This is a genomic window from Halogranum amylolyticum, assembly GCF_900110465.1.
In the GTDB taxonomy this organism is placed as follows: domain Archaea; phylum Halobacteriota; class Halobacteria; order Halobacteriales; family Haloferacaceae; genus Halogranum; species Halogranum amylolyticum.
The window spans coordinates 552,693-607,993 of the sequence record NZ_FODV01000001.1 but is presented as its reverse complement, the minus strand read 5'-3'; the positions used below and the strand labels follow the sequence as shown (position 1 = coordinate 607,993).

Genomic DNA, 55,301 nt, shown 5'->3' with positions numbered 1-55,301 from the left:
CGGCGGACGGTAGAACGGAACTTTAATGCAGGATTCGCGGTGAGTTACGAGCAAGAATGCTGCCGCTACAGCTCATCGACAGTTTCCTGCTCAACTACAACGTCGGGCAGGCACTGCTGCTGGGATTCATCCTAACGACCCTCGCGGCGCTGCCTCTGAAATCACAGAAGATCCTCGGCATCAACACGGTCCTGTTCGGTGTCATCTTCATGCTCACGCCGCAGTCCCTCGCGAAGCCGCACTACCTGTTCTTGGGGCTGGCGCTCCTCGTCGTCGGGCCGCTGGTCTACGTGACCGCACGCGACTGATCGGCAGCGTCTCCCCCGAAACGGGGTCGTCGACTCGGTCCCGTTCTCGCGGCTCTCAGCTCCGTCTCGAACGGCGTCTCCGCTACCTTTTTCTTCCGACCTCAGAAATCGAGAGGCATGATTACGGTGAGGGCCCCAGCGACGAGTGCGAACTTGGGCAGCGGTTTCGACGTCTTCGGGGTGGCCCTCGACCGTCCGGCGGACGTCGTCAGCGTCGAGAAAGCCTCGCGGACGACTATCGAGGTGACGGGTGCGGGCAGTCAGTTCATCCCGGAAGACCCGAAGAAGAACACGGTCGGTGCCGTCGTCGAAGCGCTCGACGCCCCGGCGCACATCAAGATCGACAAGGGGATCCGTCCCGCCTCGGGGCTGGGGTCGTCGGCGGCGAGCGCCGCCGCCGTCGCCGTCGGCCTCAACCAGCTGTACGACCGCGGACTCACTCGGAAGGAGCTCGTCCCCATCGCAGGCGAGGGCGAAGCCGTCGTCTCGGGTGAACCCCACGTCGACAACGTCGCTCCCTCTATCCTCGGCGGGTTCACCATCGCCGCCGGCGACGACGTGACGACGGTCCGGGCGTCGATCCCGCTGGTCGCTTGCCTCCCCGAGATCGCGGTGTCGACGCGCGACGCCCGCCGCGTGATCCCCTCGGAGGCGTCACTGGACGACGTGGTTCATACGGTCGGACAGGCGGCCACGCTCGCCACCGGGATGTGTCGTAACAGTCCCGACCTCGTCGGCCAGGGGATGTACGACAGAGTCGTCACACCCGCCCGGGCCGAACTGATCACCGGCTACGAGGAGGTCCGCCAGGCGGCGTTCGACGCCGGCGCTACCGGCGTCACAGTCAGCGGGGCCGGACCGGGCGTGCTCGCCGCCTGCCACTCTCGGAACCGCCGGGAGATCGCCAGTGCGATGGTCGACGCGTTCGCCGACGCCGGCGTCGACTCGCGGGCGTACCAGACCCGAATCGGCAAGGGCGCGGAAGTTCTCGACTACTGAGACGCCGACGACGCGTCGACGGCAGCCTGACACTGGCTCGCGTGCGCCGAGATGACAGTTATCCGAGAATCTTCATCACCCCACGTGTCGAATCGAAAGTATGAACCGCGCACTCGTCGTCGTCACCGACTCCGCCCACAACGACCGCATCCTCCGCGAGGCCGGCGAACTCGCCGCCGGCAGCGGTGCCGAACTGGTGTTGCTCTCGGTGACGCCGACCGAGGAGTACGAAGACACCCACGACGCCGTCGCGAGCATCGGGTCCTCGGATCTCGTCTACACCATCGAACAGGCCGAGGAGTCGGTCACCCGCAAACTGGAGCGGACGGCCTCGGAGACGTTCGACGGGCTCGACGTCGACTACCACACGGAGGCCGTGTTCGGTCGCGAGGTCGACAGTATCCTCGACGTCGCCGACGCACACGGCTGTGATCACCTGTTCATCGCCGGCCGTCGCCGCTCACCGACCGGGAAGGCGCTGTTCGGCGATCTGACTCAACAGGTGCTCCTCACCTTCGACGGCCCGGTGACGGTGTTGCTCGGCGACGAGGAGTAGGTTTTCTGTTGTTGCTGTCGCGGGAACGGTGCTGTCGTGATCGCGGTAACGGAAAGCGTACGAGAGCGTTGTACCGCGAGTGAGGGCCGAAGGCCCGAATCTCGCGGCTTTTTCATCGAGGTTTTTTTGGCGGGGTTCGAGGCCACCGAAGGTGGCCGGGGACCCGTGAAAAAAAGGTCGGTTTTAGACCCCGCGGCCCTGCAGTTTCTCGTCGTCGGTCATCTCGCTGTTCGACTGCCCCTTCATCCCCTTGCCGATGTTGGCGGCGATCTCCGCGAGCGTCTCGGGGTCGTCCCAGTTGTTGACCGCCTCGACGATGGCGTTGCCCATCGAGACAGGGTCCTCGGCACCGAAGATGCCCGAACCGACGAAGATGCCGTCACAGCCGTGATGCATCATCAGCGCCGCGTCCGCGGGCGTGGCGATGCCGCCGGCCGCGAAGTTGACGACCGGGAGTCGGCCCATCTCGGCCGTCTCGTGGACGAGGTCGGCGGGGGCCTCGTGCTCGCGGGCCCACTTCTTCCGTTCCTCGTAGCTCATCCCCTCCAGTTGGCGGATCGCGCCCTTGATGGCGCGCTGGTGGGTGACCGCCTGGTTGACGTCGCCCGTCCCTGCTTCGCCCTTGGTCCGAATCATCGCCGCGCCCTCGTCGATGCGGCGGAGCGCCTCCTGCAGGTTGCGTGCACCGCAGACGAACGGCGAGGTGAACTCGCGTTTGTCGATGTGGTACTCGTCGTCGGCGGGCGTGAGCACCTCTGACTCGTCGATCATGTCGACGCCGACTGATTCGAGGATCTGCGCCTCGGTGTGGTGGCCGATGCGGGCCTTCCCCATCACTGGGATGGAGACTTCGTCGATAATCTCCTCGACGGACGCGGGGTCGGCCATCCGGGCGACCCCGCCGCGCTTGCGGATGTCGGCCGGGACTGCCTCCAGCGACATGACGGCGACCGCGCCGGCGTCCTCGGCGATTCGAGCCTGTTCGCGCGTGACGACGTCCATGATGACGCCGCCCTTCTGCATCTGTGCGAACCCACGCTTCACGAGGTCCGTTCCGCGCTTGAGTTCTTCGAGGTCGGTTTCTTCGGGCATACTTGTGCGTTTGACCGGACCCACTTAACGGGTATCTTTCCCGTGTTGTCACGAGCCACGCACGGTCGTCTCACGGTGGTAGTTATCTCCTCAGAACGCGAGGTACTGTCGAGTGATTCTCGTGTCCACAGTTACACAGTCCAGCCCACGCGCCGGTAAGACGTTCACCAACGCGCTGCTCGGCGCAGTCGCCACCGTCGTCCTCGCGTTCGTCCCGTTCTCGCCCATTCTCGGCGGCAGTGTCGCCGGCTATCTCCAGCGCGGCACCCGCGAACAGGGCGTGAAGGTCGGTGCCCTCTCGGGTGTCCTCGCGGCGGTTCCCGTCGTGGTAGTCGTGTTCCTCGGCGTCGCGCTGTTCACGATCGTTCCGCCGGGAGTCGACCCCCTCGGCGTCGCGTTCGGCGGGCTCGTCCTCGGGCTTGTGGTCTTCCTCGTCGCCAGCGTCTACACCGTCGCGCTCGGCGCACTCGGGGGCTATCTCGGGGCGTACCTCGCCGAAGACCGCGTCCGTTGATCGCCGCTGCTATCGTTATCACTTTGTAAACACCTGCCTTCGAGTCCGTCATGTCTGTGACTGACGGGCGTGGGGGGCTTCCCGACCCCGCCGACCTGCCGCGGTGGCTCGCCCCGCTGCCGCGCTGGTTGGAGGACGTCGGATTGAACCTCGCGTGGCTGGTCGTCGCCATCAACGTCGTCGGCACCGCCTTCGGGTTCTGGTACTACGGCCTCCAGCCGATCCCGCTGTCGACGCCGCTCGTCAATCTCCAGTTCGCGAACGAACCGCTCGTCATGTGGCCGTTCGTCCCCGATAGCCCCGTCGCGACGTTCTTCATCGCCCTCTCGCTGGCTCTCTGGAAGCTCGGTCGGTCCAACGAGTACGTCAACGCGCTGGCGTTCTTCGGCTGCTGGAAGCTCGGCTTCTGGACGCCGTACGTGCTCGCGCTGTTCTTCGACGGCTTCATCGGCGTCGGCTGGCCGATGTACGCCTTCCTGTTCGGGAGTCACCTCGCGATGGTCGTCGAGGCGTTTCTCATTCACCGCTACTCCGACTTCCCGGTGAAGGCCGTCGCGGTGGCCATCCTGTGGTACGGGCTGAACGACGTCGTCGACTACTTCGTCCCCCTCGTCGGGACGCCGCACCACACCTTGCTACCGCCACAGCTGCTCGACGCGACGACGGGGTTCTACACGCACCCCTCGCCCGCCCACGAGTACGCCGCCGCCGGCGCGGTCGTGCTGACGCTCACGGCGACGTTCTGGACGCTGTCGACGCGCGTGAAGAAGCTCGAATCCCGGATGGGCGAGTAGTCGCTGCGCGCTTGACGCGCTCGGTCGCACCTCAGGCTTAATCCGCCCCCCGCCGAACCTCCTGGCGTGACTCTCTTCGAGACAGTCTCCGACCTCACGCTCGCCGTCGAGTCGAGCGACCGCACCCGCACCGAGCGCGACACCTCGAGCGGGTTCACCCGCGCGACGACCGTCTACGCGCTCTCCGGCGGTGACGAGACCGGCCGTGGCGAGGACGTCACCTACGACACGGAGGACCACGACGCCCTCGCCGATGCGCCGGCGCTCGTCGGCAACGACGACGGGCAGGTAGCCCCCGGCGAGTACACGTTCGCCGAGTTCTCGGCCGCGCTGGACGACGTCGACCTCTTTCCGGCGAGAGAGCCGGAACGCGACACCGCTCGCCACTACCGGCGCTGGGCCGTCGAGTCCGCGGGGCTGGACCTCGCACTCCGACAGGCGGGGACGAACCTCGGCGACGTCGTCGACCGCAACTACGACCCGGTGCGGTTCGTCGTCAGCACCCGCCTCGGCGACCCGCCGACCACAGAGCGCGTCGACGCACTGCTCGGGCGGTATCCGGAGACGGAGCTGAAACTCGACCCGACCGCCGAGTGGACCGAGGACGTCGTCGCCGACTTAGCGGAGACGAGCGCGGTCCGCATCCTCGATCTGAAGGGCCGGTACGAGGGAACCGAGGTCGATCAGGCGCCGGACCCGGCGCTGTACGAACTGGTGTTCGAGAACTTCCCGGACGCCGTCGTCGAGGACCCCGGCCAGTCAGCGGCGACGGACCCGCTGGTCGAAGACAACGCCGACCGCATCTCGTGGGACTACCCCATCACGGGCGTCGAGAGCGTCGAGTCGCTCCCGTTCGAACCGGAGTGGCTCAACGTCAAACCCTCTCGATTCGGCACGGTCGAGTCCCTGTTCGACACGCTCGACTACGCCGCCGAGAACGGCATCTCGCTGTACGGCGGCGGCCAGTTCGAACTCGGCGTCGGTCGCGACCAGATCCAGGCGCTCGCCTCGCTGTTCTACGCCGACGGGCCGAACGACGTCGCCCCCGGCGTCTACAACGACCCCGAGGTCCCCGACGACGCGCCCACGAGTCCGCTGTCGCCGTCGCGGAGTCCGGACGGACTCGGGTTCTGAGCTCTCCCCGCTTCACCGCCCAGTTACCCCTCCCGCTCGCTCAGTCGTCGGCGTGCGCTCGAACCCACAGTTCGCCGATACGCGAGAGTCGCGTCCGGTAGGACTTGCCGTGTTCCTCCTGTTCGATGTACCCCTTGCCACCGGGGCCGAGTCGGTCGACGTTGTAGATGACCTTCGAGCGGAAACTGTCGGTGTACTCCTCGTTGAGTTCGCGGGCGAGCGCCTCGGCCAACTCGGAGACCGAGGCGAACTCGCCGTGGTCGCCGAGCTGGAAGAGGATGACCTCCTCGAACGGTTTGACGTTCGCGAAGGAGGCGACCGGCAGTTCGACGATGTGGTTGTCGCCGATCTGTTTCGCGCCGATGGTGGTCCCGCGCTCGTCGAACTCCTCGAGCAGGTCGGAGATGCTGGCGAGTCGGTCCGTCACCCGGTCGTCCTCGACGTCGTCGTCGCGGACGGTGCGGAGGAGCTCTCTCGTCTCGCGGAGCTCCTCGGCCAACTCGGTCTCCAGATACTTCTCGGGAGCCGTGTAGTAGGTGTGGATGCGGTCGCGGTCCTCCTGTCGTTCGAGCGTGATCGAGTGGGCGGCCGTCGCGAAGGCGAAGGAGACGGGACGGGGCATCGCGCTGACGTTGACCCACACCTCGCTGCCGGCGTCGAGTTCGGCGTTGATCAGGTCGTACGCCTGCTCGAAGGCGGCGTCGTAGTCGTAGACGTCCGCGAGCACGACCCGCTCGGTCTCCGCCCCGAGGAGGTTGGCGAAGTCCTTCTCCAACTTCTTCGAGAGGTTCCGGGAGTACTCGACGTTCGCCTCGCTGCCGACCGCGCCCTCGAGGAGGATGACGCGGTCGACGTCCAACTGATCGCGGATCAGCGGCGCGATGAGCCGGTCGTAGTCGAAGCCGACCGGGACGATGTGTGTCTGCATGCGCGGCGATTCGCAAGACCCGGGCAAAAGGGTTCAGTTCGCGGGCGTCGCGACCACGAGCGAGACGCCCGGCGCGGTGAGAAACGACCGTCGGTCCTGCACCTCGAACCCGGCCTCGGCGAGCCACGTGCTCACGTCGCTCACGTCGTGCGCTCGCTGGCCGAGCGTGACGAGGTAGGTGAGTCCCACGAACCCGACGGTCGCCCGAGACAACGCCGTCCGGGCGGTGCCGTCGAACTGATCGAGCACGTACAGCCGTCCGTCGGGCGCGAGCGCCTCGCGCACGCGCTCGAACAGCGCGACGCTCTCGGGACCGTCGTGGGCGTGAACGACGTTGAACAGCAGGGCGGCGTCGTAGCCCTCGCCGAGCGAGTCGGTCGTGTAGTCGCCGGCGACGAAGGAGACGCGGGCTTCGACGCCCCGCTCGCGAGCGGTCTCCAGCGCCACCTCGCGGGCCGGTTCCGTGTCGAACACCTCGACCTGAACGGTCGGGTGGCGCTCGGCGATCGTCGCCGCGTACAGGCCGTGACCGCCGCCGACGTCGAGCACGCGAGCGTCGCCGGCGACGTCCAGTCTCTCGACGACCGTCGGCGCGAGGACGCTCGCCGCCGCACGGAACCCCTCGTGAGCGAGTCGCCAGCGGTCGGGATGGTCGTCGAGCCACTCGTACAGCGTCTGTCGCGGCGCGCCCTCCCTGACCGCCGTCACCGCCTGCGCCTCCCAGAACGGGAAGACGACGTCGTTCCAGAACGCCAGCCACGGGCCGACGCCGTCGGCGTCGAGCAACCACGCCGCCGTCATCTCGGTGTTCGCGTAGCGCCCGTCCTCTCGGACGAGATAGCCCAGCGCGACGAGGAAGTCACAGAGCGGTTCGAGTCCCTCGGGCGCGCAGTCGAGTCGCGTCGCGAGGTCGGCGAGGCTCGTCGGCCCCGACTCGAGGGCCGCGAACAGGTCGAGTTCGAGCGCGAGGCCGACGGCTCGTTCGGCCGCGCCGCCGACCAGATCGAGCACCGGACCGGGGGCTCTGTTCAGTCGAAGCAGGATCAACCGCTCGAGGGCGTTGGGTACGACGGGCACGAGACGAGTACGTCGGCCGAGCATATCAGGCTGTAGCAGCGCGGGTCGACCCGTGGACGGCGTCACTCGGCGGTCGGGAGTCGCATGTAGACGCCGCCGCGGACGTAGTCGACGCCGAAGAACGCGAGTATCGCCGCGCCGACGACGCCCGCGACGATTCCGACCGGCGAAATGGACCCCCCGATCAGGACGTCGTCGACGGTCGTGACGAACGTCGAGAGCGCCAAGAGTAGCTGACCGACGCCGACGAGGACGTTCCATCGGACGGTCGCGGAACCGACGGCGAGCGAGTCACGGAGTCCGGCGACGAACAGCAGCGTCCCGGCGAGTGTCAGCGACCCGATCCAGAGCCACGTCGTCGGATGCGACGGAACGCCGGTGACCGTCGAGAGGAGGGCGGCGAAGGCGAGCAGTCCGACGCCCAGGAGGACCAGCAGGCGGCGCATGCGTCCTCCGTCGGCGGGAACGGTGGTAGCTCTTTGGGCGCTTTGAGTGCTTTGAGCGCTTTAAGCGACTCAGAGCGCGTCGACGACGTCTCGACTCGAGACGATCTCGGCGAACTCGCCGTGGAGATGCGTCAACGCCGTCCGGTGCAGCTCCTCGGCCGTGTACCGTCTCCCGTCGGGACCCTCGCGGTCGAACGTCGCCGTCCCGTCGGCGACGAGGAGCGGTGAGAACCCCAGATTGTCGGCCATCCGCGTCGTCGTCGACACGCAGTGGTCGGTCGTGAGTCCCGCGATCACGAGCGTCTCGTTGCCGCCCTCACGGAGGGACGCTTCGAGGTCGGTCCCGACGAACGCACCGTTGACGCGCTTGACGAACTCCGCCTCGCCGTCGCGCGGTTCGAACGCCGACTTGAACGCGAACCCCTCGCTGTCACCTCGGAGCGGGGAGTCCTCCTCGGTCGAATCGTGACGGACGTGGACGACCGGGCGGTCGGCGGCGCGCCACGCGGCCAGCAGTTCTGAGAGCCGAGACTCCAGTTTCGGGTTGTTGCGCTCACCCCACGTCGGGTCGTCGAACCCGACCTGAAGGTCGACGAGGAGGAGCACCGTGTCGGCGGGGATCGAGAGAGTCACGCCCGGCCCTCTCGCCAGCGTTCGGGGACGGGAGCCTTCGGATGCTCCCGGCTGATCTCGATGGGACACTCGTCGGGCGCTTGTGACTCGTCGGCCGAGAGCATGTACTGGTGCCACTCGCGGTCACCCTCGACGCCCCAGTCGCCGATGTCGGCGTGCGGGCAGACGCCGTCGTAGTCCTCGATGCGCTGCTGGATGGTCTCGCGGGCCTGCTGGCCCGCTTCGGTGTCGGCGGTGATCCCCTCGAACAGCGTGCGAGGCTGAAAAGTTATTTCGAGGCCGAGCGGGCAGAATCGACTCATCCGTTCCTCGTAGAACGGGGCGCGACAGGTCGGGAACATCGGCTCGCCGCCGAAAGAGAACTCCCAGAACTCGGTGTCGGGGTCCGTGGGGATGTCCTCGGGCCACGGTTCGGGGTCGTGGACGTGGAGGAACTGGAGGATGTGCCAGAGCCGCTCGTGATAGCCGCGTTCGGACAACTCCTCCTCGGGCGGTTTGAAGAACGTCACGAGCGAGCAGCGGTCGCTGAACTCCTCGAAGACGTCGAGATACTCGACGAGGTTCTCGCGGAGTGCGAACAGCGCGTCGGGGTGGGTCGTCGACTCGACGAACGTGTAGAGCGCGTCGCCGTTGCGTTCGGACTCGACACCGAAGTAACAGGGGAACGGTTCGCCGCCCCGCTTTTCGACCATCGAGGCGTGGAACGCCTCGAACTGTTCGCGCGCCCAGTCGGGGAACGCGCCGGACTCGATCCGGGCCATCACGGTCTCTTGGTCGAACAGGGACTGAACCCCCGGTTCGTTCATACGCCGTCTCGGGACTGCGCGGCGATTTAGGTTTCGGTGGCTCTGCCGGGATGGTTGGAGGGTGACACGGTCGGTGTACCGAAACTAAAGGGCGTGTCCAGCACGATAGTCGGCGTTCGATACTGCCCCAGGGGAGCGGATCTACGCTTCGGTGAGCATGAGAGCATCTCGACTCGCCGGAACGGCTGACAGGGGGACGCGCAGACAGTACTACGGGAACGACTCGACGAAAAGCGTCCCGTACACCACCATCGCGAGCAGGAAGGCACCGACCACGAGGAGGACCGTCCCACCGACCCGGAACACTCCTTTCCGGTGCTCGTACGTCTCCTCGTAGTACTCGGGATTCTCCGAGGGACGGATCGAACTCAGCGCCTCTGCGTACCGCAGTTGGAACGCTATCGCGGTCTCGACGCGAAACGCGAACACGTATCCGATGCCCAGTAATATCAGCGCGAAGGCACTCAACGCGATCGAGTCAAGCGACACCACTCACTTCTCTGAGAATGATTGTCATGAAGTTTTCTATCTCCCGGTATCTTTGTGCGGGGTTGCAGAGAGAGTGGGTTTGTTTCATCCCCGAGAATTGAAGGAAAAATAGGATGAATAACGAGCACCGTTGGTCGGCCGGTCGCTGATATGCGCCGGGCAGAGTCGTGCAGACAGTTGTGCATACCCTACGTGTACGACACGCGAGATATGTCTATACTATACCAATTCTGCAAACGACCCTTTTGTCTCTCAAACCCTCATGGACAAGATTTATACGCCCATGGAATGGCAATATTCCTCAATGGAGTCCCGGAAAATTCTCACGCTTGCTTTCTTTGCTCTTGTGTTGAGCGTGGGATACTACTCGATGAATGCTGCTCCGGTACAGAGTGATCAATCGTACTCATATCATGGCGAAACCAAGTGGCAGACGAACGTGACAGCGGTACAGGAGACGGCCGCTGCAGAGGACAAGCCGGTCTTGATCTACTTCTGGACGACTTGGTGTACCTACTGTGAAGATTACAACGAGAAGGTATACTCGGATTCAACGGTACAAGACGAACTGGACGAGTTCGTCCTGCTGGCGATTAATCTCGACAGTGATCGTTCCGCTGCGACGGAACTGCGCCAGCAGTACGACGTGAGCTATCCGCCACAGCATGTCACCGTTACGGCGGACGGTGAACAGATCACCAGACTCCCGGGATACGCCCCGAAAGAAGACTTTCTAACATATCTTGAACGGTCACAACGGCAAGCAGAATCATGAACGCTGGTACAGCTCTCCTCGGTATCGCGCTGGTTAGCGGTACCGGTACGACAGTCGCGTTACTACTAGACTATCTGCGGGGAACTGATCGATACGTTCGATACGCCGAGTGGGGAATCGCGACGACGAGTCTCGCCCTCGTCGTCTCGCTCACCTACCTCACGTATCAGTTTGTCGTCACCGACTACACGAACGCGTACGTCTGGCAGAATACGGCGGACTACCTTCCGCTGCTCTACCGCGTGACTGGCGTCTATGCGGCGAATGAGGGGTCAATTCTTCTCTGGGCAGCGATTGCGAGCGTTATCTCACTGTGGGTTGCCTCGACCCGTGGCTTCGACGACCGTTCGACCAAACTCGTTCAGGCAGTTGTCGTTGGGTTCGTAACGTATCTCGCAGGGCTACTGTTCGATCAGAGTCCGTTCGCTTCAGTGTGGTCGGCTGTCGACGATATTCCAGCCGGTGTGACGCCGCAGACGGGCAGTGGGCTCAACGCGCTTCTCGTCGATCCGTTCATGGCGATCCATCCGCCGGTCATGTTCGTGAGCTACGCGTTGCTCACGATGCCGTTCGCGATCGGGGTGACACACTTCGTGTCGGCGCTACGTGGTGAAGGAGGGATCTACGACGCGTGGGAAGGGAGTATCATTCGTTGGCTCCGCGTCTCGTGGCTCTTTCTCACGACGGCGGTCGCACTCGGTGCGTTCTGGTCCTACACTGTCCTCGGCTGGGGTGGGCTCTGGGCGTGGGACCCAGTCGAGACAGCGATCCTCATCCCGTGGCTCTTTTTGACGGGAACGCTCCACGCGGTTACGAACTACCAGCCCGGGAGACGGTACACCATCCTCGCACCGGCGATGACCGCGACGACCCTCGCACAGGTCGTCTACACGACGTCGGTCGTCCGTAGTAACGTCTTCCGTAGCGTCCACTCGTTTACGTCCGGTGGTATCGGCTTCTCGCTCCTCGTTTTGATGGTGCTCACGGTGGGCTTGGCTGTCGGGCTCCCGTTTGTCTATTGGCTGCGCGTCCAAGACGACGAGAGCGATAACTCGAACATCCCTCCGTTCAGTCGGTCGACACTCCTCCACGCTGCAGTGCTCCTGTTCGGGTTGCTCACCTTTATTTCGCTCTGGGGACTTACGTTCCCGTTACTTCGAAACGCGACAACAGGTATCGAAGTGGCAGTCGAACCGCGGTACTACAACCTCTGGAGCTTTCCGGTGGTGATTGCGACGCTACTCTTGCTGGGGTTGTACATGGACTTCGACGTCGAGGGGAAACGTCGGAGTCTCGTCGCGTTCGGTATCACCGTCGTCGCGACGCTCGTGGGTGCCGCGATCGCTCCCTCGTCTGCGTGGCAGCTCGGAACGGCCCGCTCCGGTGACGCCCTCATCTACCAACTGATGACGCAGGTGAGTGCGCTCGCGATCGTGCCTCCCGTCGCGTACGTCCTCATAACGGTGACAAAACGCGGATACGCGCGGTTCACGCGAGCGACGAACAGCGACGCTCGTCGCAAGGAGGTCGGCGTCACGCTCGTTCACGTCTCCGTCGCAGTGCTTCTCTTCTCGTTGCCGTTCACCTACATGCTCGCCTCACAAGCGTCGGTCATCGCGGGTGCAGCAGGAGGTACCGCCGGGTCGACGGTGGACGTTCCCGACTCCGATTACTCCCTTCGTGTCCTCGATCAGCAGCAACGGGAACTGCCTCAGAACCCGGATCCGTCGACGTACGCCCAGTCGAGTAGCGAGGTGCTCGCCCGCGGTGAGGCGGTGAACGAGACGGTTCTCACCGTCCACGGGACGGTGACGAACGTCCGAAACGGAAACCGAGCGACGGTCGTCCAACTCGATAACTCTGGTCTCTGGCTGGGCGTCACGGGAGAGAACGTGAGTTCGTTCTCCCCGCAGGAGGGACAGACGCTCGTTGCACGCGGCGTCGTCATGCAGAACTACGTCCCGCAGACCGATGCGGTCGTGCTCACCGGTCCGACCAACGTCGGTACGCCCGCGAATCCACCTGCGAGCGTCGACCCCGCCCGTGTGCGGGTGACTACAGTCGATCTCGCAGTCTATCGTGACAGTCAGCAGGTCGTCACGGGGACTGCGGGCCAGCGTGAGTACCTAAAGCAGAGTGGCATGGAAGTCCGCGACGTCATCATCGATCGGGGTCCGATCGTCGACACGTACGTCATCGCCGGTGTCAGCGACGGTCAGGCCTCCATTACGGTCAAACGGATCCCGTTCATGACGCCCATCAGAGTAAGCGTCGTGACGCTTCTCGTCGGAATGAGCCTCATCTTGGCGTACGACCCACAGTACGGAATCGCGACCACGAGTAGACGAGACGAAACGGCAAGTCGTACAGACCTCGAACCGACCACCTCAGAGTGATACCAATGCACAAACTCAAAGCAACCACGATCGCACTGTTCTGTATCGTCGCAGTTCTGACCCTCCCAGCCCCAGTCGCCGCCGAACCCCTCTCCGGGACGGTGACAGTCGCGAACGGGACGGCGGACGGAGACCGCGTGACCATCACCCCCATCGACCAGAACTACCGGCGCACGGGCGACCCCGTCAACACGACCGTCGAAGGCACCTCCTTCTCGGTCGACGAGGTGCCGGACGCTCCGTTGTACTTCGTCCGTGTGGTCCACAACGAGAGCGCCCACTACGCGCTCGTCGACAACAGCACGGACGTCGATATTTCACTGTCGTCCAAGGTGTCCGGTCAGATCGTCGCCGAGAACGGAACGGCGATGGAGGAGACCCGCATCCAGATCGCCAGTTCCTACGGCCCCATCGTCACAGAGGATAGAACCGGCGAGAACGGGACGTTCTCCGTTGGACCGCTGAAGCCGAACTCGACGTACTACCTCCGATACGGTATCGGCGGCGTCCCGTACAACCACACGATCAAGACAGACGCCGAGGGTGACTCGTACCGCCTCGTCGCCAGCGACCCGACGAACGACACTTCGAACCTCAGCGCTTCGGGTGGGACGCCCGCCAGTCACGTCGTCCAACTCGTTGCGCCGCGAAACGGAAGTCGTCCAACTGCGGTCGAGACGCTGTCGCTCCAGAACGATGGCGATCGACCGTTCGTCGGACAGGTCGAACTGCAGCTCCCCGAGGGCGTCAACGCTAGCGGCGCCATGTATCAGGGCAAGCGAGTACCGGTCGACCAAGACGGTCGGACGGCGAAAATAAACGCGACGATTCCGCCGGGTGAGCGATCCCGCGTTGGTGTCGCGTACCCGATCGAGGACCGGACGCTCGAGCGGACTCCTCAGTACGACCCGGACGTCCTCGCGGTGAGTTTCCAGGGGTACGACTTGGCGAACGTCGAACACTCGGAGAACTTGGAACGGGGAGACTCGCCGGTCCCGATTCTGGTGATGAACAGCAGCGCCGAGAACAACGAGACGTTCACGGTCGAACTGCCGGCGAACGGAACTACACAGACCGATTCGCAGTCGGGTGAAGAGATAGAAGACGATGACGGGACCGTCCCGTTGGACGATGCGCCGGTTGTCCCGCTGCTAGTCGGTCTCGTCGGTGCAGTCGGGGGCGGCATTCTCGCCTACCGAGCGCTCTGAGCGAACCTCTCGTCGTTCGGAACCGACGCCGATCGTTTCTGTGGCAGATTCTCTGCTGCACCGACCTACCCCTCCTTCGGCCCTTGCAGCGACGGCGACGGATAGGCGGAGACGACAGCTAGCGTGGGCTCCGACGAGAGACGTCGTTTCTCAGCGTTACGACGTCGCCGTCAGCCCGATGTTGGAGACGCTTGCTTGTGCCTGCGTACCTCACTGGTACGGTAAGAGTACGGTGTCGGCCGATGTCCGCATATTATCGGTGACGTGCTGGCCGTCACCCTTCGACGATCGGCTCGAACAGGGCGATGCCAGCGAGCAAGAGAATTCCATCGTAGGCGAGGAGCAGCTTGAGCCACGACTCGGCAGGTGCTGCTCCCAAAGCAGCACGGGTCAGTTCGAGACCGCCTAGAAGAACCGGAACTACGACAGGAACGAGCAGGATGGGGAGAGTGAGCGCCGGCAAGCGCGATTGCACTGCGAGCAGTGAGAGAAGGGTGCCGACGGCGGCGAAGCCGACCGCTGTGAGGACGAACGTCACACCTACAAGTGGGAACGCTGCTGGTGGGAGTGAGAATCCGATGAACACGGAGACGAAAACGAGCGTCGCGCCCTCGATCAACAGGAGGAAGAGGGCGTTGGCGAGCGTCTTCCCAACGAAGAGGGCAGTCCGATCTGTAGGTGCTAAAAGGAGTCCTTCCAGAGCAGCGTCGGTTGTCTCGACAGTAGCGGTTCGGGTCACGAGGACGATACCAGCGAAGAGAAATGCGACCCACAATGCTGCACGTCCGACGGTACGACTCGATCCGAGATCGCGTTCGAAAGCAAAAGCGAAGACAACCGTGACAAGCATCGCGAAGACAGCCGAAAAGAAGAGACTCTGCTTGGTTCGCAACTCGAGTACCAGATCCTTCCGTACGATTTCGACGACGAGCGCTGTCCAGGCTCTCATTGGGCGTATTCGATCGCTGCCTCGTACTTCCGTTCGAGGACATTCGGGTCGTCGATCTCACGGAGGGTCACCTCTCCACAGAGTCGGCCGCGATCGAGGAAGAGTGCCCGCGTCGCATGTCGTGTCGCGACGGCGAAATCGTGGGTCGTAAGTAGTATCGTTCGATCGGTAACCGACTCGAGGATGTGTCCAAACTGCTCCGACGACCGTTTGTCCAGCCCCGAGTACGGTTCGTCGAGGAGGAGCACCTGCGGGTCGTGTAGAAGCGCCCGCGCCAGCGAGAGTCGCTTGCGGAGCCCGTGTGAGAAGTGACTCGGACGCTCGCTCGCTCGCGATCGCAGGCCAACGGCGTCGAGCAAAGACATACTCCGTTCCTCTACCGCAGCGACACGGTGAAGACGTGCGTGCAGATGAAGGTTCTCGCGAGCGGTTAGTTCGTCGTAGAGCATCGTTTCGTGCCCGCAAACACCGATCTGCTGTCGAAGAGTCGGATCACGGGTGAGGTCATGGCCGTCGAGTGAAATTTTGCCCGACGTCGGTCGTACGAGGGTCGCAATGAGTCGCAACAGAGTCGACTTCCCGGCTCCGTTAGGCCCCAACACGGCGACCACCTCTCCACGGTCGACTGCGAACTCGATGTCCTCAAGCGCGGTGAACTGTCCGAAATCCTTGTGGAGACGTCTGACCTCGAGAAAGTGGCTCTCGGCTGTCTGCTCGTCTCGGTCCATGCAATTAGTTCTCGTTCTCAGAGCCTTCGTGAGCCCGAACCGAGAGTTGGTCTGCGACGAGGTGGTCTTCTTTGACGACACCTTTCGCAACCACGATTCGACCCTCGTTCATAGCCTCCGGTATCGTTCCCTCGTAGACGACACGGACGGACGTGTTTTGATCAGTCACCTCGAATCGAAGTGTGTTCTGGTCGGTTTCGAGTTCGTCGACGACACCTTCCAATCTGACCCAATCGCCGCCAAAGTCTCCCGACTCGAGCGTCGTGGGAGAGACGAATTGGGTCGACGCGCTCATCGTCGTCGTTCCGAGGGTCGTAAGCAGAACGACGATACCGACCGCGCTTATGACGAACTTGGTCTTTCGACGCACAATTGTTGATGTAGGAGGGGCAACTTCAATATTGTTGTGTCCGGTGCATTGTCTCCACAACTAAAGCGTGGTCGTTTTTAGTTGTCCAGATCAGAGACTTTTCGTTCCAGTCTGGAGAGCCGTCGCTGTAGGCGGACGATGTAGATGAACAACGCGACGAAGATGATCGAGTACCCCGCTAGCAGAAGTGGCTCCATCGTTATCGCCTCCTTCCGCTTGCACGGTATTGTATCTTGTCTTCAATTTCGTGGATGCGGATTCGTAGTCCGAGTAAGTAGGTGTACAGGAAACTCACTGCGACCAGTGAGACGACCAGGACGAGTGGATTGATGTTTGCACTCACCTGCGGGTTCCCCAAGGTGGTCTCGTGGAACGTCGGAATCCAGAGGCGTGTCGAGACGTACGAGAGCGGCACCGTCAAGAATCCGACGACGCCGTAGACAGCAGTGTACTGTTCGTCGGCGCCTCGCTCGGTCGATGCGTAGACGACGAGATAGCCCGCGTATACGAACCACACGAGGAGAAAGGTGACGAGCCGAACGTCCGTCCACTCCCACCAGGAGTTCCAGACGACTCGCCCCCAGATACTCCCCGTAATCAAAGTAAGCGTTACGAAGAGAAAGCCGATCTCTCCAGCACTGTGGGCGATACGGTTCCAGTAGCGACCCTCGAAGCGGAGATAGAGGAGACTCCCTACAAACGTCGTCGTGAGCGCGACGGCACCCACCCACGCCATCGAAATATGCCAGTAGGCGATGAGGTTCGCCCCGTGATCGATGCCGTACATTACCTCCGACGCGACTCCGAATATAAGTCCGATGGATGTGACACCGAGCAGTAGCGTCCCCCATTTCACGGCCCTGTTCTCGGTCACGAGGCGCATGAGCCGGATTACACGTCCGAGCAGTTGTGTCGTATTCATACAGTTTTGATGGAATGATGTGGTATCGTGTGACTAAACGCCGATCGGAAGTGAGAGGTCGATTACGAACCGCATGAGTAGCTTATCGATATCGAACAGCAGCGCGACCCCTGTTACGAGCAAGACAGATCCGACGAGACGTCGTACGTTCCGTTGACTCTTCGCGAACCCAGTACGGTCGATTGCGTCCTTTCCCACGTACGCCGTCACCAGTAACGGTACTGCGAAGCCGACGCCGTAGGTGAACAGGAGGCTTCCACTCACCAACGTGTTTCCGCTGCTGCCAGCAAACGCTAATACGCCGCCGAGAATCGGCCCGACGCAGGGGAGCCAGATGACACCGAGTAACGTCCCAGTCACGAAGCCCCCCAGAAGCGAACTACCACTGTCTTCTGAGACGCTGCGGCGATCGGCTTTCGCGGCTAATCGTGACGCACGGCGTTCGTAGATTCGGTTCAGGTCATCGTCGACCAACACCGCTCCGAATACGATGAGCAGCCCAACCAACGGCAGCCGAAACGTCTCCGGCGAGATGCTCGCAATCGCTCCGACGGCGAGGCCGAGTACGGTAAACGAGAGTACACTACCGAAAACGAGGACGACGGGACGGTAGCGATGGCCCGTTCCACTCGAGACGACGGCCGGAATCAACGGGAGACAGCACGGCGATAGAATCGTCAGTACGCCCGCAGTAAAGACCGCTGCAAATCCGGGGACGCCGTTCATTCGTATCGAGGGAAAATCGAAGGTGAGATGATTCTTAACTTGCGCGCTGTGCTCGCTCGCTCTGGGTCATCGCATCGCTGATCGCACGGTGATGCTGCGGATTCTGAAGCGCCGTCGTGTTTTCGCCGGTCGAGTTTCCGGTCGAATCGTTCTCCACGGTCACGTTCCGAAGCGGCTGGTCGTACCGTTCGACGTTGTCCGGAATGTCGCCTCTCTTCAGCGGCTCTGTTCCGGTCGGAATGCCGGCGAGCACGAGCTTCTTCTTCATCGGATTCATGTCGTATCCGAGTCGCTCTTGCGTGCGGTTGTAGTACACTGCTTCCTCGGGCGGCCCCTCCGACGGCCAGTCCTGCGGTTTGCGGTCGAGGCTTGGTCGGTCGTGGCCGTTCATGTACCCGGCGATGTCCTGGACGTCGCTCCAGTCAGTCACCGTGTGTGCGTACCCGTAGGGCATCGCTTCACGGACGAACGCGGCGGAGGTGTAGATCCGGCCCATCCCGGCACCGTCGTTGAAGGACTCTGGACCCCACAACGGTGGGTATTCGCCGACCTCACCTTGACCGTCCGCACCGTGGCAGCTCGCACAGTTCTGCATGTAGAGCTCTGCTCCACGGACCGGGTTCACTTCCGGAATCGGCTTCTTGTCGTCACCTTCGGGCTTCTCGAGGCCTCTCCAGTACGGAGCACTTCCGATCGGCGTGCCCTGCCCAAGCCACTCCATGTACGCCTCCATCGCCTGCACTTCCCGGGAGTCGTACTCGGGGACACCGTCTTCCGCGTCGTCGGCGTTCATGCTCCGAAGGAAGCATCCCTGGATGCGCTGACGCATATCCCGCATCCGCTCCGTACGACCAGTCCACTCGGGATAGCCCGCAGCCGTCCCGACCAACGGAATCATGTCGATGTCCTGTCCGACCATTCCGGTGGTCGACGAGAGCGAGCCACCGCCGTGGCAGTTCGCACACGACATTCGGTCGCTGCCCGTGTTGTTGGGCATCATCGTCGAGGTGTCCGCGAACAACTGCCGCCCGTAGCGCACGAGCTCGCGCCGGTTCTCGTTCGACGGGAGCGTCGAGTTGTTCATCTGCTTCGGCTGGAACTGTACTTGATTACCAGCGTCCGGATCGCGGAACTCGAGGTCCTGACTGCGAAGATCCTCGTCGTACCACTTCGTATCGTTCCACGTCGCAGGGAGTTTTCCGGGGCCGTCTGCACCCGTCGAACCGTCACCGCTGCCCGACTGCATACTCACGGCGGGTTCGTCCCCAACTGCGGCAATGAGACCGTTCGCAGCCAAAAAGAGCACTCCGCCGATGAGGAGCGCAGAGACGACTGCGAGCGCCGGCTTCAAAACGGAACTGTCGTCACTCATACGCCAATCCCCTCCGTCGTCGTGTCGGTCGTGTTTCTTTCACACGTACTATTGTTATGCTTGTTCTCCCACCACGTGCTTAAGAGTTGCTCTTGTGCAGAGTAGTGACTACCGCCCAGTACTGCCTTCACCGGTTGATCTCCCATCATTCTCCCTCTTTCTCGCCACCGTCGGCGATCTTCGTCTGCCGTTGTTCTCGCAGCCAATGCCACTCGGCAGTCAAAAGCCCGTCTTCCTCGAGGTTCCACGGGTCGTGCGTGTCGATCTTCCGTCCCTCGAACCACGAGATGACGAAGTTGTAAACCCAGACACCGCCACCGAGAAGCAAGAACAACGAACCGACTGTCGTAATTTGGTGAAGCGTTGCGAACTGTGGCAGATAGCTCGCGAAGCGACGAGGCATGCCGCCGTAACCCAGCAGGATCATCGCGAAGAACGTGACGTTCGTCCCGATCATCCAGAGCCAGAAGTGCCACTTGCCGAGTCTGCGCTGGTACATCCGTCCCGTAACCAAGGGGAACCAGTAATACAGGCCAGCGAACGCAGCGAAACCGATGGCACCCATGACGATGTAGTGGAAGTGACCGACGACGTAGTAGGTGTCGTGGAGGATGAGGTCGATCGGGATCGACGCGAGGAAGATGCCGGTGACGCCGCCGATGATGAAGTTCGAGACGAAGCCGATACAGAACAGCATCGGTGTGGTGAGTCGGATGCGGCCGTTCCACATCGTCGTGATCCAGTTGAACGTCTTCACCGCGGAGGGAATCGCGATCGCTAGCGACACCGCCATGAACGACGCGCGGAGTCGCGGGTCGATGCCGGTCGCGAACATGTGGTGGGCCCAGACGCCGAACGAGAGCACACCGATGGCGAGCGTCGAGTAGACGACGAACTTGAACCCGAACAGCCGCCGCCCGGAGAACCGCGGCAGCACGTAGCTGACGATCCCCATCGGCGGCAGCACGAGGATGTACACCTCGGGGTGGCCGAAGAACCAGAACAGATGTTGCCAGAGGATGGCACCGCCCTCGCCCGTGTAGAACGCGGTTCCGAGGTTGCGGTCGAGCAGCAGCATGACCATCGCACTACCTAAGAAGGGGAAGGCGAAGAGGATGAGCCCCGACTGGGTGAGGATCGTCCACGAGAAGATGTCGAGGTTGGCCCAGGTGACCTCCTCGGCGCGTTCGGTGAAGATAGTCACGATGAAGTTGATCGCCCCCATCGTCGCCGAGACGCCAGTCAGGTGGAGACCAAGCAGCATCAGGTCGACACCTGCGTTCGTCTGCATGCTGCCTGACTCGATCCCTAACGATAGCGGCGTGTACATCGTCCAAGCAGTCTGCGCTGGGATGATTCCCTGAATCGGGAAGAAGCCGGCCCAAATGAGAAGTGCGCCGGGCGGGAGCAACCAGAAGGCGATAGCGTTGATGCGCGGGAACGCCATATCGTCGGCTCCGATAATGAGTGGAACGAAGTAGTTCGAGAACGCCGCGAGGATCGGCGTCCCGAAGAGGAACAACATCGTGATACCGTGGCTCGTCAGCAGCGAGTTGTAGAAGGCGGGAGAAATAAGCGACATCTCGGGGTCGAAAAGCTCCAATCGCATCACGATGACCATGAGCCCACCGACCACAAACGCCGTCGTCCCGTAGACACCGTACAGTATCCCGATATCCTTGTGATCCACTGTCGTTATCCACCTGATCCATCCTACCGGCTTCTCCCTGTGGACGGTAGGCTCGGCGTGTTCACCACCATCACTCAGGAGTTGCCGTCCGGAACTGCCCTGTTTCCGCGAGTACTGGTAGCTCACCCAGATTGTCGCCACCAGAAGCACAGTACCGAGAATTGGTATGACTTGTTCGCGTAATCCCATAACCTTGTATCCAGTGTTGGGATAAAGAAAGTTTGGGGGTATATTGTGTAGATCGTTGCAGAGCGTGGATTGATGCGAGAGGATCTGACGCGCGTATTCGTTGCGTAACTAATCGCTCGGAGCCTCGATAAGACGTCTACGAGTACGGATCGGCGTCGGAGGATCGTCACTCGAGGCTACCGAATCCGAGTTTGTACGCCCGTATGCATTTGTATTGACGTTGGCGTCCATTTGCACGCCGCAGCCGGCGGTACGATCAGTTCTACGAACAGACAGTATCGGTCATTTGCAGCTGTAGTTGTTAACAGCAATGCACAAACTGCCCAACTACATGAACACCCTTCGGAACGTCGATCGCGACGCTTCGGTTAGTCGGCCCGCAGTCCGTCGGTGAACCGGGCGGCGTTCTCGTCGGCCGTCGGCGACGTCACCGCCGAGACGCCGACCGTGAGCACGAGGCCGATGAGCATCCCGTAGAGCGCGAAGTCCCACCCGAGGTAGGTCGTCGGCAGCGGGCCGAAGACGTGTCCGAGGTAGAACGCCTGACTGCCGACGAGGCCGGCGACCATCCCGTTTCGGTTCGTCTGCGGCCAGTAGAGCGCGACGATCACGGGCAACGCGAGCTGTGCGTAGCCGCCGAACGCCGTGTCGCCCACCTCGACGAGCGTCCCCGGGCGGAAGAGGCTGGCAACGAACGCGACGACGGCGAAGCCGACGACACCGGCGCGGGCGACCCATCCCTCGCGTTGGCTGCTGGCGTCGGGAGCGACGAGCGGGCGGTAGAGGTCGCGCGTCAGGTACGACGACCCCGAGAGGAGCATCGAGTCCGAGGAGGACATCATCGCGGCCATCGCGCCGGCGACGACGAGCGCCGCGAACCAGACGGGCGTGTACTCGTTGAGGAGCGCTGGGACGACGTTTCCACCCTCGGGAACTGTCACGCCGAGCCCCTTCGCCCACGACCCGAGCATGAACGCCGGGACGAAGAGGAGGACGACGAGCACGGGCCACAGCGTGAACGACCGCTTCAGCACGCGCTCTGAGTCCGCGACGAAGAACCGCTGGTTGATCTGCGGGAACATCGCCACGCCGAAGGCGATTGTGACGGCCGTCGACAGCATCCACTTCGCCGAGTAGAGGCCGCCGCCGCCGAGCGTCAGGAGGTCGAAACTCCCTTCTCCGCCGCCGAGTGCGAGGAACTCGGGGTTCGTCTCGGCGAGGGCACTGGTCGCCGCCTCGGGACCGCCGACGGAGACGAGCACCCACGCGACGGCCGCCCACGTCACCGTGAGCATGAACAGTCCCTGAATCGTGTCGGTCCACGCGACGCCGCGGAGTCCCGCGAGCACGACGTAGACAATCATGAATACGGTGATGAGCGCCGCGCCCGCCCAGTAGGGGACGACGCCGTTCGTGAGGCCGACGAGCGCCTCGCCGGCCCCCATCTGCTGGAGCATCACGTAGGGGAACAGCCAGAACAGCGAGATGCCGGCGACGAGCGCTCTGAGTCCGGTGGACCCGAAGCGGTCGCCCAGCATCTCGCCGAGGGTGACGTACCCGTGCGTGCGGCCGACGAGCCACTGTCTGTAGCCGACGACGTACCAGAGGATGGCGAAGAGGATCCCGTCCATGAGCCCCATGACGAGGATCCACTCGGGACCGGCGGTGAACGCGAGGTCGGGGCCACCGAAGAAGGTGAACGCCGACAGCAGGGTCGCGAACGTCGTAAAGAGGAGAACGACCGTCCCCATCGACCGGCCGGCCAGATAGTAATCTTCGGCTTCACGACTCGTCACGCGGTAGGCGAGGAGGCCGACCGCGAGCGCGACGACGAGGTAGACGGCGATGACGGCCAGTTGGACGCCGAGATCGTCCGACTGCAGCGGGACGAACTCAGCCACGAGTGACCCCCGCCAGCAGCTGCCAGCCGGACCGGGTGAAGGCGTAGAACGCAACGGTCGCGGCACCCATCCAGCCGATATGCCACCACAGCCACAGCGGGAGACCGGCGACGACCCGCGAGTCCCCCCACAGGAACCACGGGATGGCCAGCGCCACCAGTACGGCGAAGACGGACGTCCAGAGGATCTTCCTCCACTTCCGGTTCATACGTGGCGCGTAACCCACACAGCTACCTAAGTATTACTCATATCTCAACCGAGTCCACCTTTGAAGAACTATTTTCTTCACAGTGACGGGGCGGAGAGGGTCGTCGTGCCACGGAAGCTATGACGACGCGCCTGTGTGTCTCCACTATGCAGACGGCGATCCAACTCTACTCGCTTCGCGCGCTCGACGAGTCTGTCACACAACTCCTCGAACACGTCGCGGAGACGCGACTCGACGGCGTCGAGTTCGCCGGAGCGGGCGGCGAACCGCCGGGGGAGATCCGCGAGACCGTCGATCAGGAGGGGCTGGGCGTCGCGGGTGCGCACGTCCCCGTCGAAGCCGTCGAATCGGATCTCCCCGCGGAGGCCAGCAACTGTCAACTGCTCGGGAGCGACAGGCTCGTGATCCCCATCCTCGACGAGTCGAAGTTCGCCGACCCCGCGGCCGTCGCCGACACGGCGGACGCGCTCTCGGAGTTCGCCGAGTCGCTCGCACCGTACGAACTCCAACTGTGTTACCACAACCACGAACTGGAGTTCGCCGAGGTCGACAACCGCTTCGCCTTCGAGCAGTTGGTCGAGACGACCGAGGGCGTGGCGTTCGAACTCGACGTCGGGTGGGCGTACGCGGCGGGTGCCGACCCCGTCGACCTGCTCGACCGCTACGCCGAGCAGATCTCGGTCGTCCACCTCAAAGACGTCGCCGTCGATCCCGAGGCCGACCGCGGCGGGCGGCCCGTCGACCTCGGGGCTGGCGACGTTCCGCTCCGAGAGTGTGCGGCCGCAGCACGCGAGGCCGGCGTCGAGTGGGCCGTCTTCGAACACGACGATCCCGACGATCCGGCGGCGTTTCTGCAACGCGCCGACGAGTGGGCTGCCGACGTCTGAAGTCGCCGACGGCGGCGGGCTCTCGTCAGTACGATAGCTATTTCCCTCGTGGAGAGCGTATATAAGACGAGTGGGCCACGCCCACGAGACTATCACCATCATCACCCCACGGAGGGGATATCATATGGACGACACAGCCAAATACCTCATCCACGCAGCCATCACGGCAGACGGCGTCGTCGAGCGGAGCGACGTCGTCGGCGCCATCTTCGGGCAGACCGAAGGGTTGCTCGGCGACGACCTGGACCTCCGCGACCTCCAACAGTCGTCGAAAGTCGGCCGCATCGACGTACAGATACAGAGCGAGAACGGGCAGTCCTACGGCGAGGTGACCATCGCCAGTAGCCTCGACAAAGTCGAGACCTCTATCCTCGCCGCCTCCCTGGAGACCATCTCCCGGGTTGGACCGTGCAAGGCCACCGTCGAGGTGACCGACATCGAGGACGTCCGCGCCGCGAAACGTCGCGACGTCGTCGAGCGGGCCAAAGAGCTTCTCGCCGGCTCCTTCGACGACAGCGTCATGACGAGTCGCGAGATCCTCGAGGAGGTCCGGGAGTCCGTCCGCGTCGAGGACATCACCGAGTACGACGGCTATCCGGCCGGGCCGAACGTCGAGACGTCCGACGCAATCATCGTCGTCGAGGGCCGTGCGGACGTGCTGACGCTGCTCCGCTACGGCATCAAGAACGCCATCGCCGTCGAGGGGACGAACGTCCCCGAGAGCGTCGCGGCGTTGACCCAGGACCGCAACGTCACCGCCTTCCTGGACGGCGACCGTGGCGGCGAACTCATCCTGCGGGAACTGGCACAGGTGGGGCACGTCGACCACGTCGCGTTCGCCCCGCGCGGCCGCTCGGTCGAGGACCTCGCCCGTCGCGAGGTGATGTCGTCACTTCGGGACAAGGTCCCCTACGAGACGTACCAGAGTGGCCCGACCAGCCAGCCGGCCGTGACGGCCACAGACGGGAGCACGACTCCCGCTCCGGAGGACCCCGCGGACCCTCGACCGGAGCCGTCGGCGACGACTGAGTCGCCGGTGGCTCCCGCTTCGGACGACGATCCCGAAGACGAGACCGAGGAGACTGCGCCAGTCGAACCGGATGTCGAACGCGAGAACAGCGAACGCGAGGGCGCCGAGTCGACGGATTCGACGGCAACCGTGACGCCGACGGCCGACGCGGCGACCGACGTCGCTCCCGAGACGAGCGACCCGAGCGGGACGGACGAGAGCGACGTCGCCCCCGACGTGACCGCGAACGGCGAGACAAGCGGGACGAAGGAGACTGCAGAGCGCGATGACGTCGACACGTCGGGCGAATCGGTCGAAACTCCCGAGTCGACTGAGTCCCCCGAGACGAGCGATTCTCCCGAAACGACCGCGACGAGCGACAGCAACGACGCGACGGAGCCGACGCCCTCGATCCACGAACACGTCCGGCAGATCATCGAGTCCGGGTCGGCGAGCGTCCGCCTCCTCGACGACTCGCTCGTGACGCTCGACGAACTGGCTGCGAACGACGCCTTCGACGCCGTCGCCGACGCGGACACCGTCCCCTACGCGCTGGTGGTGGACGACGAGGTGACGCAACGACTCGTCGACGTCTCCGCTCAGCGGGGCGTTGAACACATCGTCGGCCGCTCGGCCGGCGAGTTCGTGAAGAAGCCGGTAGACGTCCGGGTGCGGACGGGAGACCAGCTGTTGAGCAGCTGAGTCACCGGTTCGCGACCGTCTTTTGCTCGGAGAACGCCGTCAGAGAACCCGGACAGCAGCAGGTCTCGCCGGTCGGGTCGGGCACGCTTCCCGACCCGTGAGGAGCCTCAGTCGCGGCTGGCGATAAGGTATTTCCATCAGCCGACGGTAGCTAGGACCCCCTCACTCGACGACCGCCGGAGGGACTCAGTTGGAGATCTTGTCACATGTCTACCGGAGATACCCTGTCAGATGAAATCGAGACGATATCGGACGCAGAAGCCGACGGCGAGCAACTCGTCACGGTCGCGATTCCCGCCGACGAGTCGCTCGAAGCGATGCGTGGTCGCGTCGAAGAAGACCACGCCGAGGCCGAGTACCTGAACGACCGAGAGGAGGTTCGGAAGCCGCTCAAACAGGCGCTGGAGGAGACGCGACGGATCCTCCACGACTACGACGAGACCCCCGAGAACGGCCTCGTGGCGTACGTCGGTACCGTCGAAGGCGACCTCGTCACGAAGGTGTTCGACGACCTGCCGGACCCGGTCACAGAAGCCACCTACGGCTACGCCAACGAGTTCGACACCACGCCGCTCGAACCCACCACGAGCGGGACGGAGACGTACGGGTTGGTCGTCGTCGCCCGGGAGAGCGCCGTGGTCGGACGCTACGACGGAGAGACCATCGAGCAGATCGAGACCGTCGAGAGCGACGTCCCGAGCAAGCAGGCGGCCGAAGGCGGGAAGGAGGACCGATTCGAGGGTCGAAGCCAGGAGCGAAAGGCGGAGTTCTTCGAAACGGTCGGTGACGTGCTCTCACGGACGTTCCTCGAGGCGGAGCACGGCGAGAGCGAGACCGACGCACCCGCCCACGACGACGTCTCGATCGCGGGACTGGTGCTCGGTGGGAGCGAGGTCATCGTCGAGGAGTTCCGGAAGGGAGATCACCTCCCCGACCGTCTCGCCGACGTCACCGTCGGGTCGTTCTCCGTGGAGTACGGCAGCGAAGCCGGCCTCCGACGGCTCGTCGACGCCGCCGAGGAGGCGGACGCGCTCGACACCACCGACGCACGTGCGGCGCTCGATCGGTTCCTCGACGCGCTCGCCGCCGACGACGAGTCGGCCGTCGGTGGCCGTGACGACGTCGACGAGGCGTTGGAGTACGGTGCCGTCGAGACGCTGTTGCTCTCCGAGTCGCTGCCCGCCGAAGACGCACAGACGCTCCGAGCGCGGGCCGAAGAGAAGGAAGCGACGTGCGTCGTCGTCCCGGAGGCGCTCGACCGCGCCGAACGCTTACAGGCAGGCTTCGACGGCGTCGGTGCCGTTCTCCGGTTCGACGTCGAGTAGCGGAGCGAGACAGAGCAGCACCGCTCTCCGAGCGGACAGCGAGCCCCGAAAACTGAGCGCCGAGAGTGCGGCCACGACTCCTCGGTCGAGAGACCCCGGTTCCGGCGAGTCGCAGCCCTCCTTCTCGAACGTTTTCGACGCCTTATCGTCCCTATCAGAGCGGCGACGCCGACGTCACGAACCACAGCGCCGGGTCGCCCTCGAAGTAGTCCTCGCGGCGTTCGACCGCCTCGAACCCGTAGTCGCGGTAGAACGCCCGTGCGCCCTCGTTGTCGGGAGCGACGGCCAGCGTGATCTCGTCGCCGTCGCCAAGCGAGTCACACACCGCATCGAGCAACGCCGAGGCGTGTCCCTCGCGTCGGTGGTCCTCGGCGACGACGAGTTCGGCTACGTGGACGCCGTCGCCGGAGACGGGGAGGACGTAGCCGACGACCGCACCGTCGGCCGTCGAAACGAGAACGTCGCCGACGGCGAGCCCGTAGTCCAGCAGGTCGGGGCTCCGTCTCGGGAGGAGCGATTGTAGGCGACTCAGTCTGGTGCCGTCGGTCGGCCGGGCGCGGCGGACGCGTGGTCCGCGCTCGCGCGGCGTCTCGGCCGTCATAGCAACACCACCGCCAGACCGGCGCTCACGAGCGCGCCGGCGAGCGTCGCGAGGAAGTTCACGGCCTGGTTGCCGATTCGGTCGCCCTCGACGGTCGCGCCGAGGAGGCTGTCGACGGTCATCCCGCCGACGCCGCCGAGGACGATGACCGCCGCGCCGACGACGGGGTCGCCGAGGTCGAGCAACGCGACGGCGATGGCCGCGACGAGCGCCGCGCCGGCGACACCGGCGAGTTCGCCCTGCCAAGTGACGCCGCCGTCGGTCCCCGGCGGGACGCGCTCGAACGTCGTGATGAGTCGCGGCTCGTCGTAGAGACCGCCGATCTCGCTGGAGAGCGTGTCGCTCATCGCGGCGGCGAGCGACCCGGTGAACGCGAACAGGAAGAGCGACGACGGCATCGAGAGCGTCGAACTCGCGGCGAATCCGATCACCGCGAAGAGCGCGACGGCGGCGTTACCGAGGACGTTCCCGCTCCCGCGAGCGCCGTCGTTGTCTTCGGCGACGCCGCGGTCGAGTTTGTCGTCGTACTTGAACTTCGCCGAGAGGCCGCCGACGGCGAAGAAGGAGATGAGCACGGCGAACCAGCCGACGCCGCCGAGGACGATGGTGAGGAGTCCGAGAAGGACGCCGGTGACCATCCCTGTCACCGAGGCGGTCCCGAGTGCGTAGGCGACGTAGCCGAGGAGGATGGTGACGGCGAGACCGACGACGATTCCGACGGTGGCGATGTCGAGCACGAGTTGGGTGAAGAACCACAACAGGAGGCCGACGGAGAGCATCACGAGCGGGTCGTCGCGCTCGTAGAGCACCGACCGGAGGAGCGCGGCGACGAGCGCACCGGTGGCGGCGAGGAAACTCGCTGTGGGGAGGTCGACCGCCGCGCCCGTCACTGTCTGGACCGCGAACTGGCCGAGCGTCCCCGCGAGGAAGCCGACGACGGTGAACCCGGTGACGGCGGCGAACGGATCGCTCCAGCGTTGGGCGACCAGTTTCTCGCCGACGTTGCCGTAGGCGAGGATGAGCACCGCGGCGACGAAGACGCTCGTCGGCATCGCCTGCCGCGGCGGCACCGCCAACTGTGGCGCGGTCGCCAAGAGGGCGAGTCCCGTCGCCGCGAGTGTGAAGCCGGCGAGGCCGTTGAGTCTGCCGTCCTGGTGGTCGCCGGGGCGGGCGAACAGCTCGAACATCGGCCCGTCGTCGACGACGAAGGCGGCGAGGACCGCGATGACGGCGAAGGGGACGGCGGCCGCAGCACCGAGTGCAGGGGCCGCGAGCGACAGCGTCCCCACGGCAGCGAACCCCCCGGCACGCCGGAGTGTCGAAGTCACACCTCCCGGTATCTCCGACGCGCACTTAACCCTCCCGACACGGAAGGGGTTTAACGGTCCCGCCGCGTTGCCTCGCGTGTGGGACTCTACGACGCCTACCTCTCGATGCGCTACCGTCGCAGTCCGGCGGACCCGCCCGCACACGTCGCCGTCGTCATCACGGAGCGAGACCTGCTGGAGCAGGGCGCGTACGACACGCTCGAGGCGTTTCTGGGCTGGGCGTTCGAGTACGGGGCCGAGCGGGTCACGGTCTCGGTGAGCGTCCTCGACGAAGCCGTCGTGCCGACGCTCGAACGCGAACTCCGCGAGATCGAGACGCCGAAACCGGTCGCCGTCCGCGGCCCCGGCGACACCGAGCGCGCCGACGAACCCATCCAGGTGAGCATCGGCCTCGGCGGGAAACACGAGTTCGCCGAGGCGGTCCGGTCGCTGGCCGAGGAGGTCGAAGCCGGACGGCTGGAACCGGAAGACGTCGACGAGACCGACGTCGAACAACGGCTGGTCTTCCCGGACGAACCGGACCTCGTCATCAAGACCGGTGCCGAACGGCTCTCGGACTTCATGATCTGGCAGTCGGTCTACTCGGAGTTGTACTTCACCGACGTCAACTGGCGTGACTTCCGCAAGCGCGACTACCTCCGCGCCGTGTTGGACTATCAGGACCGCCAGCGGCGGTTCGGCCGGTAGGCCGACGCACGTAACTCCACGACGTAGGCGGAACGACGCTGACGAGACGCTATCCCTGCGCGGCGAGATAGACCGCAGCCAACTCCCGAAGCGCCGGATGCGGAACCGCCGCCGGTCGCGTCCGCTGGACGAGTGCGAGCGCCGTCTGGAACGTCCGACGCTCCTCGGCGGCGAGCGCCGTCGCGACGACGGTGCTGCTCCGCGAGACGCCCGCTCTGCAATGGACGAGGAGCGACCCATCTCGACCGAGCAGTTCGCGAGCGGTGTCGACGGCCGCCGCGAACGCCGACCAGTCGACGCCGGGACCGTCGACGAGCGGGCGGTGATGCGTCGTCAGCGGATGCGACTCCGAGGAGACCGAGAGGACGAACGCGAACGACCGGTCGTGCATCGTCGAGTCGGCGGCCGATGCGTTGCCGACGAACAGCTCCCGGCCGTCGACGCGCCGGACGACCGGCTCGGTCTCGACGTAGCCGAACGGTCGGAGGAAGCGTATCGAAGGCCCCTCTTCCGGTGGGTCGGTTGCAGTCACGGTTGGTCGGTCTTCTCTCCGCCGTCGACAAAGAACCGTCGGCGAAGTGTCGTCGCCGCTGGCGAACAGTCGTCGTCACTCCGGCGAAGTGCCGTCGTCACCGCCGACCCGTCGTCGATCGAAACAACGGTCTGCAACGGTCGGAACGCTCGTCGACCTTTTTGTGAGTGTGTGTCGAGTGAACACAGTACGAGGTCGGCGACTCGGCGACGAGTGCGACGCCGACCGGGAGATCGAGCCATGCAATGTCAAGAGTGCGGTCAGGTCGGCGACTGGATCGGCGAGACGAGCGAGTGGACCGCAGTCGGGGGGTCGACACGCTCGCTGTTCGAGTGTGAGAACTGCGGCAACACGCAGTACACGAACGGCTGATATCGGCCTCAGTCCGCTGACTCGGCGTTCTGCCGTTCGAGTTCCGCGGAGAGTTCCTCGGCACCCCGGTTCGACAGCTGGTCGCGGAGTCTCGTGCCGACGGCGAGCGCCTCCTCGAGTTCGACGCCAGCGACGGCGCGGACGAGGGCGACGGCGCGTTCGGTTCTCGTTCGTTGCCACGACGCCTCGCGCGACTCGTAGGTGCGGATGCCCCGCAGGAAGTCGACCTTCGAGAACTCCGGCCAGTAGGGTGCACAGAAGTAGACGGCCGCCTCGTTGCCGTTGGCGTGCCAGGGCAGGAAGTTCGACGTCCGCTCGTCGCCGCCGGTCCGGATGATGAGGTCGACGTCGCGGACGGGTTGGCGGTAGAGTCGTCGCTCGACCTCGGCGTCGTCGACGTCGTCGAGCGCGAGGTCGCCCGACTGGACCGCCGTGACGACGTCGCGAGCGGCGCGGAGCAGTTCGTTCCGGCCACCGTAGGCGAGCGCGATGTTCAGGCGGAACTGCTCGTAGTGGCCGGTCCGCTCCTCGGCGTAGTCGACGGCGTCCGTGACCCGCTCCGGGAGGCGGTCGATGTCGCCGATGGCGCGGACGCAGACGCCGTTGTCGTGGACGCGTTCGGCGTCGGCAAACTCGTAGAGCTTGTTCTCGATGAGGTCGAACAGCGGTTCGAGTTCGTGTTCCGGGCGGTTGAAGTTCTCCGTCGAGAAGGCGTAGAGCGTGAGCTCCTCGATGCCTAGCTCCTCACACCAGTCGAGCACCTGCTCCGTCGTCTGCGCACCGGCGCGGTGACCGTCGGGCGCGTCGTCGCCGCGGTCGCGCGCGTAGCGGCGGTTGCCGTCCTGAATGATCGCGACGTGCGTCGGGCCGTCGTCGACTTCGCGGCGGAGCAGTCGCTCGTAGGCACGGTCGACTCCCTCTCGGACCCTCGTACGCATGGCTTGTCTGTGGCTGTGACCGCCAGCCCCTATACGTGTTGTCATCGACCCGAGAGGGTCGGCTTCTGTCTCGCTTTCCCGTGAGACGGCAGAGCACGTTTCCGCCCTAATCCGACGCGAGGAGCGTCGAGAGACGACCGATTGGAGCTCTCGCCGCAGACGGACGCCGTCGCGTCGGCGGCGACGAACCGCCACCCGTATATCCCTGTGCCGACGACATCGGAAGCATGAGCGACGTTCTCGACGAGGACCTCTATCAGCGCACCCTCGCGCTGCTCGAACCGGGCGACATCGAACTGGTCGGAATCATCGTCCACACCGACCTCGGTGGGCAGGAAGATCTGGAGATGCACGAACTCACCGTCGAACTGAACGACGTCATCTCCGAGCACGCCGGCAAGGGCGAGACGTACATCTACGCGGGCAACGACAGCACCGACTTCGCCTCGAACCAGTTCCACGGCCTCACGCTCGAGGACGACGAGTTCGTCTGGGAGTGCCAACAGCTGCTCCGCGAGGGGACGTTCGACCTCGTGTTCTACTACGAGGCGACGGCCGACCAGGACGCCATCGTCGCGGCCGTCGAGGAGGCCGACCACGTCGATCGCGTGACGCCGGTACCGTAGGTCCGCTTCTCGACGATACTCTCCGCCGCCCCGACCGACAGCGGCGGCGCTGGGGGCGACCGTGGGTCGCCGTATCCCGCGTCGCTTATGCTTGGGCAGTCCCGAGACGAAGACATGAGACAGGTGGACGCGGACCTCTCCTCGCTCGACCGTGCCATCATCAACGCCTTCCAGGGTGGGTTCCCCGTCGTCGAACGGCCGTTCGACCCGGCCGCGGCGGCCCTCCGCGACCGCGGCGTCGACGTGAGTGAGTCGGCACTCTGCGACCGTATCCAGGAACTGGACGACGAGGGCGTGCTGACGCGGTTCGGCGCGCTCGTCAACGCCCAGGAGATCGGCGGCAACGCGACGCTCGTCGCGATGCACGCTCCGCCGGAACGATTCGACGAGATTACCGAACTGGTCAACAGTCACCTCGAGGTCGCACACAACTACGAGCGGGAGCATCCGCATCTCAACATGTGGTTCGTCGTCAGCGTCGCCGACGAGGACCGCATCGAGGAGGTGTTGGCAGAGATCGAAGCGGAGACCGGACAGGAGACGTACGACCTGCCGAAGATCCGGGAGTTCCGCGTCGAGGCGAAGTTCCTCGTCGACGGTCCCGTCCCGGAGGGCGACGTCGACCTCTCGACGCTCGGCCCCGACGTGACCCCCAGCGACCGGACGACGCTGACGCCCGCGGAGCGCGACCTGGTGCTGGAGATCCAGGGCGGTCTTCCCATCTCGGAGACTCCCTACGCCGACGTCGCCGCGGCGCTCGACGCGGAGGCCGAGTGGGTCGTCGAGACGATCAAACGGTTCGATCTGGAGGGGAAGATTCGGCGCGTCGGGGTCATCCCGAACCACTACGCGCTCGGCTACACCGAGAACGGAATGACCGTCTGGAACGTCCCCGACGATCTCGTCCCCGAGGTCGGTCCCGAGATCGCCTCGCTCGACTTCGTCACGCACTGTTATCAGCGCCCGCGCCACGAGGGGGTGTGGCCGTACAACTTCTTCGCGATGACCCACGGCCGCAGCGAGGAAGAGAGCCAGCGGCGCATTCAGGAGGTGCGCGAGAAGATGAGCGAGTTCTGGGACGTTGACGAGGTTCCCTCGTCGGCCCGCCGGACGCAGTCCGAGGACGTCGACGAGCAGGACTGGGACTCACTGTTCTCGACGCGCATCCTGAAGAAGACGGGTATCAGACTCGCGGACCGCGCGGAGGCCAACACGGAGTAGATGATCCCACTCGTTCACGACCTCTCCGGAGAGACGGTGCTCGTCTTCGGCGGCGGTCCCGTCGGTGCGCGGAAGGCCCGCCGCTTCGCCCGCGAGACGCGGACGGTCGTCGTCAGCCCCGCGTTCGTCGACCGCGAGTTCGGCGACGCGGAGTTGGTCAGGGCTGCGCCCGACCCCGTCGACGTCGGCGACTGGGTCGAGCGGTTCGAGCCGGCGGTCGTCGTCGCCGCGACGGACCGAAACGACGTCAACGAGGCGGTCGAGCGGGCGGCCCGCGACCACGGTGCGCTCGTCAACCGCGCCGACCACAGCGGCGGTCGCGACGCCGGCAGTGTCGTCGTCCCGGCGACGGTGGAGGACGACCCCGTCACTGTCGCCGTCTCGACCGGCGGCGCGAGCCCCGCCCTCTCGAAGTACCTCCGCGAGCGGATCGAGACCGAACTGGCGGGGGCGGGGGCGATGGCGGAGCTGACGGCCGGCCTCCGCGCGGAGTTGCGAACGCGGGACGTCTCCCCGACGGAGCGACGGGACGCGGTCCGCGCAGTTGTGCGGTCTTCACACGTTTGGAAGGCTTTACGTACGGGGGATGCAAATGCCCGCGAAGAGGCAGCGCGAGTGATCGGAAACGAGTTCGGAATCGAGATGGACGGCACACGAGGTGAGAGACCGTGAGGTACGGTGGCGTCATCACGGGTGTGACTGTCTCGCATTCGAACGCGACGATCGACGAGATCGAGGCCGCGTGTCGGGAGGACGAACGGACGTTCGTCGAGAGCCTCCTCGCCCGCGACGGCGTCGACGAAGCGTTCGTCGTTCAGACCTGCAACCGGGCGGAGGCCTACGTCGTGACGTCGAAAGCGGCGCGTGGGCGACAGATACTCGCTGAGTTCGCCCCCGACGTCCGCGACAGCGCGGTCGTCGAGATGGACCACGAGGAGAGCATCCGCCACCTGATGTGCGTCGCCGCGGGACTCGACTCGCTCGTCATCGGCGAAGACCAGATCATCGGGCAGCTGAAGACGGCGCTGGCGGAGGCCAGAGCGGTCGGCGGCATCGGCGAGATGCTCGACGAGACGCTCACGAAGGCGATCCACGTCGGCGAACGAGCGCGGACCGAGACCGCCATCAACGAGGGCGTCGTCTCGCTGGGGAGTGCGGCAGTCGAACTCGCCGAGCGGACGCTCGAGCTCGACGGGAAGACGGCGCTCGTCGTCGGTGCGGGCGAGATGGGGACGCTCGCCGCCCGCGCGCTCGACGGCACCGGCGTCGAGCGTGTTCTCGTCGCCAACCGGACGGTGCCACACGCCGAACACGTCGCGAGCGAGATCGAGACCGCCGCCAGCGCGGTCGCACTCGACGCGGTGCCGGCAGCCACGGCGACCGCCGACCTCGTCATCACCGCGACGGGGAGTCCGTCCTACGTGCTCGACGTCACGTCGCTGACGGAGGCGGGCGAGACGCTCGTCATCGACCTGGCGCAACCCCGCGACGTCGATCCGACAGTCCGGAAGGTCGACGACGTCACCTTCCACGACATCGACACGCTGGAGGCGGTCACCGAGTCGACCCGCGAACGCAGAGAGACCGAAGCCGAGAAAGTGTACGAGATGATAGACGAGGAGTTCGATCGCCTGCTCGACGCCTACAAGCGGAAGCGGGCCGACGACGCCATCAGCACGATGTATGAGAGCGCCGAGGCCGTCAAGAGCCGAGAGGTCGACACGGCACTGTCGAAGCTGGAGGCACAGGGAGAGCTCACCGACGAACAGCGCGAGACAGTGACAGCGATGGCGGACGCGCTCGTCGGTCAACTGCTCTCTGCACCGACGAAGAGCCTCCGAGACGCCGCCGCCGAGGACGACTGGACGACCATCCAGACGGCGATGCAGCTGTTCGACCCGGAGTTCGGCGGCGACCCCCCCGAACTCCCCGACTCGGCGATGCCGCGCGAGGGAGCGCCCGACGAGATCCCCGAGGGCGTCGACCGACCGGACCAACTGCTCGATCACCTCTCGAACGACTGACTGGGGACGGCGGCCGAGGCGACGAGCCAAAACTTATCCGCTCTCCAAAAGAATCGCCACGGTATGGCAGACCGACTAGACGACGACGAGATCGAACAGCGGCTTCCCGACGGCTGGGAGCGAGACGGCGACGAGATCACGCGGACCTACGAGTTCGACGACTATCTGAAAGGTATCTCGTTCGTGACCGACATCGGCGAGGTCGCAGAGGAGGAGTTCCACCATCCGGAGATCGTCGTCGGCTACAAGGAGGTCGAGGTCCGGCTGACGACGCACGACGCCGGCGGCATCACCGACAAGGACATGCGCCTCGCAGACCTGTTCGACGACGAGTACTGACGCCGGACCATGACCGCCGAATACGTCTTTCGCGTTCGCTTCCGACTCGACGCACCCGACGTGCGACTCGACCCTCGGGAGTTCGAGACAGTCCTCAGACTCCCAGCGGTCGACCCGGAGAGCGAGGACGACCCCGACGGCTGGCTGTTCTTCAGGGACAACCTCTGGCACGGCGAAGCCAACGACGAGCGGCATCTCCGTCAGACAGCGTCGGAGCTCCTCGGCGTCGACGTCACGAGCATCAGTTTCTCCGAACTGGCGATCGACGCGGCGGAGCTCGAGACGCTCCGTGCGGCGATCGCGGAGAACCTCGCGGAGTTCAACGCCGACGACGTCGACGAGGTGCTCCACAAGTATCTGGGGAGTTCGATCCGCGTCACCGACTGAGCGGCGACGAACGCCATGAGTGACGGGAAGCGACCCGAAGCGAAGCGGGCCGCTACCTGCGACCACTTCTCGACGGGAGACGACACCGCCCGAGAGCGAACAGTTTTAGTGACACGTTCGCTGCAACGTGGTATGCCCTCCGCGAGACCGCTCGTCGCACTCCTTTTCGTCGCCTCACTCGCTGGCTGTCTCGGCGCCGACGCCCTCCTCTCGCCCGCGCCGTCAGTCTCGGTCGAGAACCGATCGGACGTGAGCTACGCGGTGACCGCCACCGTCGTCCACACCGACGACCCGGTCGGAACGCTGCTGCTACAGTTCGACTATCGAGACGGGAGGACGTCGGCCGTCCCCTACTACGACCACGCCGTCGGCAACGACTTCGCCGTCCCGGCGAACGTCACCGGGGTGACGGTGGTCGGCGCCGAGCGGTCGTGGAAGACCGTCCTCGACCCCGGCGCGACAGCCGAGACACGCCTGACCGACTGGACCGACGGGGACGTGGTCGTGCTCACCTGGACGCGTCTCGACGACGGGACGGTCACGAAGGTGACGACGGTACCGTGTCGCTCTGCCGGGGTGGAGTACAGCGGACACGTCGACAGCGCCTCCGGTACCGGCGGAGCCAGCACCAGCTGTTGAACGGAGCGAGTGCTGTCGAACAGAGCGTACGCCGTCGGACAGAGCGTGTGCTATTGAACAGAGCGTGTGCTATTGAACAGAGCGTACGCCGTCGGACGGGACGCGTACTCGGTTCCGAGTGACTCCCGTCGACACAGCCGGAAAGCACATACCGGCCCATCGCCTAGTTCACTCTCCCTATGGTCGTCGACAGCTACGACTTCTGGCTTTTCGACCTCGACGGGACGCTCGTCGACGCCGAGTGGTCCTACACGCGCGACGTGTTCGACCGCGTCGGCGACCGACTCGACCGACCGTTCACCGACCGCGAGGCGGAGGTGCTCTGGCACGGACTCGGCGGCGCTCGCGACGACCAGCTGCGGGAGTGGGGGATCGAGCCGACGGAGTTCTGGCCCGCCTTCCACGCCGAGGAGGACCCGCAGATCCGCGCGGAGGCGACGTACCTCCACGAGGACGCCGCCGACCTCGTCCGGTCGCTCGAGACGCCCGTCGGCGTGGTGACTCACTGTCAGTCGTTCCTGACCGACCCCGTGTTACAGCATCTCGACATCCGCGACTGGTTCGACACCGTCGTCTGCTGCACCGACGAGTTGGGGTGGAAACCGGACCCGATGCCCGTCCGCCACGCCGTCGACGAACTCGGCGTCGACGCGCAGAGTACGGGCGTGCTCGCCGGAGACGGATCCAGCGACGTCGGTGCGGCCTGGAACGCGGGTCTCGACAGCATCCACGTCGAACGCCACGACCCCGCCCGCCGCGGGCAGTGTGTCCTCGGCGACTACCGGGTGCAGACGTTCAGCGATCTCGACGAGTGAGGTGCAACCTCGCTACAGCGGTCGGATCGCCACGTCGCCGTCGCTCGTGACGGCGAGTTCGTGCCCCCCGTACGGGAAGCGTACCTGGACACCGGGCCGTTCGTGACCTGACGGCGTCGGCCCGAGCAGGTCTGCGAGCGCGTCGGCGTCGATCGTCTCGAACAGCGGGACGTCGGTTCCCGTCCGTCTCCCGTCGAGCGTCTCGAGGGCTTCGAGGACGGTCGTCCCGAGCTCTTCGGCGTCCGACCAGTCGTGACGGCCGACGACCACCCACTCCTCGCCGAGTCTCGTCGCGGCGGCCTCGAACGAACTCGTCGCGGTGACGGGAGCCGTCGACGTCGGCGGGTCGCCGACGACCGTCCCGGACGCGTCGCGGCCCGCCTCTGTCACCTGTCTGGCTCGACTCTTCACGAGTTCGATCTCCTCGACGCCGGCCTTCTGAACGTAGTGGGTGACGTTGGCGGTGACGGCGTCCGCCGCGACGAGATCCCACTCCTTCCCCGTGAACAGAATGATCGGGACGTCGACGTCGACGTCGCGAGCGGCCGAGATGAACGGCGTCCCGTCGGCCGAGACCACGAAGTCGCTGACGACGCAGTCGACCTCGTGTGTCCGGAGCAGCCGGAGGCCGTCCTCGGCGGTCGGTGCGGTCAACGTGTCGAACGACGCCTCCCGGTCGAACAGCTGTTCGGAGAGTTCGAGGAACTCCGGGTCGTCGTCGACGTGTAGAACGGTGCACTGCGCGGTCATACCCTCCAGATAGGCGGGCTGTAGCTTAAATTACTCGTTTAAATGTATGGCAACGAATACATTCGTCGGAGGGAAGGAGTCGGCGGTTCGGTGCGTTCCAGCGCCTCCCAACACCGCTTCAGCGCGTCTCGTAGCCGTCGAGCGTCGCGACGATGCCGTCGACGTCGTCGAGCGCCGCCTCCAGCGCCCGGACCCCCGGTTTGTCGACGCGGGTCGGGTTCGCTCTGATCACGACGTCCTGACTGCCGAGCGAGACGAAGCCGAGTCCGAGTTCGGCCGCGGTCGCCCGCAACCCGAGTCCGACGTCGGCGCTTCCCGTCTGGACCTTCCGCGCGGGACTCTCGTGGGCCTTGACCGTGAGGTCGAAACCGTCGACGGCGTCGACCAGACTGTGCCGTTCGACGCCGCGTCGCTCGGCCAGTTCGGCCAGCGCGTTCCCGAGACTGGTCCGGAGTCCGGAGTTGGTGTCGCGGTTGACGAAGCGCAGGTCGCGGTCGACGAGGTCGGCGAGAGCGGTGACGTCCGCCGGGTTACCCGTGGGGACGACGAGTCCCCACTCGCGGGTCCACCCGCCGAGGTCGACGGCGTCGACGTCGCGGTCGACGGGGCCGGCGGCGACGGCGACGTCGGGAACTCCGTCGCGGAGGCGACGCAGCCCCTCGCGGCTTCCGACGGGGAGGTAGCGCGGACTGTCGAGTCGGTCCAGCAGGCGCGACAGCGCCGGGTCGTCCTCGCCGACGCCGAGCAGCGACGGCGGCCGGACGTCCGGCGAGAACAGGCGGACGGTCACCGTCTCGCCCTCGGCGAGATAGCTTGTGTCCGGCGGCACCTCGACGACGCCGTCGGCCTCGACCAGACTCGTCGTCGCGCCGCTCCCCTTGTCGACCGGGTAGACGAGCGTCTCGCCCGCGTCGACGGCGTCGCCGTCGGCCGTCTCCGACGGGCCGCTCTCGACGAGGCCGACGGGCATCAGTCGCATCCGGCCCTCCTCGTACCGCTCGCGGACGGCCATCCGTCCGGTGACGGTCGCCGTCCGCGGCTCGGGGAGTCCGGCCGCCCGGCGGATCGCGGGGGCGACGAACGTCCGGAAGATGGTGAGCGCCGAGACCGGATATCCGGGAAGGCCGACGTAGGCCCCGCCGCCGAGCGACCCGACGAGCATCGGCTTACCGGGTTTGACGGCGACGCCGTGCAGGAGGAGTTCGCCGCGGTCCTCGATGACACGGTAGATGACGTCGACCGCGCTGGCCGAGGTCGACCCCGAAGAGAGCACGAGGTCGCACTCGTCGGCCGCCTCCAAGAGGATGCGCTCCATCTCCTCGTAGTCGTCGCCGGCGTGGGGGTAGAGCCGGGGTTCGCCGCCCGCCTCCTCGACCCCCGCGGCGATGGTGTAGCTGTTGACGTCGTAGATCTGCCCGACCCCGCTGTCGAGGTCGCCGCCGGGGCGGACGAGCTCGTCGCCCGTCGAGACGATACCCACGGTCGGTCGCCCGCGAACGGGCACCTCGTCGACGCCGAGCGCCGACAGCAGGCCGATCTCGCGCGGCGTGATCCGCGTCCCGGGACCGAGCGCCCGCGACCCGGCGGCGATATCTGCACCGGCCAGCATCACGTGGTCACCGGGTGCGACGGCCTTCCGGATCAGGATCTCGTTCTCACCCCTTTCGTCGGTCCGCTCGACCATCACCACGGCGTCCGCGCCCGGCGGCATCACCGCGCCGGTCGAGATCTCCGCACAGCTCCCTTCGCTCACCTCGACGTCCGGTCTCGCGCCGGCGTGGACCTCGCCCGCGAGGTCGAGCGCGACGGGGTCGGCCTCGTCGGCCCCGAAGGTGTCGCTCGCGCGGACGGCGTAGCCGTCCATACTCGCCCGGTCGAAGCCGGGGACGTCGAGTTCGGCGTCGAGTCGCTCCGCGAGCACTCGCCCGCGAGCGTCGTCGAGTGGGACCGTCTCCGGCTCCGGGTCGAGGTCCAGCGAGGCGATGGCGGCGTGGGCCTCCTCGGGCGGAGCGAGGTCGCGGAACTCCTTTCGATCCGTCATTCGAGTTCACCTCGGATTACTGACGTCGAAAGTCGTAGCGCGCGCAGCGGCGATGCCGCGAGCACGACCGTCTTTCGGACGGAACTCACGCCGACCACTCCCAGTTCTCGACCGCGACGGTCTCACCTTCGGCGATCCCCTCGCGTTCCTCCGGGACGACGACCCACCCGTCTGCGAGGGCGACGCTGGAGAGGACCCCCGACCCGCTGGCGCGGGTGGGGGTCGCACGTCGTTCGGGTCCGTCGTCTCCGTCTTCGTCTTCGTCGCCGTCCGTTCGGTCGACTTTCACTCGGACGAACGTCCGCGTCCCGGGGTCGCTCGTCACCTTCCGCGTCAGCGTCGCCTCGACGGTCGGCTGGTCCTCGACGGGCAGCCGTCCCATCCGCTTGAGCACCGGCCGGAGGAACTGCACCGCGTTGACGATGCAGGCGACCGGGTAACCCGGCAGCATCAACACGGGCGTCTCTTCGACCACGCCGAGCGCGACGGGGTGTCCCGGTTTCAGCGCGACGCCGTGTACCAGCACCTCGCCGAGTTCGTCGACGACTTCGGGCGTGTAGTCGCGCGCGCCGACGGAGGAGCCGCCCGTGAGCACGACGACGTCCTTCGTCAGGTCGCGCTGGATGGCCGCCCGGAGTGCCTCGGGGTCGTCGGTGACGACGTCGCGGTACGTCGGAACGCCGCCCCACCGGGAGACGAGCTTCGAGACGGTGAGACCGTTCGTCTCGATGACTTCGCCCGGAGCGGGGTCCGACTGGACGAGTTCCTCGCCGGTCGGGACGACGCCGACGGTCGGGTAGTCGTAGACCGCCACCTCGCGGATGCCGACGGACTTCAGGAGGCCGAGATCCGACGGGCGGAGGCGGTGGCCCGGTTCGTACAGCGTCTCGCCCTCGGCGACGTCCTCGCCGACGGGGCCGACGTTCTCCCCCTCGGCGACGGCGTCGAACACCTCGAGCTCGTCGCCGACGGCGTCGGTCTGTTCGATCATCACGACCGCGTCGGCCCCGTCGGGGAGTTCGCTCCCCGTGTGGACGCGGACGGCCTCGCCGGGGACGACTTCGTCGTCACCCTCGCGCAGGACGCTCGGCGAGCGGTCGGAGGATCCGAACGTGTCCTGTGCCCGGACGGCGTAGCCGTCCATCGCCGCCCGCTCGTAGCTGGGGACCGGGTTCGGCGCGGTCAGCGGTTCGGCGACGGTTCGATCGTCCGCTCGCTCGAGCGGGACGCGGTCGGTCCGCTCGTGTGGCGTCACCGCCTCCAGCAGCGTCTCGCGGGCGGCGGCGACGCGGGTTCGGTCTTTGAACCCGGCGCGTCGCAGGTCGTCGTGGCTCATACGCGGGCGTTGCGGCCCGAAGGTGAAAGCGTCTGCCCTCGCGGAACCCGTCCGATTCGGACTCGGACGTGTCGACGCCCAGACTCGTCTGACGTGTCGCCGACCGCCGACCGATACACCGGAAATCACCTCACCTACCGCGGCCTTTTTCGACCCCCGGCCCCAAGCACCGTCCATGTCAGCACTGCGTGACGCGCTGCGCGAACTCCCGGAGGCCGTCTTCGCGGACCTGCTGGAGAGTGACGACGCGTATCTCATCGTTCTCGATCTCCCCGGTGTCTCGGGTGAGACCGCTGACATCAGCATCGAGAACAACAAACTCGTCATCGAAGCGCGTCGTGAGAAGTCGCTCCCCCCCGAGTTCCGCTACGTGCGCGAGGACCGTTCGCTGTTCCTCGACGCCGAGATCCCCCTCCCGCCGGATGCGACCGGTGCCGGTGCGGACGCCGACATGGAACGCGGCGTCCTCGAGATCAGACTCCCGAAGCGCGAGGCCGCCCCCGAGCAGACTATCCACATCGAGGACGCGTAAGTCCGGGGTGGTTAGCCTGGTCAATCTCCGTGCCTACTGGCGGTTTCTGCTCGTCTTCTACCAGTTCTTCCCGCTCATCGTCGCCTACACGCGTGACCGCAAGCGGTTCGTCCTCTTCGGCAGTTCCCGACGCGTCGACGCGGCGACACGGACCCGACGAGCGGAGGTGCTACTCGACTCGCTTCTGACGCTCGGACCGACGTTCATCAAACTCGGGCAACTGCTGTCGACGCGGCCGGACATCCTTCCGCCGGAGTACGTCGACGTGCTCTCCAGTCTCCAAGACGAGGTGCCGCCCGCCGAGTGGGACGAGGCCAAACAGGTGCTCCAGGAGGAGCTCGGTCCCGTCGACGACGTGTTCGACGACTTCGACAGAGACCCCATCAGCGGGGCCAGCCTCGGACAGGTCTACCTCGCCGAGTACGGCGGCCAGAAGGTCGCGGTCAAAGTGCGTCGACCGGGGATCGAAGATCTCGTCGAGGCCGACTTGCGCGTGATCCGGTGGTCGCTCCCACTCGTCCAGCGGTTCATCGGACAGGGACGCGCGTTCTCCTTGGAGAACCTCGCCGACGAGTTCGCCAAGACCATCCGTCAGGAGATGGACTACAGCCGCGAAGGGCGGATGCTTGAGGAGATCCAGGCAAACTTCGCGGACAACGACGACATCCGCATTCCGAGCGTCGTCGAGGGCGTCTCCGGGCCGCGAGTGCTCACGATGGAGTACCTCCCGGGCGTGAAGATCACCGACCTCGCGACGCTCGACGAGATGGGGATCGACCGCCACGAGCTCGCCGAACGGCTCCAGCGCATCTACCTGCAGATGATCATCGACGACGGCGTCTTCCACGCCGACCCCCATCCGGGGAACCTCGCCGTCGACGACGACGGCGCGGTCATCTTCTACGACTTCGGGATGAGCGGTCGCGTCGACTCGTTCATCCAGCAGAAGATCGTCGAGTTCTACATCGCCGTCGCCAACCAGAACATCGACGCCATCCTCGACACGCTCGTCGAGATGGGGACGCTCTCGCCGGAGGCCGACCGGCAGGTGATGGCCGACGTGATGGAACTGGCAATCGCCGACGCCCGCGGCGAGGACATCGAGCAGTACCGCGTCAACCAGATCATCGAGCAGGTGGAGTCGACCATCTACGAGTTCCCGCTTCGCCTCCCGCGGAATCTGGCGCTCGTCCTCCGGGTCGCCACCGTCGTCGAGGGCGTCTGCGTCACGCTCGACGAAGAGTTCGACTTCATCTCCGTGGCGACGGAGTATCTCACACAGGAGGGCTACCGCGAGGAGACGATCAAACAGATCGCCGGCGACGTCTCCGAACAGCTGCAGGCGACCTCGCAGTCGCTCGTTCGCGTCCCACCGAAACTGGAGCGCGTCCTCGACCGCGTCGAACGCGAGAACCTGACCCTCGACGTCCGCATCGAGGACAAGAACCGTGTGTTCGACAAACTCGCAAAGCGTATCGCCTTCGCCATCTTCGTCGCCGTCGGCATTCTCTCGTCGGCGATCCTCTACGCGTTCGGCGGGTCGTGGGAACCCGCGGCGGCCGTCGCCGCGCTGACGCTCCCCGTCGTGTTCCTGCTGTATCGGTCGTTCCGGGCGAAAAAGGGGCTGCGCGCCAGCCCGCAGTTCACCCGGCAGAACCTCAAACAGCGACGGGACGACTGAGGTCGAGCGGTCACGTCGGCGGTCGGGCGCTCACAGCCTCTCCTCGAGCCGTTCTCCCGCGTCGATCCCGTTCCAGAGCGCCGCAGCGACGCGGCCGTCGCCGACGACCCAGTCGCCCGCGAAAAAGAGGTTCGTGTCCTCGGCGCTCCGGACGACGTCCTCGACCGCGCCGTCCTCCGGGAGCGCGTACCGCCACCCCTGGTCGTCCACCCAGTCGGGGTCGTCGAGTCGCTCGTCGTCGAGCAGCGTCGCGACCGTCTCGGCGACGGCGGGTGCGACGTCGTCCAGCGGGTCGTCGTAGTGGTCGGTGGACCACTCGGAACTCATCTGGACGACGAGGAGACTCTCACCGTCGGGGACGTGGCCCGGTTTGCACTCCTCGCGTGCGAGCCACCCCACCTCGTGTTCCTTGTCGGTGTTGACCAGCGCGTAGTACGGCGTGTCGAGTTCGAAGGGGTAGTGGAGGACGACCGTCCTGACCGTCCGGTAGTCGACCGCGCCGACGGCCTCGATCAGCTGCGGGAGCCGGTCGTCGTTCCACTTCGCCTCCGCGAGGAGACCGGCGGTCTGGGGCGCCGGGGGCGTGAGGAGCAGTCCGTCGAACGGGCCGTAGTTCGCTCCCTCGGTGTCGGTGAGATACCAGCCGTCGCCACGTTCGAAAGAGGCGATACGGGTCGGCTGTTCGACCGTCGCGTCCGTCCGGGCGAGCAGTCGTTTGGCCAACTGGGTGATCCCCTCCGTCCACGTCCACTTGGGGCTGTCGCCGCGTTGCTCGTCGCCCTCGCGTATCCGGCCGTCGGCGTCGAACGTCCAGACGGGCGCCTCGACGTCGACGAGCCCCTCCTCGCCGAGCTCGCGCAGGAGCGCCGTCGTCCGGTCGTCGGCCCCCTTGACGTAGTTGGCGCCGTGGTCGTACCGACACCCCTGCTTGCGGCGGGTGGCGGCGCGGCCACAGACCCCGCGACTCTTCTCGAAGACGGTGACGTCGATGTCGCTGTCGCGGAGGGCGTACGCCGCCCCCGATCCGGCAGCGCCCGCGCCGACGACGGCGAGCGAACGGGTCACTGCTCGACTCCAGTGCGTGAGGGTCCGGTGATCGTGCTCATCACTCGTCACTACGGTCGGGCGACTCAAAAACGGATGCAACCCGGCACCGAGGGGAGACGACTCCCTGCCGCTCACCTGCTAGGGCGGAGGCGGACCACGACGGTGGTCCCTCCGTCGCCAGTTTCGAACGCGAGCGACCCGCCGACACCGTCGACGACCCAGTTGACGAACCAGAGTCCCAGTCCACTGCCGTGGTTGAGCTGGTCCTCCTCGCCCTGTTCGATCACCGTGACCTCCTCGACCGGGATGCCGGGACCGTTGTCCGCGATACGGACCTCGACCGGGTCGGTCGCCGTCTCCGGAGTGCGCACGGCGAGCGAGATGCGTGGTCGGTCGCCCCCGTTGTGGACCGCCGCGTTCTTCAGGAGCTGATAGAACGCCTCGGCGAGCGACGGCGTCCCCAGTGCGGTCACCGACGCCGGGACGTCGAGGTCGACCGGGACGGAGGGGTAGGTTCGCTCGAACGTCTCGAGCGCCTCTGCCAGGAGTGTGTCGAGGGCGACCGGTTCGACGCCGTCGACCTCGCCGACGATCTGCTCTATCTTCCGCGCGGTGTCGCTCAACTCCGAGAGCTCGCTCGCCGTCTCCGCGACGACGTCGGCGAACTCCCGGAGCGGGGAGTCGGCGTCGACGCGGGCGGCGATGAGGTCGGCGTACCCGCCGACGACGTTCGACCGCGTGCGGATGTCGTGGCGGAGAACGCGGTTGAGCACCGTGATCCGTTGCTTCGAGCGCTGGAGTGTCTGGTGCTGTCGTTCCTGTTCTGTGATGTCGACGCGACAGTCGACGACGTACTCGACGCCGACGGGACGCCCCGTCTCGAAGACGCGGTCGCTCACGAGACGAGGCGTTTCGAGCGGCGTCCCGTCGGCGTCGAGTAGCGTCACACGGTCGCTGTCGGTCAGTTGAGTGACCGAGTCGACGCCAATCTCGTCGAGCAGTCGCTGGAGGTGACCGTTCTGCTTGACGATCTCCCGGTCCCTGTTCATCACGAAGATCGCGACCGGGGCGGTCTCCAGGACGCGAGCGAGCAGCTCCCGTTCCTCGTCGCGCTGTCGCTTCATCCGCTGCCGCTGTTGCCGCGTCCGCCGCTCCTGCGTGACGTCGATGCCTCGCGACACGAGTGCGTCGACCGACCCGTCGTCGGCGAACGCGGGCCACAGCGAGACGTGGAGCCACCTCCCGTCGGCGAACGCCCGGTTCTGTGCCTCGAACTGGGCGAGTTCGCCGCCGGCGGCGGTGGCGAGCGCCTCGCGGACCCGTTCGCGTGCGGCGTCGGACCACCCGGGGAGTTCCGGGAGCGACTGACCGACGAGCAGCCGCTCCTCGACGCCGAGCGACTCGACCGTCGTCCGATTGACGTGGAGGATGGTTCCATCGGGAGCGAGGAGACTCACCATCCCCACCGGGTCGCGGAACAGCGCGTCGAACCAGCGACCGGTCTGAGAGAGGTCCGGTGGTTCCCCGCCGAGTCGAGTCGACTCGCTCCGACAGTCGTCGTCCACTACAGGGGAAGGGACGGTGACGTCGTGTAAGTTTATCTCTACTTCCGCTACTAATATTTAGTAGAGACCGACCGAGCGAGGCGTCGACCGTGGCGGTCCAGAGACGCAGAGACGGGTGACGGACCGAGGACCGTCGGTGGCGGGACGAACGCCGAAACGGGTTTGAGCGAGCGCGCCGTCTGTCGTCTCGTGACATACGACGCGGTCCTCTTCGACAACGACGGCGTGCTCGTGACCCTCGTCGAGCAGGAGGTGCTCCGTCGGGCCGCCGCCGAGACGTTCGCCACGCTGGACGTCGACCCACGTCCCGACCACGTCGACGAGATGACCGTCGGCGTGACGCCCGACGCACTCCAGCGGGTGTGCGAGACGTACGACCTCGACCCGACGGAGTTCTTCTCGTTGCGCGACCGCCACTCCTCGCAGCGCCAGCAGGCGGAGATCCGGGCCGGTCGCAAGACGCTCTACGACGACTTCGACGCGGTGCAGCGCCTCGAGCACCCGCTGGGTATCGTCAGTTCGAACCAACAGGAGACGGTCGACTTTCTCCTCGATCACTTCGACGTCGGTCACCTCTTCGAGACGGCGTATGGCCGGGAACCGACACCCGAGAGCCTCCACCGCAAGAAGCCGAACACGTACTATCTGGAGCAGGCGCTCGCGGATCTCGAAGCCGACACCGCCCTCTACGTCGGCGACAGCGAGACGGACCTGTTGGCCGCCCACGCCGCCGGGCTCGACTCGGCGTTCATCCGACGACCTCACCGCGCGGACGCCGACCTCGACACCGCACCGACGTACGAGATCGACAGTCTCGACGCGATACCGGAACTCGTGACCAGTCGGTGAGGACGCATCGAGTGCCCCCAACACATTACCGTCGGGGGTGAGAATCGGGGCTTATGGCTATCATTCTCGAGTTCTCCCTCCCGGCGAGTTCGTTTGCGCTCGGAGATGCACTCGAGGCCGCCTCAAACGTCGAGATCGAACTAGATCGGGTCGTTCCTACCGAACAGCGGACCCTCCCGTACCTCTGGGCCGAAGGCGAGGAGCTAGAGACGTTCGAACGGCACGCAGCGTCCGCGTCGACCGTCGAGCAGTTTCGGCTGGTCGAATCGATGCCCGAGCGACGGCTCTACGAGGTCGAGTGGACCGGCGCGGTAACGCGCATCGTCAAGGGAATCGTCGGCGCCGAGGGGACGGTCCTCGACGTCCACGCCGCCGGGAACGAGTGGGAGTTCAGACTCCGGTTCCCCGACCGAAGCTACGCAAAGGAGTTTCAGTCCCACTGCGTCGAAACCGAGACGCCGGTCGACCTCTCGAAACTGTACGACCTCTCGAAGTCCGGATTCAGACAGGAGTACAGCCTCACCGAGAAACAGTACGACGCGCTCCAGTTGGCCTACGACCGCGGCTACTTCTGTGAACCCCGCGAGGCAGACCTCGCGGATCTCGGCTCCGATCTCGACATCTCTCCGCGCGCCGTCTCCTACCGCTTGCGACGGGGTATCTCGGGGCTAGTCGAGCACACGATCACGACTCCGATGTCGTCCGACGGCAGACAGAAATAAACACCTGCACAATCGAACCAGTCGCCTGTTACGGGTAGGCGGAGAATCTCTCCGTGGAGAGCCACGGGCACGACTCTTGCCCGGAGTGGGAAGTCGGCGGTACGTGCGCTTTGCCTCTACGTGTGTTCCGTCGACGACGTCCCGACGTTCCGTGGGTTCTCCCGTTTTAGAGACGTCGATACCGACCCCGACCCGACCGTCTAAGTGTGACGGCCGTGAGACGACGGTATGGACGATCCGCTCTCTCCGATCGGTCTCGGGACGATGGGGCTGGAGTTCCCCACCGGCGCCGAGACGGTCGCGACCGCTCTCGACGTCGGCTACCGCCACCTCGATACGGCACAGATATACCACAACGAGCACGTCGTCGGGGCGGGTGTCGCCGGAAGCGACATCGACCGCGACGAGGTCTTTCTCGCCACCAAGGTCTGGGCCGACAGCCTCACGCCCGACGCCGTCCTCGCGAGCACGCAGGCGAGTCTCGCCCGTCTCGGCGTCGACGCCGTCGACCTCCTCTACGTCCACCGGCCCATCGAGAGCTACGACCCCGACGAGACGCTGCCGGCGTTCGACGCGCTCGTCGACGCCGAGAAGGTCCGCCACGTCGGCGTCAGCAACTTCACCGTCGAACAGCTCGACACGGCCCGCGAGACGCTCCAGTCGCCGCTCTTCGCCCACCAGACGGAGTACCACCCGCTGTTCCAGCGACCCGACCTGGTCGAACACGCTCGGCGACACGACTACACGCTCGTCGCCTACTCGCCGCTGGCGGGCGGGAAGGTGTTCGACGTTCCCGAACTGCAGGAGGTGGCAGCGAAACACGACACCACCGAGGCCGCCGTGAGCATCGCGTGGCTCTCGTCGATGGAGAACGTCGTCGTCGTCCCCAAGGCCTCCAGCGAGGCACACCTCCGGGCGAACTTCGAGGCACAGGAGTTGGAGCTCGACGACGAGGACGTCGCGGCCATCGAAGCCATAGACGACGAGGTCGAACTGTATCCAGAATGAGTGACCGAGACGATCGGGCAGACGGAGCCGACGGAACGGATGGAGCCGACCGAGTCGACGGGGACGACCGAGCCGGCGAGACGATCGAGTTCGACAAACTCGTCCGCGACCGGATCCCCGACCTCGTCCGCGAGAGCGGCGACCGCCCCGAGACCCACGTCGCCGACGACTCGGAGTACCGCCGACGGCTCCGCGAGAAACTGGTCGAGGAGGCAACCGAATTCCGCGAGTCGGGCGACGCCGAGGAGCTGGCGGACGTGCTCACCGTCGTCGGCACGCTCTGTCGAGTCGAGGGAATCGACCGCGAGGAGGTCGAACGCCTCGGCCGCGAGAAGACGCAGGAACGCGGCGGGTTCGAAGAACGGATCGTCCTCGAACGCGTCCGGAAGTAGGGTCACCGACGGGCAACGTCTATCCGCCTTCGGCCCCTGTTGTCACGCATGAGTGACTCCAGCGGCGAGAGCCAACGACTGCCGCAGACGGACGAAGAGTGGCGCGAGCGACTGTCCGACGAGGAGTACCGCATCCTCCGAGAGAGCGGGACCGAGGCGCGCTTCTCCGGCGAACACGTCGACCGGACGGACGAGGGCGTCTACAAGTGCAAGGGCTGTGGGACGGTGCTCTTCGAGTCGGAGACGAAGTACGACTCCTCCTGCGGCTGGCCGAGTTTCTACGCCGCCGAGGACGCGAACATCGAGACGCAGACCGACACCAGCCACGGGATGCGTCGCATCGAGGTCCGGTGTGCCACCTGCGACGGCCACCTCGGACACGTCTTCGACGACGGTCCCCAGCCGACGGGCAAGCGCTTCTGTATCAACTCCGTCGCGCTCGACTTCGAACCGGCAGACGAGTAGCGCGGGCGAGGCTATTTTTGTTCCCGCTGTGAGCGGCCGGTCATGAGCGACGGACTCCGACTCCTGATCCCGCATCACGTCTCGCCGGACCGCACCGACGACCTGCTGTCGGCCCTCGAAGGGGTCGTTCCAGCCGAGCACGTCGTCGTCGCCGACACCCCGACCGAATCGTTCGAACACGCCGAAGCGGTCGAGGGGATCGTCACCTACGACCTCGACGACGACCTGCTCGCAGCGGCGACGAACCTCCGGTGGATACAGTGTCTCAGCGCCGGCGTCGATCACTACGACCTCGAGGCGCTCCGTGAGCGGGAGATCGTCCTCACCAACTCCTCGGGTATCCACGCCGAACCGATCGCCGAGCAGACGCTCTGCTATCTACTCATGTTCGAGCGCGGGCTCGTACAGGCGACCCGCCAGCAGGGGCGCGGCGTCTGGGAGCGGTTCGAGGGCGGCGAGTTGCGCGGCAAGACGCTCGGCGTCGTCGGCGTCGGGTCCATCGGGACGCGAGTCGCCGAACTCGGCGCCGCACTCGGGATGACCGTCGTCGGGACCAAACGGGACACGAGCGAACGTCCCGCCGCCGTCGACGAACTGTTCGCGGCCGACGACTACCACGAGGTGCTGCGACGCTCGGACTACGTCGTCCTCGCCGTCCCGCTCACCGAGGAGACCCGAGGACTGCTCGGCGGCGAGGAGCTCCGTCTCATGTCGTCGGACACCGTCCTCGTCAACGTCGCCCGCGGCGACGTCGTCGACGAGGCGGCGCTCACGGCGGCGCTCCAGAACCGGTCCATCAGGGGGGCCGCGCTCGACGTGTTCGAGACCGAACCGCTGTCCGCCGACTCGCCGCTGTGGGACCTCTCGAACGTCGTCGTCACGCCCCACATGGCCGGGTCGACGCCGAAGAAACCCGAGCGGTGGCGGGAGCTCCTCCGACAGAACTACGAGGCGCTCGACGCCGGCGACCTCGAAGCGATGGTCAACCGCGTAGTATGAGCCGAGAAACGTCCGGTTTCGCCGAGAGTTCCCTGTGCGGGGGCGACCGCTCAGACGCTCCGACGACACCGGCGAAGACGCCGAAGCGATCGAGGGAGGGGAGGCGGGGACGCATCTCCGGCGGAGTGAATCCCGCGGCTAAAGAGCTGTCCGTCGGCAGCTACTTCAGCCACCAGCGCAGGTCGTTGACGCGGAGCTTCTGTCGGACCGGCAGTTGGTGGACCGACTCCCGGTCGGGGAACAGTTCGCGGTCCATCTCGTAGCGGTCGTAGACGTCGTCGCGGTCGGGCCACGCGGACTCGAACGGTTCGAGCACCGGCAGTTTCCGGCGGACGAACCGCTCGATCTGGTTGAGCCGCGTCGACGAGTAGGGTTGGCTCGGCGGTCGGTGGTGGAAGATCGACGGGTCGATCCGTTCGAGCGCCTCCCAGAACGTCCGGTCGTGGCGGTGTTCCGGCGGCGTCTTCAGATGCCACTCCAGCAGGTCGACGTCGGCGGCGATGAACGACTCGTAGTAGTTGTCGGCCAGATGCGTCCGGAACGGGAGTACAGGTTGGTTCTTGATGACGAGCAGGTCCATCGCGTTGTGGACCGAGTCGGTCCGCGACCAGCAGTGCTCCAGCTCCGTGCCGAGTCGCCGCCGGAGGAAGTCGTACGGGTCGTCGACCGTGATGTCGCCGAACAGGTCGCCGACGGCGTCGGGGATGCGCTCGCTCGCGTCGGGGAAGAACCCGAGCGTGTCGAGTAGCGAGTCCACGGGGTTGGGGTTGGGGTGGAGCCGTTTCGAGGGGAGTTTCGACCCGAACAGTTCGACGCCGTCGCGTTCGAGGAAGTACCCCTTCAGGAGCGTGTCGAACAGCGCACCGTGGTACATCGACGCGACGTCGAACTCGTCGTCGTACCCCGCGTGGTGGATGTGTAGCGACTCTTTGATTCCCTGGGCACACCGTATCTTCCCGTCGCCGCCGCGGAGATAGCGGTCGTCGGGTGCCAGGACGTCGTGTGCGGCGTCGTACTGTTCTGCGACCTTCCGGGCGGCGCGAACCTCTCGCGACCCGGGCGTGCCGACGGTGTAGCAGTGGTCGATGTCGAGTTTCGAGAGCAGGACGCGCGAGTCCTTGCCACCCGAGAGCAGCAGTCCACGCGGTCCAGGGAGCCCCGCGCGGCGCTTGATCGCCTCCTCGAGTCGCGTCGCGAGTTCGTCGACGTAGTCGAAACTCCCGGGGTCGTAGGTGAACCGCGAGAGTTCGGAGGTGTCGGTCGGGGTGAGATAGCCGTCGAACGGGACGCGGCGGATCTCCTCGAACACCGTCGACGTCCCGAGGACGGTGCCCAGGTGGAGGAACTCGAGGACGGAGTCGCGGTCGACGGCCGAGTCATCCACGAGTCCGGTCAGCGTGCTCGGATCGGTGGAGAAGACGCGGACGCCACCGACGTCGGCGTAGAAACACTCCCAGGACCGCAGCGGGTCGGTGATGACGACCGTCTCGTCGTCGTGGTCGATGACGACGAGGTACGATCCGTTCAACCCGGTGAGTGCGGCGGACCCGTGGCGGGCGTACCGTTCGAGGAGCCACTCGGCGGTGTTGTCCGTCTCCGTCGGCGGGATCAACTCGCCGAAGACGACGCACATCCCCTCCGACCCCTCGTATCGGGCGCTCCGGGTCGGATGGTCGAGCGACGAGTCGCGGATTCCGACCGTCGCGCCGTCGCCAGACAGGACCTCGTCGAAGGCGTCCGACGACCGCAGTCGGTCGAAAACGTCACGATTCCCGAACACGCCGAACAGTTCACGGTTCATCTGTGTCTCCGTCGCCGCGGTTGTCGTCGTCGTCGCGTTCGATTCGAAACGGCTACTCATCGGACGTCACTCCCGTCGGAGTGTCCGTGACCCCGTCGGTGGCGACACTGTCGGTACTGGAGGTCGAGCGTGTGAGGGCGGTGTGGGCGCGTCGTGTAGCGGGCATGTTGAGTATCGTCAGGAGCGAGTAGAGCACGGTCTGGTTGTTGATTCCGTTGAGGTGGTCGTCGTAACACCGCATCGCGCCGTCGAAGTCGAAGAACTCGAAGTCCTCGAGGAGCTGTCGGCGGTCCGAGAGCGTCTCCTCGGTGAACGACTTCGCGCGGACGAGTTCCTGCCGGTTCGGCCACGGCGTGTGCGTCAGATGCGGCTCCGGCGGCGACTCGTCGGCGACGTGTTTGCGCCACAGCCCGTAGACGTTGTCTCCGAGGTAGGAGACGGCGAACGGATGTTTCAGCGGGACGCCGGTCCGCGCGTGGGGGATCGACGCGAGTCCGGGGTCCAGCTCGGTGACGGCGGCGTCGACGAGGTTGCGACGCAGGAGGTAGCGCACCGGGATCTTCTGGGCGAGTTCGAGCAGTCGGTTGTCGAGGAACGGCGTCCGGTAGGGACGCATCTGCATCAGCGTCCGCGAGAAGATGGCGTCGGTGTCGCCACCCATCGGGTAGAAGTCGCCGTACATCACGAGATCCTGTAGCGACCCGTAGCGGACGCCGTGGCTGACGACGCCGTCGCCGTCCCGTCGGATGTTCGATCGCAGCACCGACTTCAGCGACAGCGAGCTATCGAAGTAGGGTAACGGTTCGATGGCGTCCTTCGTCTGGAGGTCGATGTAGTCCTCGATGGAGTCGACCGGACGACGGATCGGGAGCGACAACGTCCCGACGTCGCCGACCGAGAACGCGTACGTCGCGAGGGGGTTCCCCCCGAACAGCATGTCCGCGTAGAGACCGGCGACGAGCACGTCGACCTCCTCGACGATCTCCGCTTCGAACCCCGAGAAGTACGCCTGGTCGAACCAGCCGCTGAAGTTCGACAGCGGGGGTGTCTCCTCGAGCAGCCGGGCGTCGTACTTCTCGTCGCGTTCGAGGAGACGAAACTCGTCGCCGCTGACCGTCGCCGCGCGCCGGGCGACTCGCGCCTCCCGGCTCATGAAGTCGGCGTTGTGGAAGGTGGTCATCGGCTGGTCCATCGCCGCCTGGATGAGTCGCGAGTCGCTCCCGCCGCTCAGCAGCAGGCCGTAGTCGAGGTCGTCGTCCGTCCACTCTTCGAGCACCTCGGTGACGGTGTCGACGAACTCGTCGAGGTACGCCGAGAACGGCTTGTCGACCGGCTCGTACGAGGGCGTCCAGTAGGTCCACGTCTCCGTCGACAGGTCCTCGAGGTCGACCGTCACGACGGAGGCCGGGGGGAGCTCTTCGATCCCCGCAAGCGGCGTCTTCACGCCGAACACGCGACGGAGTTGGAGATACTCGTAGAGGTAGGGGAGATCGAACGTCGCGTCGACACCGGGGTAGGTCGTGAGCGTCTGTGACGCCGACGAGAAGACGAACGTATCGTCGTCGGGGCGGGCGTAGAAGACGGGACGAGTCGCCAGTCGGTCGGTGACGAACGACAGCGTCTCCTCGACCGCGTCGTGGACGACGAGCGCGTAGTCGCCGTTGAGTCCGGCGACGAACTCCATCCCGAACGCGTCGTAGAGACGCGCACAGAAGTCGGCGCTTCCGCCCCGACCGTTCGAGCGCGCGACGTGCTCGGAGCCGCTGTCGTAGCCGTAGACGTCGCCCCAGACCCAGATACGGACGTCGCCGTCGGCGGCGGTCGCCGGTTGCTCCCCCGCGAGCACCGAGTGAAACGACCCGTGGAGGGTAAACTCGCTCTCCTCGACGGTGATCCGCGTCTCCTCGTCGCGGTGGCTGACCGACTCGGTGAACTCGGGCGGGAGCGCCGCGTAGTCACCGAGTGCGCCACAGATGCCGACCATTACAGATACCCCAACTCCTTTAACTGGTCTTCGACCCCGTCGTCGAACTCCATATCCTGTTCGTCTGCGGCGGCGGCCGACTTGTATTCTTCGAGTGACGTGTCGAATAGCGCGGTCACTTCCGGCGGCGGCCCGCTGTGGGTCGCGACCTCACGCTGCCACGACGGGCGGTCGGCGTCGAGTTCGTACTCGACGCACTCGCCGAGGGAGTCCCACTCGAGTTTGGTCTCGTTCTCGTAGGCGACGCGGATCATCCGGTTCCAGAAGGCGTGGTCGGCCTCCGAGAACTCGTGGCCCCACGTCCGGTCGCCGTGTCCGAGCAGGCCGATCGTCTCGGCGACGACGTGGTCGTGGCCGAACTCCTCCGGAATCGGCTCGTCGGCCGCGAGTTTCGGGATAAGGTCCGTCAGGTGGATATGCGAGACGTAGTCGGTGATCTCGCTGGCGGAGCCGTCGGGAGCGTTGATGATCTCACAGGGCGTGTGCT

The 55,301-nt window shown here is 65.6% G+C and carries 60 protein-coding genes (2 of these 60 cut by a window edge); 31 read left to right on the top strand and 29 right to left on the bottom strand.

Going from position 1 to position 55,301, the window contains the following annotated elements:
* The 4 genes from BSG17_RS03065 to BSG17_RS03050 all read left to right on the top strand — a co-directional run.
* Window positions 1-13: the 3' portion of a DUF7996 family protein gene (locus BSG17_RS03065; RefSeq protein WP_089821032.1), read on the top strand. It extends 218 nt beyond the left edge of the window; 13 of the gene's 231 nt are visible here — the last part of the coding sequence; its start codon lies off the left edge, out of view; the stop codon is at window positions 11-13.
* A gap of 43 nt (window positions 14-56) precedes the next feature.
* Window positions 57-308: a DUF8006 family protein gene (locus BSG17_RS03060; protein ID WP_089820971.1), complete on the top strand. Its 252-nt coding sequence runs from the start codon at window positions 57-59 to the stop codon at window positions 306-308.
* A 117-nt stretch (window positions 309-425) separates the two neighbouring features.
* Entirely contained in the window at window positions 426-1,307 is an 882-nt protein-coding gene (locus tag BSG17_RS03055) for a homoserine kinase (RefSeq protein ID WP_089820970.1), read from the top strand.
* Between the two features lie 100 nt (window positions 1,308-1,407).
* Window positions 1,408-1,863 carry a universal stress protein gene (locus tag BSG17_RS03050; RefSeq protein ID WP_089820969.1) on the top strand — a complete coding sequence of 152 codons (456 nt, stop codon included), beginning with the start codon at window positions 1,408-1,410 and terminating at the stop codon, window positions 1,861-1,863.
* 183 nt (window positions 1,864-2,046) lie between these two features.
* On the opposite strand, the gene pdxS is transcribed toward BSG17_RS03050, so the two are convergent.
* Window positions 2,047-2,955: a pyridoxal 5'-phosphate synthase lyase subunit PdxS gene (pdxS, locus tag BSG17_RS03045; protein WP_089820968.1), complete on the bottom strand. Its 909-nt coding sequence runs from the start codon at window positions 2,953-2,955 to the stop codon at window positions 2,047-2,049.
* A 121-nt stretch (window positions 2,956-3,076) separates the two neighbouring features.
* Between pdxS and BSG17_RS03040 the strand changes: the two genes are divergently transcribed.
* From BSG17_RS03040 to BSG17_RS03030, 3 genes are all read left to right on the top strand, one after another.
* Complete coding sequence (locus tag BSG17_RS03040; protein WP_244531472.1) at window positions 3,077-3,469, top strand: DUF5518 domain-containing protein; 393 nt, start codon at window positions 3,077-3,079, stop codon at window positions 3,467-3,469.
* 50 nt (window positions 3,470-3,519) lie between these two features.
* A complete protein-coding gene (locus BSG17_RS03035) occupies window positions 3,520-4,263 on the top strand; it encodes a DUF1405 domain-containing protein (RefSeq protein ID WP_089820967.1) in 744 nt (247 codons plus the stop codon).
* A 66-nt stretch (window positions 4,264-4,329) separates the two neighbouring features.
* Window positions 4,330-5,397, top strand: coding sequence for a hypothetical protein (locus BSG17_RS03030; RefSeq protein WP_089820966.1), 1,068 nt, complete (start codon window positions 4,330-4,332; stop codon window positions 5,395-5,397).
* 40 nt (window positions 5,398-5,437) lie between these two features.
* Here BSG17_RS03030 and BSG17_RS03025 read toward each other — a convergent pair whose 3' ends face one another.
* From BSG17_RS03025 to BSG17_RS03000, 6 genes are all read right to left on the bottom strand, one after another.
* Window positions 5,438-6,325, bottom strand: coding sequence for an HFX_2341 family transcriptional regulator (locus tag BSG17_RS03025; protein ID WP_089820965.1), 888 nt, complete (start codon window positions 6,323-6,325; stop codon window positions 5,438-5,440).
* A 33-nt stretch (window positions 6,326-6,358) separates the two neighbouring features.
* Window positions 6,359-7,402 carry a class I SAM-dependent methyltransferase gene (locus BSG17_RS03020; RefSeq protein WP_089821030.1) on the bottom strand — a complete coding sequence of 348 codons (1,044 nt, stop codon included), beginning with the start codon at window positions 7,400-7,402 and terminating at the stop codon, window positions 6,359-6,361.
* 62 nt (window positions 7,403-7,464) lie between these two features.
* Window positions 7,465-7,848, bottom strand: coding sequence for a DUF7994 family protein (locus BSG17_RS03015; RefSeq protein ID WP_089820964.1), 384 nt, complete (start codon window positions 7,846-7,848; stop codon window positions 7,465-7,467).
* A 69-nt stretch (window positions 7,849-7,917) separates the two neighbouring features.
* Window positions 7,918-8,481 carry a cysteine hydrolase family protein gene (locus BSG17_RS03010; protein WP_089820963.1) on the bottom strand — a complete coding sequence of 188 codons (564 nt, stop codon included), beginning with the start codon at window positions 8,479-8,481 and terminating at the stop codon, window positions 7,918-7,920.
* Entirely contained in the window at window positions 8,478-9,287 is an 810-nt protein-coding gene (locus tag BSG17_RS03005; protein ID WP_089820962.1) for a YqcI/YcgG family protein, read from the bottom strand. The genes BSG17_RS03010 and BSG17_RS03005 overlap by 4 nt, the downstream gene beginning before the upstream one ends.
* A gap of 210 nt (window positions 9,288-9,497) precedes the next feature.
* Complete coding sequence (locus BSG17_RS03000) at window positions 9,498-9,776, bottom strand: hypothetical protein (protein ID WP_089820961.1); 279 nt, start codon at window positions 9,774-9,776, stop codon at window positions 9,498-9,500.
* A 304-nt stretch (window positions 9,777-10,080) separates the two neighbouring features.
* Between BSG17_RS03000 and BSG17_RS02995 the strand changes: the two genes are divergently transcribed.
* From BSG17_RS02995 to BSG17_RS02985, 3 genes are read left to right on the top strand one after another with little or no spacing between them, the layout of a single operon-like run.
* A complete protein-coding gene (locus BSG17_RS02995; RefSeq protein WP_170864694.1) occupies window positions 10,081-10,551 on the top strand; it encodes a thioredoxin family protein in 471 nt (156 codons plus the stop codon).
* The gene (ccsA, locus tag BSG17_RS02990) at window positions 10,548-12,947 is read left to right on the top strand and encodes a cytochrome c biogenesis protein CcsA (RefSeq protein WP_089820960.1); all 2,400 of its coding nucleotides are present in this window, start codon (window positions 10,548-10,550) and stop codon (window positions 12,945-12,947) included. The genes BSG17_RS02995 and ccsA overlap by 4 nt, the downstream gene beginning before the upstream one ends.
* A 5-nt stretch (window positions 12,948-12,952) precedes the next feature.
* On the top strand, window positions 12,953-14,155 hold the full coding sequence (locus tag BSG17_RS02985) for a hypothetical protein (RefSeq protein ID WP_089820959.1): 1,203 nt from the start codon (window positions 12,953-12,955) through the stop codon (window positions 14,153-14,155).
* A gap of 274 nt (window positions 14,156-14,429) precedes the next feature.
* Here the strand turns inward: BSG17_RS02985 and BSG17_RS02980 are convergent, their stop codons facing one another.
* The 10 genes from BSG17_RS02980 to BSG17_RS02935 form a co-directional block, all read right to left on the bottom strand.
* The gene (locus BSG17_RS02980; protein ID WP_089820958.1) at window positions 14,430-15,104 is read right to left on the bottom strand and encodes a heme exporter protein CcmB; all 675 of its coding nucleotides are present in this window, start codon (window positions 15,102-15,104) and stop codon (window positions 14,430-14,432) included.
* Complete coding sequence (gene ccmA, locus BSG17_RS02975) at window positions 15,101-15,832, bottom strand: heme ABC exporter ATP-binding protein CcmA (protein ID WP_089820957.1); 732 nt, start codon at window positions 15,830-15,832, stop codon at window positions 15,101-15,103. Before ccmA ends, BSG17_RS02980 begins: the two co-directional genes overlap by 4 nt.
* Window positions 15,833-15,836: 4 nt before the next feature.
* Window positions 15,837-16,202: a cytochrome c maturation protein CcmE domain-containing protein gene (locus BSG17_RS02970; RefSeq protein ID WP_089820956.1), complete on the bottom strand. Its 366-nt coding sequence runs from the start codon at window positions 16,200-16,202 to the stop codon at window positions 15,837-15,839.
* Between the two features lie 77 nt (window positions 16,203-16,279).
* The gene (locus BSG17_RS02965) at window positions 16,280-16,399 is read right to left on the bottom strand and encodes a CcmD family protein (RefSeq protein WP_089820955.1); all 120 of its coding nucleotides are present in this window, start codon (window positions 16,397-16,399) and stop codon (window positions 16,280-16,282) included.
* A gap of 2 nt (window positions 16,400-16,401) precedes the next feature.
* Complete coding sequence (locus BSG17_RS02960; protein WP_089821028.1) at window positions 16,402-16,989, bottom strand: cytochrome c biogenesis protein; 588 nt, start codon at window positions 16,987-16,989, stop codon at window positions 16,402-16,404.
* A 168-nt stretch (window positions 16,990-17,157) separates the two neighbouring features.
* The gene (locus BSG17_RS02955; RefSeq protein WP_089820954.1) at window positions 17,158-17,850 is read right to left on the bottom strand and encodes a cytochrome c biogenesis CcdA family protein; all 693 of its coding nucleotides are present in this window, start codon (window positions 17,848-17,850) and stop codon (window positions 17,158-17,160) included.
* Window positions 17,851-17,884: 34 nt separating this feature from the next.
* A complete protein-coding gene (locus tag BSG17_RS02950) occupies window positions 17,885-19,222 on the bottom strand; it encodes a c-type cytochrome (protein ID WP_211609044.1) in 1,338 nt (445 codons plus the stop codon).
* A gap of 145 nt (window positions 19,223-19,367) precedes the next feature.
* Window positions 19,368-21,038 (bottom strand): cbb3-type cytochrome c oxidase subunit I, encoded by a 1,671-nt coding sequence (locus BSG17_RS02945; RefSeq protein ID WP_394327947.1) that lies wholly within the window; start codon window positions 21,036-21,038, stop codon window positions 19,368-19,370.
* Window positions 21,039-21,469: 431 nt separating this feature from the next.
* Window positions 21,470-22,984: a sodium:solute symporter family protein gene (locus tag BSG17_RS02940; RefSeq protein WP_089821026.1), complete on the bottom strand. Its 1,515-nt coding sequence runs from the start codon at window positions 22,982-22,984 to the stop codon at window positions 21,470-21,472.
* Window positions 22,985-22,994: 10 nt separating this feature from the next.
* Window positions 22,995-23,210 (bottom strand): DUF3311 domain-containing protein, encoded by a 216-nt coding sequence (locus BSG17_RS02935; protein WP_089820952.1) that lies wholly within the window; start codon window positions 23,208-23,210, stop codon window positions 22,995-22,997.
* 146 nt (window positions 23,211-23,356) lie between these two features.
* Between BSG17_RS02935 and BSG17_RS02930 the strand changes: the two genes are divergently transcribed.
* From BSG17_RS02930 to BSG17_RS02920, 3 genes are all read left to right on the top strand, one after another.
* Window positions 23,357-24,097 carry a sugar phosphate isomerase/epimerase family protein gene (locus BSG17_RS02930; RefSeq protein WP_089820951.1) on the top strand — a complete coding sequence of 247 codons (741 nt, stop codon included), beginning with the start codon at window positions 23,357-23,359 and terminating at the stop codon, window positions 24,095-24,097.
* A 124-nt stretch (window positions 24,098-24,221) separates the two neighbouring features.
* On the top strand, window positions 24,222-25,808 hold the full coding sequence (gene dnaG, locus BSG17_RS02925; protein WP_089820950.1) for a DNA primase DnaG: 1,587 nt from the start codon (window positions 24,222-24,224) through the stop codon (window positions 25,806-25,808).
* A 206-nt stretch (window positions 25,809-26,014) separates the two neighbouring features.
* The gene (locus tag BSG17_RS02920) at window positions 26,015-27,133 is read left to right on the top strand and encodes a baeRF10 domain-containing protein (RefSeq protein ID WP_089820949.1); all 1,119 of its coding nucleotides are present in this window, start codon (window positions 26,015-26,017) and stop codon (window positions 27,131-27,133) included.
* A 154-nt stretch (window positions 27,134-27,287) separates the two neighbouring features.
* Here the strand turns inward: BSG17_RS02920 and BSG17_RS02915 are convergent, their stop codons facing one another.
* Together BSG17_RS02915 and BSG17_RS02910 are read right to left on the bottom strand one after the other, a co-directional pair.
* Complete coding sequence (locus BSG17_RS02915) at window positions 27,288-27,734, bottom strand: GNAT family N-acetyltransferase (protein WP_089820948.1); 447 nt, start codon at window positions 27,732-27,734, stop codon at window positions 27,288-27,290.
* Window positions 27,731-29,062, bottom strand: a complete 1,332-nt coding sequence (locus tag BSG17_RS02910) for a DUF92 domain-containing protein (RefSeq protein ID WP_089820947.1) — start codon at window positions 29,060-29,062, stop codon at window positions 27,731-27,733. Before BSG17_RS02910 ends, BSG17_RS02915 begins: the two co-directional genes overlap by 4 nt.
* A gap of 78 nt (window positions 29,063-29,140) precedes the next feature.
* Between BSG17_RS02910 and BSG17_RS02905 the strand changes: the two genes are divergently transcribed.
* Window positions 29,141-29,749: an undecaprenyl diphosphate synthase family protein gene (locus BSG17_RS02905; RefSeq protein WP_089820946.1), complete on the top strand. Its 609-nt coding sequence runs from the start codon at window positions 29,141-29,143 to the stop codon at window positions 29,747-29,749.
* A 49-nt stretch (window positions 29,750-29,798) separates the two neighbouring features.
* Here BSG17_RS02905 and BSG17_RS02900 read toward each other — a convergent pair whose 3' ends face one another.
* The gene (locus BSG17_RS02900) at window positions 29,799-30,281 is read right to left on the bottom strand and encodes a dual specificity protein phosphatase family protein (RefSeq protein WP_089820945.1); all 483 of its coding nucleotides are present in this window, start codon (window positions 30,279-30,281) and stop codon (window positions 29,799-29,801) included.
* Window positions 30,282-30,521: 240 nt separating this feature from the next.
* Here BSG17_RS02900 and BSG17_RS28200 point away from each other — a divergent pair, with 240 nt between their 5' ends.
* The gene (locus BSG17_RS28200; protein ID WP_280141152.1) at window positions 30,522-30,653 is read left to right on the top strand and encodes a hypothetical protein; all 132 of its coding nucleotides are present in this window, start codon (window positions 30,522-30,524) and stop codon (window positions 30,651-30,653) included.
* Window positions 30,654-30,661: 8 nt separating this feature from the next.
* Here BSG17_RS28200 and uppS read toward each other — a convergent pair whose 3' ends face one another.
* Window positions 30,662-31,591, bottom strand: a complete 930-nt coding sequence (gene uppS / locus BSG17_RS02895) for a polyprenyl diphosphate synthase (protein WP_089820944.1) — start codon at window positions 31,589-31,591, stop codon at window positions 30,662-30,664.
* A 227-nt stretch (window positions 31,592-31,818) separates the two neighbouring features.
* Between uppS and BSG17_RS02890 the strand changes: the two genes are divergently transcribed.
* The 8 genes from BSG17_RS02890 to BSG17_RS02855 all read left to right on the top strand — a co-directional run bounded on the left by BSG17_RS02890 (window position 31,819) and on the right by BSG17_RS02855 (window position 37,642).
* On the top strand, window positions 31,819-32,217 hold the full coding sequence (locus tag BSG17_RS02890; RefSeq protein WP_089820943.1) for a DUF5778 family protein: 399 nt from the start codon (window positions 31,819-31,821) through the stop codon (window positions 32,215-32,217).
* 114 nt (window positions 32,218-32,331) lie between these two features.
* The gene (gene ahbB, locus BSG17_RS02885; RefSeq protein WP_089820942.1) at window positions 32,332-33,438 is read left to right on the top strand and encodes a siroheme decarboxylase subunit beta; all 1,107 of its coding nucleotides are present in this window, start codon (window positions 32,332-32,334) and stop codon (window positions 33,436-33,438) included.
* Complete coding sequence (locus tag BSG17_RS02880) at window positions 33,439-34,110, top strand: precorrin-2 dehydrogenase/sirohydrochlorin ferrochelatase family protein (protein WP_089820941.1); 672 nt, start codon at window positions 33,439-33,441, stop codon at window positions 34,108-34,110.
* On the top strand, window positions 34,107-35,462 hold the full coding sequence (hemA, locus tag BSG17_RS02875) for a glutamyl-tRNA reductase (RefSeq protein WP_089820940.1): 1,356 nt from the start codon (window positions 34,107-34,109) through the stop codon (window positions 35,460-35,462). Before BSG17_RS02880 ends, hemA begins: the two co-directional genes overlap by 4 nt.
* A gap of 63 nt (window positions 35,463-35,525) precedes the next feature.
* Window positions 35,526-35,801, top strand: a complete 276-nt coding sequence (locus BSG17_RS02870) for a 4a-hydroxytetrahydrobiopterin dehydratase (protein WP_089820939.1) — start codon at window positions 35,526-35,528, stop codon at window positions 35,799-35,801.
* A gap of 9 nt (window positions 35,802-35,810) precedes the next feature.
* Window positions 35,811-36,188: an LWR-salt protein gene (gene lwrS, locus BSG17_RS02865; RefSeq protein ID WP_089820938.1), complete on the top strand. Its 378-nt coding sequence runs from the start codon at window positions 35,811-35,813 to the stop codon at window positions 36,186-36,188.
* A gap of 132 nt (window positions 36,189-36,320) precedes the next feature.
* A complete protein-coding gene (locus BSG17_RS02860) occupies window positions 36,321-36,827 on the top strand; it encodes a hypothetical protein (RefSeq protein WP_089820937.1) in 507 nt (168 codons plus the stop codon).
* Window positions 36,828-37,006: 179 nt separating this feature from the next.
* Entirely contained in the window at window positions 37,007-37,642 is a 636-nt protein-coding gene (locus tag BSG17_RS02855) for an HAD family hydrolase (RefSeq protein WP_089820936.1), read from the top strand.
* Window positions 37,643-37,654: 12 nt separating this feature from the next.
* Here BSG17_RS02855 and BSG17_RS02850 read toward each other — a convergent pair whose 3' ends face one another.
* The 3 genes from BSG17_RS02850 to BSG17_RS02840 form a co-directional block, all read right to left on the bottom strand.
* Window positions 37,655-38,392 (bottom strand): response regulator, encoded by a 738-nt coding sequence (locus BSG17_RS02850; protein WP_089820935.1) that lies wholly within the window; start codon window positions 38,390-38,392, stop codon window positions 37,655-37,657.
* A 118-nt stretch (window positions 38,393-38,510) separates the two neighbouring features.
* Window positions 38,511-40,433 carry a molybdopterin biosynthesis protein gene (locus BSG17_RS02845; protein WP_089820934.1) on the bottom strand — a complete coding sequence of 641 codons (1,923 nt, stop codon included), beginning with the start codon at window positions 40,431-40,433 and terminating at the stop codon, window positions 38,511-38,513.
* Window positions 40,434-40,518: 85 nt separating this feature from the next.
* The gene (locus tag BSG17_RS02840) at window positions 40,519-41,769 is read right to left on the bottom strand and encodes a molybdopterin molybdotransferase MoeA (RefSeq protein WP_089820933.1); all 1,251 of its coding nucleotides are present in this window, start codon (window positions 41,767-41,769) and stop codon (window positions 40,519-40,521) included.
* A gap of 175 nt (window positions 41,770-41,944) precedes the next feature.
* On the opposite strand from BSG17_RS02840, the gene BSG17_RS02835 reads away from it, so the two are divergent.
* Both BSG17_RS02835 and BSG17_RS02830 read left to right on the top strand, forming a co-directional pair.
* Window positions 41,945-42,301 (top strand): Hsp20/alpha crystallin family protein, encoded by a 357-nt coding sequence (locus BSG17_RS02835; protein ID WP_089820932.1) that lies wholly within the window; start codon window positions 41,945-41,947, stop codon window positions 42,299-42,301.
* A gap of 7 nt (window positions 42,302-42,308) precedes the next feature.
* Complete coding sequence (locus BSG17_RS02830) at window positions 42,309-43,982, top strand: ABC1 kinase family protein (RefSeq protein WP_089820931.1); 1,674 nt, start codon at window positions 42,309-42,311, stop codon at window positions 43,980-43,982.
* A gap of 30 nt (window positions 43,983-44,012) precedes the next feature.
* On the opposite strand, the gene BSG17_RS02825 is transcribed toward BSG17_RS02830, so the two are convergent.
* Window positions 44,013-45,047, bottom strand: coding sequence for an NAD(P)/FAD-dependent oxidoreductase (locus tag BSG17_RS02825; protein WP_089821025.1), 1,035 nt, complete (start codon window positions 45,045-45,047; stop codon window positions 44,013-44,015).
* Between the two features lie 113 nt (window positions 45,048-45,160).
* The gene (locus BSG17_RS02820) at window positions 45,161-46,594 is read right to left on the bottom strand and encodes a sensor histidine kinase (protein ID WP_089820930.1); all 1,434 of its coding nucleotides are present in this window, start codon (window positions 46,592-46,594) and stop codon (window positions 45,161-45,163) included.
* 189 nt (window positions 46,595-46,783) lie between these two features.
* Here BSG17_RS02820 and BSG17_RS02815 point away from each other — a divergent pair, with 189 nt between their 5' ends.
* The 6 genes from BSG17_RS02815 to BSG17_RS02790 all read left to right on the top strand — a co-directional run bounded on the left by BSG17_RS02815 (window position 46,784) and on the right by BSG17_RS02790 (window position 51,029).
* The gene (locus tag BSG17_RS02815; protein WP_089821024.1) at window positions 46,784-47,443 is read left to right on the top strand and encodes an HAD family hydrolase; all 660 of its coding nucleotides are present in this window, start codon (window positions 46,784-46,786) and stop codon (window positions 47,441-47,443) included.
* Between the two features lie 53 nt (window positions 47,444-47,496).
* Window positions 47,497-48,165, top strand: coding sequence for a helix-turn-helix domain-containing protein (locus tag BSG17_RS02810; protein ID WP_089820929.1), 669 nt, complete (start codon window positions 47,497-47,499; stop codon window positions 48,163-48,165).
* 228 nt (window positions 48,166-48,393) lie between these two features.
* The gene (locus tag BSG17_RS02805; protein ID WP_089820928.1) at window positions 48,394-49,173 is read left to right on the top strand and encodes an aldo/keto reductase; all 780 of its coding nucleotides are present in this window, start codon (window positions 48,394-48,396) and stop codon (window positions 49,171-49,173) included.
* Window positions 49,170-49,565: a nucleoside triphosphate pyrophosphohydrolase gene (locus tag BSG17_RS02800; protein WP_342028324.1), complete on the top strand. Its 396-nt coding sequence runs from the start codon at window positions 49,170-49,172 to the stop codon at window positions 49,563-49,565. The genes BSG17_RS02805 and BSG17_RS02800 overlap by 4 nt, the downstream gene beginning before the upstream one ends.
* Window positions 49,566-49,613: 48 nt before the next feature.
* Window positions 49,614-50,030, top strand: a complete 417-nt coding sequence (gene msrB, locus BSG17_RS02795; protein ID WP_089820927.1) for a peptide-methionine (R)-S-oxide reductase MsrB — start codon at window positions 49,614-49,616, stop codon at window positions 50,028-50,030.
* 42 nt (window positions 50,031-50,072) lie between these two features.
* The gene (locus BSG17_RS02790; protein ID WP_089820926.1) at window positions 50,073-51,029 is read left to right on the top strand and encodes a D-2-hydroxyacid dehydrogenase; all 957 of its coding nucleotides are present in this window, start codon (window positions 50,073-50,075) and stop codon (window positions 51,027-51,029) included.
* 160 nt (window positions 51,030-51,189) lie between these two features.
* On the opposite strand, the gene BSG17_RS02785 is transcribed toward BSG17_RS02790, so the two are convergent.
* The 3 genes in view from BSG17_RS02785 to BSG17_RS02775 are tightly spaced (each overlapping or abutting the next) and all read right to left on the bottom strand, a layout consistent with a single transcriptional unit that may run on beyond the window.
* Entirely contained in the window at window positions 51,190-52,890 is a 1,701-nt protein-coding gene (locus BSG17_RS02785; RefSeq protein WP_089820925.1) for an asparagine synthase-related protein, read from the bottom strand.
* Window positions 52,883-54,814: an asparagine synthase-related protein gene (locus tag BSG17_RS02780; protein WP_089820924.1), complete on the bottom strand. Its 1,932-nt coding sequence runs from the start codon at window positions 54,812-54,814 to the stop codon at window positions 52,883-52,885. The genes BSG17_RS02785 and BSG17_RS02780 overlap by 8 nt, the downstream gene beginning before the upstream one ends.
* A protein-coding gene (locus tag BSG17_RS02775; RefSeq protein ID WP_089820923.1) for a sulfatase-like hydrolase/transferase crosses the window boundary here: on the bottom strand, window positions 54,814-55,301 show its 3' portion. Its footprint extends 967 nt past the window's final position; the window shows 488 of its 1,455 coding nt (coding positions 968-1,455); the start codon falls outside the window, past its right edge — the gene reads right to left on this strand; its stop codon occupies window positions 54,814-54,816. The genes BSG17_RS02780 and BSG17_RS02775 overlap by 1 nt, the downstream gene beginning before the upstream one ends.

What these genes read in the sequence shown, in the direction of transcription:
- BSG17_RS02850 (WP_089820935.1), bottom strand. Translation starts at nt 38,392, where the DNA reads ATGACCGCGCAGTGCACCGTTCTACACGTCGACGACGACCCGGAGTTC.
- BSG17_RS02845 (WP_089820934.1), bottom strand. Translation starts at nt 40,433, where the DNA reads ATGACGGATCGAAAGGAGTTCCGCGACCTCGCTCCGCCCGAGGAGGCC.
- BSG17_RS02785 (WP_089820925.1), bottom strand. Translation starts at nt 52,890, where the DNA reads ATGAGTAGCCGTTTCGAATCGAACGCGACGACGACGACAACCGCGGCG.
- pdxS (WP_089820968.1), bottom strand. Translation starts at nt 2,955, where the DNA reads ATGCCCGAAGAAACCGACCTCGAAGAACTCAAGCGCGGAACGGACCTC.
- BSG17_RS02790 (WP_089820926.1), top strand. Translation starts at nt 50,073, where the DNA reads ATGAGCGACGGACTCCGACTCCTGATCCCGCATCACGTCTCGCCGGAC.
- BSG17_RS02930 (WP_089820951.1), top strand. Translation starts at nt 23,357, where the DNA reads ATGCAGACGGCGATCCAACTCTACTCGCTTCGCGCGCTCGACGAGTCT.
- msrB (WP_089820927.1), top strand. Translation starts at nt 49,614, where the DNA reads ATGAGTGACTCCAGCGGCGAGAGCCAACGACTGCCGCAGACGGACGAA.
- BSG17_RS02870 (WP_089820939.1), top strand. Translation starts at nt 35,526, where the DNA reads ATGGCAGACCGACTAGACGACGACGAGATCGAACAGCGGCTTCCCGAC.
- BSG17_RS03050 (WP_089820969.1), top strand. Translation starts at nt 1,408, where the DNA reads ATGAACCGCGCACTCGTCGTCGTCACCGACTCCGCCCACAACGACCGC.
- BSG17_RS02810 (WP_089820929.1), top strand. Translation starts at nt 47,497, where the DNA reads ATGGCTATCATTCTCGAGTTCTCCCTCCCGGCGAGTTCGTTTGCGCTC.
- BSG17_RS02955 (WP_089820954.1), bottom strand. Translation starts at nt 17,850, where the DNA reads ATGAACGGCGTCCCCGGATTTGCAGCGGTCTTTACTGCGGGCGTACTG.
- BSG17_RS03060 (WP_089820971.1), top strand. Translation starts at nt 57, where the DNA reads ATGCTGCCGCTACAGCTCATCGACAGTTTCCTGCTCAACTACAACGTC.
- ahbB (WP_089820942.1), top strand. Translation starts at nt 32,332, where the DNA reads ATGAGACAGGTGGACGCGGACCTCTCCTCGCTCGACCGTGCCATCATC.
- BSG17_RS02835 (WP_089820932.1), top strand. Translation starts at nt 41,945, where the DNA reads ATGTCAGCACTGCGTGACGCGCTGCGCGAACTCCCGGAGGCCGTCTTC.
- BSG17_RS02780 (WP_089820924.1), bottom strand. Translation starts at nt 54,814, where the DNA reads ATGGTCGGCATCTGTGGCGCACTCGGTGACTACGCGGCGCTCCCGCCC.
- ccmA (WP_089820957.1), bottom strand. Translation starts at nt 15,832, where the DNA reads ATGGACCGAGACGAGCAGACAGCCGAGAGCCACTTTCTCGAGGTCAGA.
- ccsA (WP_089820960.1), top strand. Translation starts at nt 10,548, where the DNA reads ATGAACGCTGGTACAGCTCTCCTCGGTATCGCGCTGGTTAGCGGTACC.
- BSG17_RS03025 (WP_089820965.1), bottom strand. Translation starts at nt 6,325, where the DNA reads ATGCAGACACACATCGTCCCGGTCGGCTTCGACTACGACCGGCTCATC.
- BSG17_RS03035 (WP_089820967.1), top strand. Translation starts at nt 3,520, where the DNA reads ATGTCTGTGACTGACGGGCGTGGGGGGCTTCCCGACCCCGCCGACCTG.
- uppS (WP_089820944.1), bottom strand. Translation starts at nt 31,591, where the DNA reads ATGCGTACGAGGGTCCGAGAGGGAGTCGACCGTGCCTACGAGCGACTG.
- BSG17_RS02935 (WP_089820952.1), bottom strand. Translation starts at nt 23,210, where the DNA reads ATGAACCGGAAGTGGAGGAAGATCCTCTGGACGTCCGTCTTCGCCGTA.
- lwrS (WP_089820938.1), top strand. Translation starts at nt 35,811, where the DNA reads ATGACCGCCGAATACGTCTTTCGCGTTCGCTTCCGACTCGACGCACCC.
- BSG17_RS02915 (WP_089820948.1), bottom strand. Translation starts at nt 27,734, where the DNA reads ATGACGGCCGAGACGCCGCGCGAGCGCGGACCACGCGTCCGCCGCGCC.
- BSG17_RS02855 (WP_089820936.1), top strand. Translation starts at nt 37,007, where the DNA reads ATGGTCGTCGACAGCTACGACTTCTGGCTTTTCGACCTCGACGGGACG.
- BSG17_RS28200 (WP_280141152.1), top strand. Translation starts at nt 30,522, where the DNA reads ATGCAATGTCAAGAGTGCGGTCAGGTCGGCGACTGGATCGGCGAGACG.
- BSG17_RS03005 (WP_089820962.1), bottom strand. Translation starts at nt 9,287, where the DNA reads ATGAACGAACCGGGGGTTCAGTCCCTGTTCGACCAAGAGACCGTGATG.
- BSG17_RS03055 (WP_089820970.1), top strand. Translation starts at nt 426, where the DNA reads ATGATTACGGTGAGGGCCCCAGCGACGAGTGCGAACTTGGGCAGCGGT.
- BSG17_RS02980 (WP_089820958.1), bottom strand. Translation starts at nt 15,104, where the DNA reads ATGAGAGCCTGGACAGCGCTCGTCGTCGAAATCGTACGGAAGGATCTG.
- BSG17_RS02880 (WP_089820941.1), top strand. Translation starts at nt 33,439, where the DNA reads ATGATCCCACTCGTTCACGACCTCTCCGGAGAGACGGTGCTCGTCTTC.
- BSG17_RS02995 (WP_170864694.1), top strand. Translation starts at nt 10,081, where the DNA reads ATGGAGTCCCGGAAAATTCTCACGCTTGCTTTCTTTGCTCTTGTGTTG.
- BSG17_RS02800 (WP_342028324.1), top strand. Translation starts at nt 49,170, where the DNA reads ATGAGTGACCGAGACGATCGGGCAGACGGAGCCGACGGAACGGATGGA.
- BSG17_RS02920 (WP_089820949.1), top strand. Translation starts at nt 26,015, where the DNA reads ATGTCTACCGGAGATACCCTGTCAGATGAAATCGAGACGATATCGGAC.
- BSG17_RS02890 (WP_089820943.1), top strand. Translation starts at nt 31,819, where the DNA reads ATGAGCGACGTTCTCGACGAGGACCTCTATCAGCGCACCCTCGCGCTG.
- BSG17_RS02965 (WP_089820955.1), bottom strand. Translation starts at nt 16,399, where the DNA reads ATGGAGCCACTTCTGCTAGCGGGGTACTCGATCATCTTCGTCGCGTTG.
- BSG17_RS02860 (WP_089820937.1), top strand. Translation starts at nt 36,321, where the DNA reads ATGCCCTCCGCGAGACCGCTCGTCGCACTCCTTTTCGTCGCCTCACTC.
- BSG17_RS02805 (WP_089820928.1), top strand. Translation starts at nt 48,394, where the DNA reads ATGGACGATCCGCTCTCTCCGATCGGTCTCGGGACGATGGGGCTGGAG.
- BSG17_RS02950 (WP_211609044.1), bottom strand. Translation starts at nt 19,222, where the DNA reads ATGAGTGACGACAGTTCCGTTTTGAAGCCGGCGCTCGCAGTCGTCTCT.
- dnaG (WP_089820950.1), top strand. Translation starts at nt 24,222, where the DNA reads ATGGACGACACAGCCAAATACCTCATCCACGCAGCCATCACGGCAGAC.
- BSG17_RS02985 (WP_089820959.1), top strand. Translation starts at nt 12,953, where the DNA reads ATGCACAAACTCAAAGCAACCACGATCGCACTGTTCTGTATCGTCGCA.
- BSG17_RS02840 (WP_089820933.1), bottom strand. Translation starts at nt 41,769, where the DNA reads ATGAGCCACGACGACCTGCGACGCGCCGGGTTCAAAGACCGAACCCGC.
- BSG17_RS02960 (WP_089821028.1), bottom strand. Translation starts at nt 16,989, where the DNA reads ATGTACGGCATCGATCACGGGGCGAACCTCATCGCCTACTGGCATATT.
- BSG17_RS03015 (WP_089820964.1), bottom strand. Translation starts at nt 7,848, where the DNA reads ATGCGCCGCCTGCTGGTCCTCCTGGGCGTCGGACTGCTCGCCTTCGCC.